The sequence below is a fragment of the Mycolicibacterium chengduense genome (assembly GCF_033741155.1).
GTDB lineage: Bacteria > Actinomycetota > Actinomycetes > Mycobacteriales > Mycobacteriaceae > Mycobacterium.
Genome location: NZ_JAWQNH010000003.1, coordinates 907,153 through 951,250, shown reverse-complemented (window position 1 = coordinate 951,250; position 44,098 = coordinate 907,153). Strand labels below are relative to the sequence as shown.

At 67.6% G+C, this 44,098-nt stretch carries 44 protein-coding genes and 1 pseudogene; 14 read left to right on the top strand and 31 right to left on the bottom strand.

Annotated elements, in window-relative coordinates:
• Both SBI67_RS15070 and SBI67_RS15065 read right to left on the bottom strand, forming a co-directional pair.
• A partial coding sequence (locus SBI67_RS15070; protein ID WP_318981301.1) for an ArnT family glycosyltransferase occupies positions 1-452 on the bottom strand: 452 nt, incomplete at its 3' end.
• Positions 453-519: 67 nt separating this feature from the next.
• Positions 520-1,734: a maltokinase N-terminal cap-like domain-containing protein gene (locus SBI67_RS15065; protein ID WP_318981300.1), complete on the bottom strand. Its 1,215-nt coding sequence runs from the start codon at positions 1,732-1,734 to the stop codon at positions 520-522.
• 63 nt (positions 1,735-1,797) lie between these two features.
• Here SBI67_RS15065 and SBI67_RS15060 point away from each other — a divergent pair, with 63 nt between their 5' ends.
• Together SBI67_RS15060 and SBI67_RS15055 are read left to right on the top strand one after the other, a co-directional pair.
• Positions 1,798-2,604: a HugZ family pyridoxamine 5'-phosphate oxidase gene (locus tag SBI67_RS15060; protein ID WP_318981299.1), complete on the top strand. Its 807-nt coding sequence runs from the start codon at positions 1,798-1,800 to the stop codon at positions 2,602-2,604.
• A gap of 32 nt (positions 2,605-2,636) precedes the next feature.
• Entirely contained in the window at positions 2,637-3,203 is a 567-nt protein-coding gene (locus SBI67_RS15055; RefSeq protein ID WP_318981298.1) for an orotate phosphoribosyltransferase, read from the top strand.
• Here SBI67_RS15055 and eccD read toward each other — a convergent pair.
• From eccD to SBI67_RS14985, 14 genes are all read right to left on the bottom strand, one after another.
• Entirely contained in the window at positions 3,200-4,744 is a 1,545-nt protein-coding gene (gene eccD / locus SBI67_RS15050; RefSeq protein WP_413232478.1) for a type VII secretion integral membrane protein EccD, read from the bottom strand. The genes SBI67_RS15055 and eccD overlap by 4 nt on opposite strands.
• Positions 4,741-6,135 (bottom strand): MinD/ParA family ATP-binding protein, encoded by a 1,395-nt coding sequence (locus SBI67_RS15045; RefSeq protein WP_318981296.1) that lies wholly within the window; start codon positions 6,133-6,135, stop codon positions 4,741-4,743. The genes eccD and SBI67_RS15045 overlap by 4 nt, the downstream gene beginning before the upstream one ends.
• A 90-nt stretch (positions 6,136-6,225) precedes the next feature.
• Positions 6,226-6,516, bottom strand: a complete 291-nt coding sequence (locus SBI67_RS15040) for a WXG100 family type VII secretion target (protein ID WP_318981295.1) — start codon at positions 6,514-6,516, stop codon at positions 6,226-6,228.
• Between the two features lie 42 nt (positions 6,517-6,558).
• Complete coding sequence (locus SBI67_RS15035; protein ID WP_318981294.1) at positions 6,559-6,867, bottom strand: WXG100 family type VII secretion target; 309 nt, start codon at positions 6,865-6,867, stop codon at positions 6,559-6,561.
• Between the two features lie 103 nt (positions 6,868-6,970).
• A complete protein-coding gene (locus tag SBI67_RS15030) occupies positions 6,971-8,275 on the bottom strand; it encodes a PPE family protein (protein ID WP_318981293.1) in 1,305 nt (434 codons plus the stop codon).
• A gap of 48 nt (positions 8,276-8,323) precedes the next feature.
• Positions 8,324-8,620, bottom strand: a complete 297-nt coding sequence (locus tag SBI67_RS15025) for a PE family protein (RefSeq protein ID WP_318981292.1) — start codon at positions 8,618-8,620, stop codon at positions 8,324-8,326.
• Positions 8,621-8,769: 149 nt separating this feature from the next.
• Positions 8,770-10,560, bottom strand: a complete 1,791-nt coding sequence (eccCb, locus tag SBI67_RS15020) for a type VII secretion protein EccCb (RefSeq protein WP_318981291.1) — start codon at positions 10,558-10,560, stop codon at positions 8,770-8,772.
• A complete protein-coding gene (gene eccCa / locus SBI67_RS15015) occupies positions 10,557-12,809 on the bottom strand; it encodes a type VII secretion protein EccCa (RefSeq protein WP_318981290.1) in 2,253 nt (750 codons plus the stop codon). Before eccCa ends, eccCb begins: the two co-directional genes overlap by 4 nt.
• A gap of 15 nt (positions 12,810-12,824) precedes the next feature.
• Positions 12,825-14,354, bottom strand: a complete 1,530-nt coding sequence (gene eccB / locus SBI67_RS15010) for a type VII secretion protein EccB (protein ID WP_318981289.1) — start codon at positions 14,352-14,354, stop codon at positions 12,825-12,827.
• An 11-nt stretch (positions 14,355-14,365) separates the two neighbouring features.
• Positions 14,366-16,087, bottom strand: a complete 1,722-nt coding sequence (gene eccA / locus SBI67_RS15005; RefSeq protein WP_318981288.1) for a type VII secretion AAA-ATPase EccA — start codon at positions 16,085-16,087, stop codon at positions 14,366-14,368.
• The gene (locus tag SBI67_RS15000) at positions 16,080-16,583 is read right to left on the bottom strand and encodes a hypothetical protein (protein WP_318981287.1); all 504 of its coding nucleotides are present in this window, start codon (positions 16,581-16,583) and stop codon (positions 16,080-16,082) included. The genes eccA and SBI67_RS15000 overlap by 8 nt, the downstream gene beginning before the upstream one ends.
• A gap of 12 nt (positions 16,584-16,595) precedes the next feature.
• The gene (locus SBI67_RS14995; RefSeq protein ID WP_318981286.1) at positions 16,596-17,447 is read right to left on the bottom strand and encodes an ESX secretion-associated protein EspG; all 852 of its coding nucleotides are present in this window, start codon (positions 17,445-17,447) and stop codon (positions 16,596-16,598) included.
• Positions 17,447-17,767 carry a DUF6317 family protein gene (locus tag SBI67_RS14990; RefSeq protein WP_318981285.1) on the bottom strand — a complete coding sequence of 107 codons (321 nt, stop codon included), beginning with the start codon at positions 17,765-17,767 and terminating at the stop codon, positions 17,447-17,449. The genes SBI67_RS14995 and SBI67_RS14990 overlap by 1 nt, the downstream gene beginning before the upstream one ends.
• A gap of 5 nt (positions 17,768-17,772) precedes the next feature.
• Positions 17,773-18,966: an EspA/EspE family type VII secretion system effector gene (locus tag SBI67_RS14985; RefSeq protein WP_318981284.1), complete on the bottom strand. Its 1,194-nt coding sequence runs from the start codon at positions 18,964-18,966 to the stop codon at positions 17,773-17,775.
• A gap of 343 nt (positions 18,967-19,309) precedes the next feature.
• On the opposite strand from SBI67_RS14985, the pseudogene SBI67_RS14980 reads away from it, so the two are divergent.
• A pseudogene (locus SBI67_RS14980) lies at positions 19,310-20,572 on the top strand (MinD/ParA family ATP-binding protein).
• A 7-nt stretch (positions 20,573-20,579) separates the two neighbouring features.
• Here SBI67_RS14980 and SBI67_RS14975 read toward each other — a convergent pair.
• Complete coding sequence (locus SBI67_RS14975) at positions 20,580-21,257, bottom strand: helix-turn-helix domain-containing protein (protein ID WP_318981349.1); 678 nt, start codon at positions 21,255-21,257, stop codon at positions 20,580-20,582.
• Between the two features lie 327 nt (positions 21,258-21,584).
• Here SBI67_RS14975 and SBI67_RS14970 point away from each other — a divergent pair, with 327 nt between their 5' ends.
• Positions 21,585-21,875 (top strand): WhiB family transcriptional regulator, encoded by a 291-nt coding sequence (locus SBI67_RS14970; RefSeq protein WP_318981283.1) that lies wholly within the window; start codon positions 21,585-21,587, stop codon positions 21,873-21,875.
• Positions 21,876-21,947: 72 nt separating this feature from the next.
• Here the strand turns inward: SBI67_RS14970 and SBI67_RS14965 are convergent, their stop codons facing one another.
• Positions 21,948-22,394, bottom strand: a complete 447-nt coding sequence (locus SBI67_RS14965) for a hypothetical protein (RefSeq protein ID WP_318981282.1) — start codon at positions 22,392-22,394, stop codon at positions 21,948-21,950.
• A 277-nt stretch (positions 22,395-22,671) separates the two neighbouring features.
• On the opposite strand from SBI67_RS14965, the gene SBI67_RS14960 reads away from it, so the two are divergent.
• Both SBI67_RS14960 and SBI67_RS14955 read left to right on the top strand, forming a co-directional pair.
• Positions 22,672-23,628, top strand: a complete 957-nt coding sequence (locus tag SBI67_RS14960; protein WP_318981281.1) for a pirin family protein — start codon at positions 22,672-22,674, stop codon at positions 23,626-23,628.
• Complete coding sequence (locus tag SBI67_RS14955; protein ID WP_318981280.1) at positions 23,618-23,875, top strand: GNAT family N-acetyltransferase; 258 nt, start codon at positions 23,618-23,620, stop codon at positions 23,873-23,875. Before SBI67_RS14960 ends, SBI67_RS14955 begins: the two co-directional genes overlap by 11 nt.
• 3 nt (positions 23,876-23,878) lie before the next feature.
• On the opposite strand, the gene SBI67_RS14950 is transcribed toward SBI67_RS14955, so the two are convergent.
• Genes SBI67_RS14950 through SBI67_RS14940 form a run of 3 tightly spaced genes read right to left on the bottom strand, consistent with a single transcriptional unit; the run spans position 23,879 to position 25,704 of the window.
• Positions 23,879-24,379, bottom strand: coding sequence for a pyridoxamine 5'-phosphate oxidase family protein (locus SBI67_RS14950; RefSeq protein ID WP_318981279.1), 501 nt, complete (start codon positions 24,377-24,379; stop codon positions 23,879-23,881).
• A gap of 48 nt (positions 24,380-24,427) precedes the next feature.
• Entirely contained in the window at positions 24,428-25,090 is a 663-nt protein-coding gene (locus tag SBI67_RS14945) for an enoyl-CoA hydratase-related protein (RefSeq protein WP_318981278.1), read from the bottom strand.
• Positions 25,087-25,704, bottom strand: coding sequence for a TetR/AcrR family transcriptional regulator (locus tag SBI67_RS14940; RefSeq protein WP_318981277.1), 618 nt, complete (start codon positions 25,702-25,704; stop codon positions 25,087-25,089). The genes SBI67_RS14945 and SBI67_RS14940 overlap by 4 nt, the downstream gene beginning before the upstream one ends.
• Positions 25,705-25,807: 103 nt before the next feature.
• Between SBI67_RS14940 and SBI67_RS14935 the strand changes: the two genes are divergently transcribed.
• Positions 25,808-26,746 (top strand): DUF808 domain-containing protein, encoded by a 939-nt coding sequence (locus SBI67_RS14935; RefSeq protein WP_318981276.1) that lies wholly within the window; start codon positions 25,808-25,810, stop codon positions 26,744-26,746.
• Positions 26,747-27,097: 351 nt separating this feature from the next.
• The gene (locus SBI67_RS14930) at positions 27,098-28,126 is read left to right on the top strand and encodes a DUF294 nucleotidyltransferase-like domain-containing protein (RefSeq protein WP_318981275.1); all 1,029 of its coding nucleotides are present in this window, start codon (positions 27,098-27,100) and stop codon (positions 28,124-28,126) included.
• A 22-nt stretch (positions 28,127-28,148) separates the two neighbouring features.
• Here SBI67_RS14930 and SBI67_RS14925 read toward each other — a convergent pair whose 3' ends face one another.
• Positions 28,149-28,625 carry an HIT family protein gene (locus SBI67_RS14925; RefSeq protein ID WP_318981274.1) on the bottom strand — a complete coding sequence of 159 codons (477 nt, stop codon included), beginning with the start codon at positions 28,623-28,625 and terminating at the stop codon, positions 28,149-28,151.
• 336 nt (positions 28,626-28,961) lie between these two features.
• Here SBI67_RS14925 and SBI67_RS14920 point away from each other — a divergent pair, with 336 nt between their 5' ends.
• Complete coding sequence (locus SBI67_RS14920) at positions 28,962-29,276, top strand: hypothetical protein (RefSeq protein ID WP_318981273.1); 315 nt, start codon at positions 28,962-28,964, stop codon at positions 29,274-29,276.
• Between the two features lie 485 nt (positions 29,277-29,761).
• On the opposite strand, the gene SBI67_RS14915 is transcribed toward SBI67_RS14920, so the two are convergent.
• Positions 29,762-30,124 carry a hypothetical protein gene (locus SBI67_RS14915; protein ID WP_318981272.1) on the bottom strand — a complete coding sequence of 121 codons (363 nt, stop codon included), beginning with the start codon at positions 30,122-30,124 and terminating at the stop codon, positions 29,762-29,764.
• Positions 30,125-30,163: 39 nt separating this feature from the next.
• Entirely contained in the window at positions 30,164-30,730 is a 567-nt protein-coding gene (locus SBI67_RS14910; RefSeq protein ID WP_318981271.1) for a TetR/AcrR family transcriptional regulator, read from the bottom strand.
• Between the two features lie 84 nt (positions 30,731-30,814).
• Here SBI67_RS14910 and SBI67_RS14905 point away from each other — a divergent pair, with 84 nt between their 5' ends.
• Positions 30,815-31,693, top strand: a complete 879-nt coding sequence (locus tag SBI67_RS14905; protein ID WP_318981270.1) for an SDR family oxidoreductase — start codon at positions 30,815-30,817, stop codon at positions 31,691-31,693.
• A gap of 59 nt (positions 31,694-31,752) precedes the next feature.
• Here SBI67_RS14905 and katG read toward each other — a convergent pair whose 3' ends face one another.
• From katG to SBI67_RS14880, 5 genes are all read right to left on the bottom strand, one after another.
• A complete protein-coding gene (gene katG, locus SBI67_RS14900; protein ID WP_318981269.1) occupies positions 31,753-33,936 on the bottom strand; it encodes a catalase/peroxidase HPI in 2,184 nt (727 codons plus the stop codon).
• Positions 33,937-33,975: 39 nt separating this feature from the next.
• Positions 33,976-34,380 (bottom strand): Fur family transcriptional regulator, encoded by a 405-nt coding sequence (locus SBI67_RS14895; RefSeq protein ID WP_266050227.1) that lies wholly within the window; start codon positions 34,378-34,380, stop codon positions 33,976-33,978.
• Between the two features lie 151 nt (positions 34,381-34,531).
• Positions 34,532-34,813 (bottom strand): GlsB/YeaQ/YmgE family stress response membrane protein, encoded by a 282-nt coding sequence (locus SBI67_RS14890; protein WP_266050216.1) that lies wholly within the window; start codon positions 34,811-34,813, stop codon positions 34,532-34,534.
• Between the two features lie 71 nt (positions 34,814-34,884).
• The gene (locus tag SBI67_RS14885) at positions 34,885-35,601 is read right to left on the bottom strand and encodes a GAF and ANTAR domain-containing protein (protein ID WP_318981267.1); all 717 of its coding nucleotides are present in this window, start codon (positions 35,599-35,601) and stop codon (positions 34,885-34,887) included.
• 14 nt (positions 35,602-35,615) lie between these two features.
• Positions 35,616-36,548 (bottom strand): helix-turn-helix transcriptional regulator, encoded by a 933-nt coding sequence (locus tag SBI67_RS14880; RefSeq protein WP_318981266.1) that lies wholly within the window; start codon positions 36,546-36,548, stop codon positions 35,616-35,618.
• Between the two features lie 289 nt (positions 36,549-36,837).
• On the opposite strand from SBI67_RS14880, the gene SBI67_RS14875 reads away from it, so the two are divergent.
• Positions 36,838-37,593 (top strand): STAS domain-containing protein, encoded by a 756-nt coding sequence (locus SBI67_RS14875; RefSeq protein ID WP_318981265.1) that lies wholly within the window; start codon positions 36,838-36,840, stop codon positions 37,591-37,593.
• A gap of 124 nt (positions 37,594-37,717) precedes the next feature.
• Positions 37,718-38,395 carry a PAS and ANTAR domain-containing protein gene (locus tag SBI67_RS14870; RefSeq protein ID WP_318981264.1) on the top strand — a complete coding sequence of 226 codons (678 nt, stop codon included), beginning with the start codon at positions 37,718-37,720 and terminating at the stop codon, positions 38,393-38,395.
• A gap of 7 nt (positions 38,396-38,402) precedes the next feature.
• Here SBI67_RS14870 and SBI67_RS14865 read toward each other — a convergent pair whose 3' ends face one another.
• Positions 38,403-38,852: an STAS domain-containing protein gene (locus SBI67_RS14865; protein WP_318981263.1), complete on the bottom strand. Its 450-nt coding sequence runs from the start codon at positions 38,850-38,852 to the stop codon at positions 38,403-38,405.
• A 384-nt stretch (positions 38,853-39,236) separates the two neighbouring features.
• On the opposite strand from SBI67_RS14865, the gene SBI67_RS14860 reads away from it, so the two are divergent.
• On the top strand, positions 39,237-41,069 hold the full coding sequence (locus SBI67_RS14860; RefSeq protein WP_318981262.1) for a fatty acyl-AMP ligase: 1,833 nt from the start codon (positions 39,237-39,239) through the stop codon (positions 41,067-41,069).
• A 21-nt stretch (positions 41,070-41,090) separates the two neighbouring features.
• Here the strand turns inward: SBI67_RS14860 and SBI67_RS14855 are convergent, their stop codons facing one another.
• Positions 41,091-42,338 (bottom strand): KasA/KasB family beta-ketoacyl-ACP synthase, encoded by a 1,248-nt coding sequence (locus SBI67_RS14855; protein ID WP_318981261.1) that lies wholly within the window; start codon positions 42,336-42,338, stop codon positions 41,091-41,093.
• Between the two features lie 362 nt (positions 42,339-42,700).
• Here SBI67_RS14855 and SBI67_RS14850 point away from each other — a divergent pair, with 362 nt between their 5' ends.
• Positions 42,701-43,825 (top strand): FAD-dependent oxidoreductase, encoded by a 1,125-nt coding sequence (locus SBI67_RS14850; RefSeq protein WP_318981260.1) that lies wholly within the window; start codon positions 42,701-42,703, stop codon positions 43,823-43,825.
• The last annotated feature ends 273 nt before the right edge of the window (positions 43,826-44,098 follow it).

Sequence of the window (44,098 nt, the reverse complement as noted above, 5' to 3'; positions counted from 1 at the left end):
GCGCAATAGGCCGCCGCGGTCATCAACAGCACCATCGCCGCATCCGGATTGTTGAACCGGAACATCAACACCGCCACCGGCGTCAACGCCAACCCCGCACCGGCCAACAACCCCGCCCACGGCCCCGCGACCCGGCGCACCGCCCCATACACCAGCGCCACCGACCCCACCGCCATCAACGCCTCGGGCACCAACATGCTGGCACTGCTGAACCCGAACAACTGACCCGAGAGCCCCATCACCCACTGCGACACCGGCGGCTTGTCCACCGTGATGAAATTGCGCGCATCCAACGACCCGAACAGCAACGCCTCCCAGTCCTGCGACCCGGCCTGCGCCGCCGCCGCATAGAACTGATTGCCCATCCCGTTGACCGTGATATGCCACAGATAGAACACCGCCGTCCCGATCAACAGCACGGCAAGGGCGGCGCGGTCCCTCAGGGTGGTCACATCGAACAGTCAGCCATCCCGACCGTGAGCGGACCTGTGGGCCCGTCGTGAAGCAGCTGTGCGCGGCTTACCCGGCAGCGAGCCGGGTGACCGCCCCGAGCGGGATCGGCAGCCAGTCCGGTCGGTACCGGGCTTCGTAGCCCACCTCGTAGACCGCTTTGTCCAGCTCGTACGCCGCCAGTACGGCGGCCTGCTCGCGCGGGTCCGTACCGGTGACGGTGGCGTAACCCGTGCAGAATGCGGCGCATTGGGTGTCGACCCAGTCGCGCGCGCCCCGTGCCGCGTAGTCATAGGACCGCAGCATTCCCGCGATATCGCGCAGCGCGTCGTCTCGCCGCCGGCGCTCGGCCAGCGGCTGCCCCGGCTCCCCCTCGAAATCGATGATCAGCCAGGTGGTCGGGGTGCGCAGCACCTGGCCGAGGTGCAGGTCGCCGTGGATGCGTTGCACGGTCGACGTCGCATCGGTCAGTGCGCGGTAGCGCGCCTCGATCCGCGGGACGACGTCGCGCAGCTGCGGTACCGCGGCGGCCGTGGCGTGCAGCCGCCGGGTCCAGGTATCGACGGGGAACGACGCGGCCGCGGTGCCGAGTGTCGCGGCCAGCGCGGCGTGCACGGTGCCGACCGCCTCGCCGAGTCGGTGGGATTCGGCGGTGAAGTCAGTCCCATTGCCGGCGGCCGCCAGTGCCAGGTCCCAGCCGTCGGTCGATCCTGCGGCGAAGGTGGTGAGCATGCCGAGCGCGTACGGCTCGACGCCGGCGGCCAGTTCGTAGCTGCCCAGCAACGGCGTCACGTGCGGGTTGCCGGTCAGCGCGCGGGTCAGTTCGATATCGGGGTTGATGCCGGGGATGACGCGGCGGAACACCTTGAGGATGGCGTGATCTGCGAACACCACACTGGTGTTGGATTGTTCGGCGCCGAGCCGGCGGCCCGCCCGGTCGGCAGGCAGTTCGGCGCCCGGTTCCCGGACGAACGAGACCGGACCGATCGACGCCGACGAGGCGATCAGATCCAGCAGGACACCGGCGGCGGCCGGGTCGGCCATCCCGTCGTAGCCGACGCGCTCACCGTCAGCGCCGATGCGGGCCGCGTCGTCACCGGAACCCCAGCGCACCAGAACCTGGTACTGCTCGGCCGACTCGTCGGTGTACTTGGCGTCGAGCAGTGCCAGCTCGAGGTCGGGTGCCAGGGCGACGACGTGTTCGGCCGTCACCGCGCTCAGCTGCCGGCCACGTCCCGCGTACCACCGCTGCTGGGGCAGCCACGTGTCGAACGGAAGATTCACTCCTCGTTCGTACCCGACGGCCGTTGTTCGTACACACCCGCAGGTTCTGGGTATGGTGCCGACGTGGCTGACAAGTTGCGTGACCACGGCGACCCCGGGGATGCTCCGACGATCCCGCCGGCGCTGACGCCCGTCGTCAACGACAGACGGCCCTCGGCGGCCGAGGAGGCCCGCACCATCGCGGCGTCCACCAATGCCGGCACGCTGGCCACCCTGACCGTCGACGGCGACCCGTGGGCATCGTTCGTCACCTACGGGTTGGTCGGCGGCGCCCCGGTGCTGTGCGTGTCCAACCTCGCCGAGCACGGCCGCAACCTGGCCGGGGATCAGCGCGCCAGCATTGCGATCGTCGCGCCCGATCGGCCGGAGGACCCGCTGGCGTCGGGCCGGATCACCCTGGCCGGAGTGGTCACCCGACCCGACGGCGCCGACCTGGTCGCTGCCCGGCGGGCGCACCTGGATGCGGTGCCCGCGGCGAAGTACTACATCGACTACAGCGATTTCACGCTGTGGGTGCTGCAGGTACAGCGGGTGCGCTGGGTCGGCGGCTACGGCCGGATGGACTCGACCAGCGCGGCGGAGTATGCCGCCGCCCAGCCGGATCCGGTGTCCCCGCACGCGGCCGGTGCGGTCGCCCACCTCAACGCCGACCATGCCGACGCGCTGACGGCCATCGCCCAGACCCTCGGCGGCTACCCTGACGCCACCGCCGCCACCTGCACCGGCGCCGACCGTTACGGCCTCGACCTGCGGGTGCTCACCCCCCGCGGGATGGCGTACACCCGGGCTGGTTATCCCGAGCCGATCGACGCCATCGGCGAATTGCGCTCGGCCGCAGTGGAACTCACCCGCAGGGCACGCCAGGGCTGATCGGGCTGGTCAGGGTGCAATACGATTCGGGTATGCAGCGTCCGGACACCTGGCAGGCAGCCTTCGACCTCATTCGCACCCGCGCCCACGAGCGCCGCGAGGAGCCGTTCCGGCTGGTCAGTGGCCAGCTGAGCCACGACTACATCGACGGCAAGTACGCCATCGACAACGGGGAGCGGCTCACGACCGTGAGTCGCGCGGTCGCCGATGTGGCGGAGCTCAACGGGATCGAGTTCGACGCCGTCGGCGGCCTGACCATGGGCGCCGATCCGCTGGCACACGGTATCGCGATGGTGACCGGCAAGGCGTGGTTCTCGGTGCGTAAGGAGCAGAAGCAGCGCGGCCGCGAGCAGTGGATCGAGGGCACCCGACTGTCACCGGGTGACCGGGTGCTGCTGGTCGATGACGTGATCAGCACCGGCGGCTCGACCAAGAAGGCCTACGACCGGGTCCTGCAGGCCGGTGTCACGGTGACCGGCGTGATCCCGATGGTCGACCGCGGCGACGTGGCGGCCGAACTGTTCGGCGGCCTCGGGGTGCCATTCGTCGCGCTGGTCACCTACAAGGATCTGGGCATCGACCCGGTGCAGGCGGTCTAGAAGCGCAGATTGCGCAGCATGTCGTAGACGCCCGCGATCCACAGCAACAGCGGGATCACCGCCGCGATCGCGGCCCCGTCCAGCAGTTCCAGGATGCGCTTGGTGACCGGCGAGACGCGGTGCACACTGTCGGTCGCGCCGATGATGATCAGCGCGACCCCGGCGACCGCCGCGTAGATGGCGAGCACCAGCCACGCCGAATCCGGATCCCACAAGCACAGCCGGATCATCACACCCGTCGGCACCACCACCGCGACGGCCAACAACGCCCAGGCGCACCAGCGTTCGGCGTACAGCCGGGACCGGAATCCGCTCACCGCGGCCACCAGACCGGCCACGATCAGGCTGTGGATGAAGAAGTGGCCCTGCTGCACCACCGCGATGGCACCGGCCGCCAGCACCACGGCACCGGCGGTGAGAAACCCGTTGAGCAGTTGCTTGGACAGGTGGCTGCGCTCACTGAGCCGCGCCGCCGATTCGGGGACCGACGCGATGATCGCCTGCCACGTCGGGCTTTCTTCGTCGGCGGCGTCCGGGCTGGAGATCGGGTCCAGCAACTCGTCGTTGGCCACCGTCTCGCCCGGCGCCGGGATCGGCGGCAGCGCGATCCGGGCCACGGCGACGGTCATCTTGGCCGCATTGGTGACCACGATGAGCCCGAAGGCGATGGCGCCGGCCGGCACCCATTCCTGCGCGCCGTACCCGTAGGCGATGGCCGCCGCGGTCAGCGCCGTCGAACCCACCGCCAGGAACGATGCCAGTTCCGCCCGCCGGCGCGGACCGCCGCGGGTGGCCAACGCGTAGAGCAGGAGGACGCCGGCGGCACCGGCGAGCTGCGGCGCCCCGAGCCCGGCGGCATCCCTGGGCAGCGGCACCGCCAGCGCGACGGCACCGGCCAACGCGGGCAGTGCCGCCACCAACAGACTTTCGGCCATGTCGATGTTGCCGAAGCGGTTCTTCGACAACAGGCTCCCACCGAGCAGACCCACACCGAGCACGCCGAGGGCCACCGCCCACCACCAGTCGTGCCCGGATCGCGTCCACGCCACCATCGCGGTGCCGACGACGACGGTCGTGACGACCGGAAGGGCAAGGCCGACAAAGTGATTGAGAGCCGAACGGTCGAATACCGGTGACTCGTCGAGCACCGCGATGGCGTCGATCACATCCTCGACCAACGGCCGGTAGCGCTCGGTCCGGCTGACCGATACCAACGTCAGCAGCGATCCGTCCACCACACCGGCGTCATCCAGTGACTCGGTGCCCTTCAGCGGCGGGGCGCCGGGGCGCGCGAACGCCCACTCGCCCTGCGCCTTGAAGTCGAATCCGGCCAGCACATCGGCCGGGGTGTCGTCGAGCAGGTCGGCGAGCACCGCGACGGTCTCGTCGATGTACGTCTCGATCGGGGCGGCCGCCGGGAGCACCAGATCCGTCATCCGCCGGCCGGTCAGGATCGTGACGCGGGTGGTCGACGGACGCCCAGGCGTCACGCTCGAGGGCGCGGACGCGGGCGCAGCGGGGCCTGCTGACGTGGCGGTCAACGACGTTCGAGGCGGTCGAAGTCGTCGGACAGCGCGGCGGCCAGTTCGAGGACCCGGCGCTGGAAGTCCTTGCCGAGCAGTTCCAGCTGGATCTCGGTGCCGGCGGCGATGTGCTTGTCCCACGGCAGCACCACCACCCGGCCCGGCGCGACGTGCCGTTCGAACTGCTGCACCAGGTCTTCGACGTCGATGTTGGTCTTGCCCGGCGTCACGTGGTTGATGACGACGCACGAGCGGCCGAGCAGATCCTGGTAACCGTTCTGGCGCAACCAGTCCAGGGTGACGGCGGCTTGGCGGGCGCCGTCGATCGAGGCACTCGCGACGATCACCAGGCCCGAGACGGTGGACAGCACGGCACGCGACGCCGGCTGGAACAGACCGGCACCGCAGTCGGCGAGCACCAGGTTGTAGTAGCGCGAGACGATGCCGACCGCGCCCTTCCAGTCCTCGTCGTTGAACTCACGCCGGGCGGCGCTGTACTCCTCCGAGGACAGCACCTCGAGGTTGGCGCCGTTCATGCTGGTGTAGGCGCGGATGTCGTTGTAACGCGACAATTCCTTGTCGGACAACAGATCCGAGATCGTCGCCGCCGATTGCCGACCGGCCCGGTCGGCGAGGTTGCCGCCGTCGGGGTCCGCATCGATCGCGAGGATACGGTCACCGCGCACCCGGCTGAGCGACGAACCGAGCGCCACCGTCACGGCGGTCTTGCCGACGCCGCCCTTGAGCCCGAACACGCCGATCTGGTAGGAGTCCCTGGCATTGCGCCGGATTCGCGCATGCAGGTCCATCTCGTAGACCTCGTCGGGCGACAGCCCCAGGTTGATCCGCGTGCACAGGTACAACCAGTGCCGCCAGCCGCGCTGGGACGGCATCTTGACCGCGGTGCGCACCCCGACGTGCGAGAGGGCGTCGATGGCGCGGTGATTGCCCATGGTGGCAGCCGAGGTGGGCGCCGGCTGGGCCGGGATGGGTTGACTCTGCGACCAGACCGCTTCGGGGGCCTCGGCGAAATGTTGGCTGGGCGCGGGCGCGGCGGCAGCGCGCGGCGGCGGAGCCGGCGCGGGCCGCTGCTGCTCGTGCCGGGCCCCGGCGGCCTGGGCGGGTGGCGGCGTGCGCAGCATGCCGTTCTGGGCGCGCTGCGGGCCGGAGTGCTGCGCCGGCCGCATCTGCTGGGTGATCTCCGCCTCGCGCGGTGCCGGCACACCGGATGTCTGGGTCTGTGAGGGTGCGATCGGCATCGAGGGCGGGGTCACCTCGGTCGCCCTGGGCGCGGACGCGTGAATCGGCATCGGCGGCGTGGCGGCCGCAGCCGCACCCTCGGTCTCGCTGGTGGCCTCACCGTCGGCTGGGCCGGCGGAATGGAAGAGCCGGTCATAGTCGGCCGACATGATTGCCTCTCGTAGGTGAATCGCGGTCGTACGCGCGGAGGTGGGCGGACTGCCTCAGGCTAATCCGCCCACCTCCCTTGCACGGTCGTTCTAGCCGGCGAACATCCCGGTGACGCCGCTTTCGGTCTGCGCCATGTTCTGGGCAGCCTCGTCGATGGTCTGCGCCAGATTCTGCAGGGCGTTGTTCAGCTCGGCCGCGGTGCTGTTCCAGCGCACCTGCAGGGCCTGGTACGCCTCGCGAGCGGCGCCGTCCCAGGTGGCCGCGAGCCGACCCAGCGAGGCCTCGCCCTCTTCGAGCAGGCTCTGGGTGGTGCCCACCGAGCCGTGGATATCGGCGGCGCCGGCCATGATGGCGGCGAAGTTCCATGTCTGCAAGCTCATGATCGGGTTTCTCCGTTTCTGTGGTGGTAGGTGGCTTGGCTGCTACAGCATCCGGCTGGCAAGGGCGCTGGCCTGGTCTTCATCGGTGCTGCCGTACTGCGTGCCGCCGATGCCCAGGTTCTCGGAGATATCGTCGAGTTCGCGGTTCTGCGCGGTGGCCGCCTCGTGGAAGCGCAGCAGCGCGGCCTGAGCCGCGGTGGCCGAAGAGCCGACCCAGGCCGGCTGCAGGCCAGCGGCCGTGGCCTCGACGTGCGCCATGACGGTCCGCAGCTCGTCCGCGATGCGCTGGAAGTTGGCCGACTCGCCCGCGATGACGGAGAGATCAGCTTGCATCCCCTGTCCTGATGTCATGGTGAAGTTACCTTTCCTTTTCCTGTGTCCTCACCACGTTTGGCGAGTCTTCCAGCCCCCTCGGCCGGAAAGTTCGTGGGTCGATCGGTGACGGTCATCGGGGTCACCAGTCGTCGTCGTCTTCGTCGAAACCATGCGCCAGCGGTGACGGCGTGGCCAGCGCCTCACGCTTGCCGCCGCTCTTCTCGCGCTGGCCGTGTCCGTGCATGGGTCCACCGCCACCGGTTCCGGCGCCGACGGGCGCCAGCCCGGCACCGGCACCGCCGGCAGCAGCTCCGGTCGGCGTCGGGGTTGCCGCGGTCGGCGAACCGACCAGGCTGGACATCAGCGGAGTCCGGGCCAGCGTGCCGCCCGCACCGGGTAGCGAGGCCGCCCGCACCAGACCCGCACCCGTGGCGGCTCCCGATCCGCCGATCGCCGGGTGGTTGGAGAACGGACTGGCCCCGATCAGACCGAATTGCCTTCCGCCACTGCCCATCTGACCGAAAACCGAACTCACCTGCTGCAGCGGTTGGGTCAGCGTCTGCACGGACTGGGTGACACCCTGCGTCATCTGTTGCGGGGCCTGGATCAACGTCTGCCCGACCTGAGACGCGATCTGCATGCCCTGCTGCACACCCTGCTGCAGCAGCTGCTGGGTCTGCTGACCCTGCGCCTTGTCTGCCTTCTGCGCCGCCCCCTGGGCGCGCTGCTCACCCTGGTTGGCGAATGCCGCACCCCGCCCCACCGACAAGCCGGCCGATTCCAGCGTGGCCTGCATGGTGGTGTGCGCGAGAGCCGCCTCCCGCAGCGCCGCACCGGGCAGCGCGGCGGCCATCTGGCCCGTCACCGCACCGAGCGTCGCCTCACCGACACCGGGCATGACGATGGGCTGCACCGGCGGGATCGGTTCGAAGATGGTGTTGGCGGTGGTCTCGGCCTGATAGCCGTACATGACGGCGGCCGCCTGCTCCCACATCCGGACGTAGTCGGCCTCGTTGACGGCGATCGGCACCGTGTTCACCCCGAGGAAGTTGGTGGCGTTGAGCACGGCGTTCGTCACGTGGTTCATCTCGATCTCGGGCAGCGGTGGGGTGACCGCCATCGCGAGCATGTACGAATTCGCCTGTGCCACAGCCTGCATGGCCCGCTTCTGAGCCTGCAGGGCGGTGGTACGCAGCCACACCACCATCGGGGTGGTGGCGGTGACCGCCTGCTCGCTGGCCTGTCCCTGCCACGAACCCGACAACGAGGCCAGGCTGGCCGCCAGTTCTTCGGCCTGCGTCTCCAGGGAGACCGCCAGGGTCTCCCAGGCGGCCGCGGCCTGGAACATGGGCGTCGGACCAGCACCGGCCATCAGGCGGCCGGTGTTGATCTCCGGCGGCAATGCTTGGTAGAACATCGCCAACATTGCGGGGACTGCAGACATTGTTTGCCAGCTTCGGTCGCGTCAATTATTGGGCGGACAGATGTCGGGTCACATCAGGGTGGCGGCGCCCTCGGCGTCCACCGCGGTGTAGATGCCCGAAGATTCCAGGTAGGCGGCACCGGCGCGGGCCAACTCCTCCTGTGCGTAGGCGTTCAGCGCGGCGACCTGCGCTGCCTCACTGGCAAACGCGAGCGCGGCCTGCACCGACACCTCTTCCGCACCGGCCGGCAGAAGTGCCATCGCGGCGCTGGTGGCAGTGGTTCCGGTGGCCAGGCCACGGGAGCCATTCGACACCACTTCGCTGCCGATACCCAGGACTGCGGGCGTGTGTTCCAACGGTTGCATGAGCAGTTCCTCCTCAAAGGTTCCAAACGAACTGGATGACATCTGTGGGATGGGGACCGCAAGTGCAGCTGTATCGCTTCAAAACCAGACCCCCCGATCCGTTTGCTGCCTCGTCGCCGTCAATTTTGCCAGGCGACCCGAAATCCATACTAACCGCGGTTTTGGTGTGCTGCTGACACTTCTTCCTCCGGTGGATCGACATAGGCCGCCTGAATGACCTCTTTCGCGTCCGGCGAGACGAGAAGTGCCTGGCCAGGGGGCCTGCGCTTGAGCTTGAAGGCGCTCGACGGGAACTCGGTCTTGTCGCCGGAGAGGAACAGCGTGGGCGTCCCCGCGCCGTACGCCGCACCGACGAACCGGTCCATGGTGGCGCGCTGCGCCTGACTCATCTGGCACGTCACGACCAGGTGCAGACCGATGTCGGCAGCCGCCGGCAGCAGGGGCCACAGCGGGGCCATCGGCGGCACCCCGCCGGCCGCGGCGACCACCATGTGCCAGTCGTCGACGAGCAGCACGATATCGGGTCCCGACCACCAGGAACGCGATCGCAACTGGGTGGTGGTCAGGTCGGCGGGCGGCAACCGCTGCTGCAGCAGGACCGCCAGCGCCTTCACCGACTCGTCCAGCGCCGCGGCATTGCGGTTGATCGCCCCTGCCGAGAGCAGATGGCTCTCCGGGACCGCGTCCAGCAAACCCGACCGGAAATCGCCGACCATGAACCGGACTTGATCTCGATTGTTGCGCAAGCAAATAGCTTGGGAGATAGCGTGCGCGATCCGGGTCTTGCCCGATTTGGGTGCCCCGAACACCAGGACGTGCGGCGTGCGCTGCATGTCCGTGTAGGCCACCGACAAGTCGGATTCACGCACGCCCAGCGGGATGGTCCACCGCGTGCGGTAGTCGGCGTCCGGCCCCGGCGGGTTCGGATCCATCTCGTTGAGGTAGATCCGGCTGGGCAGCACCCGTACCTGCGGGGCCTCCTCGGTGTGCAGGGAGGCGATGTGCTCCACCGCCGCCGTGATGGCCGGCACGAGGTTCTCGGCGCTGTGCACGCCGTCCAGCCGCGGCACCCCGATCATCAGGTGGTGTTTCTCCATCGAGATGGCCCGGCCCGGCCGGTTGGCCGGGATGTCCCGGGTCATCCGGTCGATCTGCGTCTCGTTGACATCGCCCAGCCGGAACTCCACCTTGGTGCCCAGGTAGTCGCGCACCCGTGAGCGCAGCTCGGTCCAGCGCGGAGTGGCGATCACCGTGTGCACCCCGAAGGCCAGCCCTTGGGCAGCAAGATCCTGCACGACCGGCTCCAGGTCGGGGAACTCACCGACGAACGCCGGCCAGCCGTCGATGACCAGGAACACGTCACCGAAGGGGTCTTGCGACGCGGGGTGGCTCGGGTCCTCGCGCATCTGCCGGTACGCCGCGATGGAACCGACCCGGTACTGCTTGAACGTCGCTTCGCGTTGCCGCAGCACCGCTTTGATCTCGGCGACGGCCCGGTTCACCCGGTCCGGTTCGGCGCGGGTGGCCACCCCACCGACGTGCGGCAGCCCCTCCAGGTACATCAGCCCGCCGCCGCCCATGTCGATGCAATAGAACTGCACCTGGCGCGGGGTGTGGGTGGCCGCGGCCGAGAGCACCAGCGTCTGCAGGAAGGTGGACTTACCCGTCTGCGGCGCTCCGCCGATGGCGATGTTGCCGCCCGCGCCGGAGACGTCGATGCCCCACACCTCCTGGCGATGCCGGCGCGGCTCGTCCATGATGCCCAGCCCGAACCGCAAGGGCTGGCGGCGATCCCGCTCGACGAGTTCGTTGACCGGCGTCGGGTCCGCCAACGGGGGCAGCCACATCTTGTAGGCGCGGACCTCGCCGGTGGTCAACTGCTCCAGAACCACCTCGCGCAGCACGCGCTGCTCGCCGACTTCGGCCATACCGTTGGTCATGACGGCACCCCCTGGGACTGGGTCGCATGGCTGGCGTCCAGCAGCGGTGCCGCCGTGAAGGGTTGGATCCGCACCACCTGCTTCTTGGCCTGCACACGCGGCGCCGCGTCACCGGACTGCTGCAGGGCGGCGGGGACGTAGTTGGTGCCGGTGTAGACGCTGTGGAACTTCACCGGATCCTCCATCCCGACCCGCAGGAATCCGACACCGCTCTCCTTGTTGGTGATGTACTGCGCCTCCGGGGTGCCGATCACCGCCTTGGACTCGGCAGAACTCGTGGTGCGCAGCGCAATACGGTAGGTGAGGTTGGGCTCGAGTTTGTCGATCCGCACACCGCCGGTGTTGAGCGACTGGGTGGCCAACAGCAGGTGCACGCGCAACGATCGGCCGACGCGGCAGATCCGGTCGAAGAGCTGGATGAAGTCGGGGTGGTTCTGCAGCAACTCGGCGAACTCGTCGACCACCACGAAAAGAGTTGGCAGCGGGGCGAGGTCGGCGCCACGTTCGCGGTGCTTCTCGTATTCGGCCACACCCGAGAGCGCGCCGGCGGCACCGACCTGCATACCGGCCTGACGCAGGATGGACTGCCGACGGTCCAACTCGCCGGTGAGCACCTCGCCCATGCGGCTGACCAGTTCGGCCTCCTCCTCCATGTTGGTCACCACCGCCGCGGTGTGCGGCAGCTTTTCCATACCGAGGAAGGTGGAACCACCCTTGAAGTCGGTGAGCAGCAGGTTGACCTGATCGGGGTGGTGGGTGGCGGCCAGCGACAGGATCAGCGTGCGCAGGAACTCCGACTTTCCGGATCCCGTTGTGCCGATCAACATTCCGTGCGGACCGGCGCCGAACTCCGCACCTTCCTTGATGTCGAGATGCATGATGTCGCCGGTCTTGAGTTCGTGGCCGAACGGGATCCGCAGCCTGTCCCGATCGGTATCGGCGAACATCCGCCAGCGGGCCGGGGTCACCTCTTCCACCGACTGCGCCCCGACCAGCTGGTGCCATTCGGTGGCGACCTTCTTCTGCACGCGGGTGGTCTTGTCGATGATCGTGCCGGTGATCGACCAGCCGGCCAGCTTTCTGGCGATCCTGGTGGCCTGGGCGGATGTCATCGAATCCGCGACACGGACCACCTGGCGCCAACCCTGCTGCGCCAGCTTGTCTTCGGCCGACCCGTCAGCGTCCACCTTGATCTTGTAGGCCGAGCCGCGGTGGTTGCCCAGGGTGATGACGGTGACGCCGGCCCGGCCGTCCACCGGGAAACCGGCCCGCCCCCCGGTCAGGTCCACCACGACGACATACGCCCCGGCCGGTGCCGCGTCCGCGGTGTGCGGGCCGCGCGCGGTCAGGTCGGACAACCCGTCCGGCCTGGTGAACACCAGTCGGGTCGGTCCGGCCGCATCGGTGTCGGTTTGATGCTGGACGTGGGGCAGCCATTTCAGCCAGGCCCACGCCGGGTCCTCCGGGTTGTCGGTCAGCACCCGGATCTGCAGCAGATCCGGCGGGTGCAGCACGGCCAGGTGACAGATCATCGCCGTCAGCAGCCCCGCCGAGCGCTCCGGATCTCCACCGACCGCGATCGTCGGAAAGGTGCGCAGCTGAACGAGTTTCGGGCAGTCGTGGATCAGGCCGTGGGTCCGCAGGAACTTGATCAGCCACATGTGGCTGACCGGTTCCAGGTGGGCTTGCGGCGCGCCTTGCGGCCCGGCGAGCTCGCCGCCCACGGCCGGTTTGAGCAGCCGGTCCACGGCGGGCTCGGCGCCGATGCCGATCCGGGTGGCGGCGAAGAAATCCCCGTTGGCCGGCCGCGACCATTGCCGGTTGGTGCCCACCAGCGACAGCAGGTCGCCGGGATGCGGTGCGTGATAACCGAAGAACGTCACCTGCGCGGCGGCCGAGGCGGTGACGCGGGCGCGCAGCCCCGCCAGGTAGCGCAGGTATTCCTTACGGTCGGCGTTGATCTCCGGGACCTTCTTGCCGCCCGGCCCGCCGCCGGCCATGAAGCCGACCGTGCCCATGATCATCATCAGCGGCATCATCAACATGTACGGCGACAGCTGCCGGATTCCGGTGAAGATCATGATCGCGAGCATGCCGAGCATGCCGCCGCCCATCACGTACGGCAGCGCCTTCTGCAGACCGGACGGCGGGATCTCGATACCGAGGTCATCAGGTGGGGTGACGTTGATCTCGCCCGGCGTCAGCCGTGGTCCCCGACGGATGGTCGGGGTGAACTTCTTGGTGGTCATCGCACGGCCTCCTTCCTAACGTAGCGGCGCACCCGGCGCGGGCATCGGTAGCGGGGTGGCCGCACCCGGCGGCGTGGTGGCGCCGTCCGGCGCGGCTTCGGGCTGCCCGACCGTGCCCCCGGCGACCTTGCGCGGGTCGGGATCGGCGGGCAGCGTGTCATGTTCGAGCAACGCCGCCTGTTTGGACAGCACCGGACCATCCACCAACAGGCTGACCACCTGCCACGGCGCGGTCTGCGGAGATGCCAGCCCCAGCACATTGGCGGTGTCCTGATTGGGCAAGCCGTACCGAATGCCCTGCGGGTCGATGTAATAGAGCGACTCGCCGTAGCGCGGATCCGGTGACTGCAGCCGGATGAACTGCCCGCCGTCGATGTACACCGTTGCCGCCCCGGTGATCTGGCGGATACCGGCGTTCATCTTGGTGGCCGGGATCGGCAGATGCCGGCCACTGAACACGGTCTGGCGCGGGGACTGGTCACCGGGTTCGCGCTGCCAGGACCAGCACAGCGTGGGGGCGTCGTGCCGCAGGCGGATCTCCATCGGTTGGTCGGGCAGCGGTGAGACGAAGACCTGTTCGGGGATCTTGGCCACGTCGCTGGCTTCCACCGACGGCGGTGAGATCAGCCCGAACGAGTTGGACGCCCGCAGGGCCGCCGCGGTCGTGCCGTTGACCTTGGCGACACCGTCGGGCAGCACGACGTACTGCTGCTCGGTGGCGTCGGTGATGGTCTTGAACACCGATCCGATGACCAGATTGGGCGGCAGGCCAACGGTATTCGGCGCACCGGCACCCGGGATGTCGGGTAGCTGCCAGGGCCCGACGTTGGGCAGCGCGTTGAACAGGCCTTCCGAGATCGGCGTCGGGCGGGCGGTGACCGGGATGCCGACCGCGCTGGTGACGGCCCGGTTGGCCAGGTCGATGGAATGCCGGCCGTCCTGGGTCACCAGCCAGTTGCGATCCTGGTAGGACACCAGCACACCCTGGCTGGGCCGGATCGGACCCACCGAGGCGTCGATCGCCGGCGGCATGACCAGGACGGAGGTCTCCACCGACGGTGCCACGCTGTCGGGTTTGGTGACGGTGTCGCACAGCGTCCACGTCGAGGCCGGCGCGCCCAGCGGGGTGGCGTACGGGGCACCGGGGATCCCCACCGGCTGGCCTTTCGACATCCGGTTCAGCTCATCGGATTTCACCGCCGATGGATTGTTGGAGTTGCCCAGGATTAGGCGGGCCGAGGTGAGGTTGTAGACGGGCCGCAACTCCCCGGTGCCGGGCAGGACCACATAGAGTTGGTTGGTGGTGCGGTCGACCAGCAGGCTGTCATCGCCGCGCTTGCCCAGCGGTTTGAAGTACGCCAGCAGCGCCGCGCCAAGGCAGACCAGGACGGCGATGATGATGCCGGCACTGACCGCGCGGCTGTAGAACTGCAGCGGGTCGTCGTACATTCGGGTGTCCCGGCGCACGATGGCATGCTCCACCCGGCGCAACAGGAACCGCCATCCACTGACCTGGACCTTGGTGGTGAGCCTGAAACCTGCCATATCGCCCCGGCCTACTCGCCGATGTTCAGCCGGCCGTGGACGGCCTCGATCGCAGCGGCCATGTCCTCACCGTTGACCTCGCTGAGCGCGTCGACATCGAGGTTCTCGAAGTCCAGGGAACGAGCCAGCCGCATATCCCGGCTCTGCTCGCCCGCCTCGACCAGTTGGCGGGCGTATCTGCCGTTACCGGCGATGTCGAGTGCGGGCTTGCCGTTCAGGTTGCGCTGGCTCAACAGCGTCGCGGCTTCGAGGACACGCTTGGCAGCCTCGTCACTGATCCGCGAATCATTGCTCGCGGCAATGACTTTGGCAATCTCCACGATCTCCTCGGGGGAATAGGAGTCGAACTCCACGCGAGTCGAGAAGCGGGACCGCAGGCCGTCGTTGGTCTCCAGCAGCCGGTCGATGTCGGCGCTGTAGCCGGCGATGATCACCACCAGCCGGTCGCGGTCGTTCTCCATCCTGGCCAGCAGCGTGTCCAGCGCCTCGGTGCCGAACGGGTCGGCCCGGCCATCGCGTTCCTGCACCAGCGTGTAGGCCTCGTCGATGAACAGCACCCCGCCGACGGCACGGTCGATGGTGCGGGATGTCTTGACCGCCGACTGGCCCTCGTACTCGGCGACGAAATCCTTGCGGGAGGTCTCCACCAGCTTGGGTTCGGTGATGACGCCCAGCCCTGCCAGAATATTCGCGACGACCCTCGCGATGGTGGTCTTGCCGGTGCCGGGCGGACCGGTGAAGATCATGTGCTTGGACTGCTGGGCCACCTTCATGCCGCGCGCGGCGCGCACCCGGGCCATCTGGGTGGCGGCCCGGTACTTCTCGATCTGCTCCTTGACCCGGCTCAGCCCGATCTGCCGGTCGAGTTCGGCCTGCGCCTCGGCGAGCAACCGTTCACGGCCCGAGTTGTCGGCGGTGACACTGGCCGGATCCCACGGGTCGCGCCGGGCGGCAATCTTCTCGGCGGTGGTGGTTTCCATCCGGTATCCCGGATCACGCAGTGCCGCGGTGACTTTCGGCGAGGGATGGGTGGCCTGCAACCATTCCAGCAGCGCGATGGCGGCATCCTCGTTGCCCTGGCTGCGTCGGGTCATCGCCAAGAACCAGGCAATCGCCGGGGCGCACGCCTCACCGGCCGGTGAGGAGTTGGCCTCGGTCAGCCTGCGCTCGGCTTCGGTGAACAGGCCCAGGTTGGCTACAGCAACGCCGTGCGCCACCGTGGCCGCGGCGCCCAGGAACTTGTCCGGCCAGTTGGCGGCGCCGCGCACCTCGTCGATCACATCGGTCCAGCGTTCGGCCGCACCGTAGATGACGGCCTTGATCCACGACACCAGGTATTCGGCACCGGCGGCCGGCGCATCGTCGAGCGCCTCGATCGCGTCGGAGTAGTTGCCCTCGGCGGCCTCCCGCACCGCGAAGGCCATCGTGATCGCCAGCGGCGAATTCACCGGATAGGTGATGTCGCCGTAGAGGCCGCCGATCGGGATCCGCGCACCCACCGTGTTCATCGACACCTCGGCCCGGCCCGCCAGTTGCCCGAAGTTGCCTCGGGAGAACCAGGCCCGGAACAGCGTCGCCCGGTCGGTGTCACCACACCGGATCCGGCCCACCCAGGCGTCACACGCCGTCTCGTCCACCGCCGTGATCTCGGTGAACAGTTCCAGGGAACGGGCGGGCGAGCCGGGCAACATGCCGACCGCGGTCCCGAACAAGTTCGCCAGATGTTCAGTCATGCTCACCTGCATACCTCGTCGCGAAAATCCGGGCCCGGGCGGCATCGGCCTCTTCCGGTGACGGCAGGTCCAGATCGCGCTTCAAGAAGTCCCGGGTGACGACGTCGTCCTGCCCTTCCCGGCGCATCCCCTCCAACATGTAGCTGAATTGCGCGGATCTGGCCTGCTGGGTGGCCAGTCCGGCGATCACCACGATCTCCTCGGCGAGCTCGGATTCGGTGGACGCGACCGCACCCGGGGCCAACTCGATCCGGTGTACCCGGCCGTCCATCAGCGTCGTCACCGTCACGGTCCCCGGTGGATTGGTGACGGAGAACAGCTCGGCAGCCGGCACCTCCCCGGCGGTCGCGACGGTGTCGGCGTCCGGGACCGCAGGGGCTTCGAACGCGCTGAAGGCGTCGTATACCGAGTCCTCGGGTTCGGTATCGGCGGCCGAGAAGTCCAGTGCCGCCATATCGTCGAAGTCATCGTCGTCGAAAGACTGAGTGCCCACCATCGACATGCCTCGTCAGTCGCCGTCGAAGTAGTCGATGTCCACTTTGGGCTCGAACCAGGAACCCGACGGCAGGAACTCCACCAACCCGTCCAGCGCGCGCTGCAGGTTCTCCTGGGTGCCCGGCAGGAAGCTGCCGAACAACTCGCCGTTGACCCGGCGCGGGATCGACACGATGCGCCCGACCTTGGAATCCAGCACGCCGGCCGCCACCCCGGCTTCGGTGAAGGTGCCGCCGGAATGCCGTTCGCTGGCCGTGATCTCGACCCAACTGTCGGGTTCGGCGGTGGCCTGGGCGTACGCCCGGGCCGACGCCGCCGCGATGCCGAACTGCGCCAACTGATTGGGCGAGCGGGCATCGGCCAGCTGTGAGCTGAGTGCCGTCATCGGTTCGACGTCGGCGGGTTCGGCGCTGCCCAGCACCGCCATCACCATCCCGGCCAACCCCACCTGCGGCGCCACCCGCTGCAACACCAGCATCTCCCCGTCCCTGGCGGCAATGACATGACGCTCCCCTTTGCGACACACCACGAATCGGACCATCTTCTCACCGACATCGCGTCGCCACCACCGGCCCTCCAGGATGCGATCGGGGCGGGCCAGGGTGTCGGTCATCGCCGCCACCTCCGGGTGCGGCGCGCCGAACACGTCGAGAATGCCCTGCGCGGTGAGATCCCGCGCGACCTGCTCCCAGACGATGTCGCGCAGCTCCGGCTGCGGAATGTTCGGCCGGATGCCGAGCGCGATCGGGAAGTCCATCAGATTGAGCCGGTCGGCGATCACCAGCATGCCGTCGATGGTGACCTCGACGGCGACCACATCGTCGTAATGGGTCGGTTCACCGTGCAGCGAGTACGGGCCGGTCATCACCGCGCCCCCGGCATCCACTGTTCGAAGACGGCAGCCGAGGCCTGGTCGGTGTGGTCGTACCGGGCAGCGGCGTCGCGCAGCCGATGGCCCATATCGTCCGAGACAGCCGCCATCCGCAGCCCGGCTTCGGAGCGGACGGCCTGCACGGCTGCCAGCGCGCCCGCGGTCGCCGACGCGGCGAGGCCGTGAGTGACCGCCACCGCGGGTGTCGTCGACGCGGGCAGTTCGGTGGCCGTGCTGAGTTGGTGCGCGGCCCGCTGCTGGGCATCGGCCAGCGCGTGCAGCCGCGCACTCACGACGTGCAGATCATCGGACACGGTCCCTACCTCCCCATGGCAGACGGTCGCGCGGCTGCATCCGGTACGCGCGTATCGTCCGCGTTCACCGTAGCCGTGCCGGAGCCACCCGTACCACTGTCTTCGGCAGCCGGATCGATCACCTGCTGCGGCACGGCGGAGTCCGGGCCCGCCGGCCCGGCCGGCTCACCCTCGTCGTCGCCGGCAGTTTCGGGTTCCTGGCTGGCCGCGGCGCCCTGCGCGACGGCTCCGACGACCGCGGCCACCGCCCCGCCCGCGGGAGCCACCAGGGCGGTCAACGGCGCCGTCACAGCCGCTGCCAGCGCGGGCACCACGCCCGCGACCCCGACCAGACCCGCCAATCCGGCCGCCGGATTCGGCTGATCCCGCTGCGCCTCCGTCCCAGCGGCGGCCCGGTTGTCTCCGGTGTCCTCGAGCGCTTCGGGGCCCAGGTCGGACCCTTCGGCAGCGAACGGGCCGTCCGTTCCGACGCGGGCGAGCCCACCGGCCGACCGCAGCGGTGCCGGCGCACCGAGCCTGCCGCCCATGCCATCGAAGTCCGCCTCCCCGTGCACCGGGCTCGCAGGTTCGGGTCCGCCCTCGAACTCCCCTTCGGGAAGCCGCGCCGTGGCGGCAATGGCCTGATACCGGCCGACCAGGTCACGCAGCCTCATCGCGTTCGCGGCGGCCTCCGCACGCATGTTCTTCAGTTCGCATTGGGCCGATGTCAGGGCCGTCTGGACCGCGGCGAATTCGACGACCACCTTGGCCGCCTCCCCGTACCGCGGCACCAATTCCAGCCATTGCGTGTATCGCGACAGCTCACCCAACCAGTTGTAGAGCTCGACGATCTGCTTGCGATGAAACGTCACCTGATACGCCTCACCGGCCAGCACCCGGTGTACCTCGTGATCGGTATCGGCGATGGATCCAGTCCGCCCCCGCTGATCGGCGTTCTGCTGCGCGTACGCGTCCGAACCCGTGCCGGTCCAGTCGCCGGCCGGTACCGCGGCGCCCAGCTCGGTGCCGACGGCCCGGAACTGCTTGCCGGCCATGCCGAACGCCTCCCCGTCCTCCGGGGTGCCCTCGCCGAGGGTCTGGAGCATCTGGGCGAGCAACCGTTGGCCGCCCAGGAGGATGGCGGAGCTGGCCGCCTCGAGCAGGTCCTCGGTTCGCTCCGCGGCCCGCGCCGGCGCGGGCGGCGATGGGCGCTTGCTCATCGTGTACCCGCCTGCCGTTCGGCGCGCCCGAATCTCACTTTGCCAACCTCATTCCGGTCCACCGTGATTCGGCGGCTAACCCCGCCGCCGAAATCGACCATAACAGCGCAGCCGCACCCTCCAGTGCACCAATTTCTGGGCCCGATTCACCGCATTACCCCAGCACAGCGCGCTATGGCGATCGTTTCGCCACGGGCGTGCCGAGGGGCACCACCACGCCGCGAACGCCGGGCGGTGCGCTACCGGTCACCCCCAGGCAGTTTGCTGGCTGGGTACGTCCACCCGGTCAGCCGGGCCCCGTGGTTGATACTGGTGCTCACGACTGCTCAAGAGGAGGACCGCGGTGAGCGACCGCGACGACGCCTTGCGTCAGGAGCTCGGTTGGACCGGGCCGCAGGAAGCCGATGACGAGCCGCCCACCACGGCGGCGCAGCTACCGGCAGCACCCGTACCTGCACGCCCACCGGCCCAGCACCAGCGCGGCGACGCCCTCGGTGACACCGGACCGATCGCCGCGGTGCGCCACGTTTGGCCCCCACAGCCGGCCCCACCCCCACCGCCACGACCAGCCGACCCGCGGGTACATCAACCGGCACCACCCGGCCATGCGCACCCGGGCCCGTCCTGGCCGCCGCCCGGCCAGCAACCGCCGGGCCCGCAGTCCTACGCCGACCGCATCCCCGTCCGAGAACTGATCCCGGATCGACCGGCACCACCGACGAGCGGCTGGCGTCGCATGGTCTACCGGCTCACCTTCGGACTGGTCAATCCGGGGCCGTCTCCCGAAGAGATCCGAGCGGCCGAGCTCGAAGCCGGCATCCGCGGGGTACTGCGCGGGCATTACAAGATCGGCGTGATGGGCAAGGGCGGTGTCGGCAAGACGACCGTATCGGCAAGTGTGGGTTCAGTTTTCGCCGAACTGCGGCCCGATGATCGGGTGGTGGCCATCGACGCCGACACCGCATTCGGCAAACTGGGCGCCCGGGTGGACCCGCGGGCCGTCGGCTCCTACTGGGAGCTGGCCGCCGACCAGCACCTGGACACCTTCGCCGATATCCGCAACCGGGTGGGCAACAACGCCGCCGGATTGTTCGTGCTGGCGGGCGAGTCCAGCCCGGCCCGCCGGCGCATTCTCGACCCAGCCATCTATCGGGAGGCCACCTAGCGGCTGGACCGGTATTTCTCCATCTCGATCGTGGACTGCAGTTCCACCATGGATTCGCCGGTGACCCAGGAGGTACTGCGGGACCTGGATGCCCTGATCGTGGTGTCCTCGCCGTGGGTCGACGGCGCGGCGGCCGCCGGACAGACCATGGACTGGTTGGCCAGTCGCGGGCTGACCGGGCTGTTGCAGCGCACCGTCGTGGTGCTCAACGACTCCGACGGGCACGCGGACAAGCGCACCCGCACGATCCTCGCCCAACAGTTCGCCGGGCAGGGGCAGGCCGTGGTGGAGGTGCCGTTCGACGGCCGGATCCGGCCCGGCGGGGTGATCTCCGGGACCCGGGAGATGGCGCCGCAGACCCGCCGCAAGTTCGTCGAGATCGCCGCCGCGCTGGCCGCGCATTTTCCCCGCACCGACGACCGTCATCGCGAGCGTTTCTGACCGTCGGTCAGTCCGCATCGATCGCTGCGACAAGCTGTTGCACCGCGGCCGCATCATCGCCGGGCACCGCCTGCTCGGCTTCGATCCGGGCGACGACGTCCTCGGATACACCGGCCGCTTGCGCGGTCTCGGCGATGGTGAGGTTCGATCGCCGACGGGTGGCGTAAAGCCGCTGCCCCAGCGTGGCATTCGACGCGGATGCCGCCCGCATCGTGAGTTCGTCCATCAGGCCGCGCACCGTGCCCAGCGCCCGGATCAGCGGCGGCGTCACCTGAATGCGGGCGGCGCGGGAGGCCACCGCCTCGAGCTGACGCAGGTCCGCCAGCACCCCGGTGGCCCGCGCGACGAAATCCGGATGGTCGGTGGCCGGCAGCGCCTCGATGGTGGAGCCGAACGTGTTCGCCGCCGCGACGACGGCCTGCGCGATCAGCGGGACCTCGTCGGCAGTGGCCCGGCGCTCCGGGCCGGACTCGACGGCATCCCCGCGGCGCAAGCGCTCGATGGTTCCCGGCGGCCACTTGAGCACCGCCTCGAGCTTCGTCCTTGTCGATTCCCGGGGCCAGCTGCGCCCCTTCTCGAAGGCGATCAGGGCGCCGGCGTTGATGACGCCCTCGGCCGCCAGGCTGCGCTGGCTGACATTGAGTTCGCGCCGGCGCGCGGCCGCGGCAGCGCCGGCACGCACCATGCCCGGGTCATCGCCAGGGCCGGGCTCGACCACGCGTAAGACCTCCCTGGACCCTGATTCGGTGCCGTATCGGTGCCGCAATAGTAGCGAAACCACGGCATCGCTATACCTAACCGCTACGAATCTGCGCTTTCCGCAGCACCACAAACCGTAGCGGTGCACCGTTTGCAGTGGCCGTATCGGCGCCCGCGTACGGATATCAGCAGGTAAAACTTCGCTGGCTGTGGCGCTACACGGTTCCCGCATCACCAAACTGTTGCATCGCTACGGTTAGTGCTCTACATTCATCTCCATTGCGGCAGACCCGCCGCCGACAGAGGAGACACCATGAACGCAATCGGAGCGGACGGGCTGCCCGTCGGCGACTGCACCCGGGACCCTGACCGCTGGACCTCGGCGGCCGACGAAGATGCCAAGACCATCTGCCGCATGTGCCCACGCCGCTGGGCCTGCGCCAGAGAAGCCTGCGAACTGCCGCGCGCCGAAGGGCTGTGGGCCGGCATCGTCATCCCGGAAAGTGGACGGGGCCGCACCTTCGCCCTGCGGCAGCTGCGCTCGCTCGCCGAACGCAACGGCTATCCCGTCCGGGCCCGCCGGCTCTATCTCGAGTCGGCCTGAGACCGGTCGCTCCCGTTGCCGTATCGAGGGGCCGGTAGCGGGAGCGGCCTTCTCGGCCTGAGTTCTCGGCGTTCAGATCTTGGCGATGAAGTCGGAGGTGTATGCCTCGGCCGGCTGCTGCGAATGCTCACTGGGGCGTTCGATGGAAACCCATGCGCCGGTGGCGCCGGGCTCGATGGCCGAGCGGATGGTCGCGTGTGCGTTGCCGGCACCGTCGGTCTGCAGCAGCACCGGCGCGACGGCGCAGTCGTTGGAGGCCCGCGGCATCTGGAACACCCGAGCGAAGTACTGGGCGTCGGGGCGGGCGGTGAGCAATTCGACGTCGACGACCAGGGTGTCGCCCTCGGTGTGCAGGTGCGCCAGCGGTCGGGCATAACCGGTGGCCCAGGTCCGTTCGGCGGGCGTGTAGTCACAGGCGCGCACCGTGCTGGTGAACGGCATGACGGTGGCGTCGGCCGCGGCAACGCCGGCGGTCAGCATGGTCAGTGCGGCGCCCACGCCGGCCGCAGCCGCGATCATCGATCGACCCATATGCCCTGACCCTCGTTGGTTACTTGGCGGTAATTTTAACGGCTCCGTCACCGCCAAAGGGAGGTCCCGTCCCGGTGATGCTGCTCACCGGGCCGCACCCGGAATAGTCGGCGAGGCGATGCCGTTGAACAATCCGACGGTGCCGGTCATGCCCCGGGTACCACATCAGAACTGTCGCTTCGAGCGACCACTTGCCGAGAGGCGACATGCCGGTGCCGTCCCCAAACCTCTCAGCCCCGCCGCCCGCCGGGGCTAGTGTTGACCCGTGAGCAACACCGATGCCGCCCCGCGTGAACTGGACTGCGGCCCATCGCGTTTCACCGGAGTGCTGCACGCTCGTGAAGTCCCGCTGGGCGGTCCGCGGGCCATGCTGGTGCGGCGCACTCTGCCCGCCAAGGAACGCTCCATGGTGGGTGCCTGGTGTTTCGCCGACCATTACGGACCCCAGGATGTGCGCGGCGGCCCGGGGATGGACGTCCCGCCGCACCCGCACACCGGATTACAAACCGTCAGTTGGCTTTTCAGTGGCGAGATCGAGCATCGCGACAGCGCCGGGGTGCACGCCATGGTGCGGCCCGGCGAACTCAATCTGATGACGGCAGGCGCGGGCATCTGCCATTCCGAGGTGTCGACCCCGGCCACCACCATGCTGCACGGCGTGCAGCTCTGGGTGGCACTGCCGGAGTCCGCGCGCGACGGAGCCCGCGATTTCGCGCATTACGCACCCCCGGCGGTGGCACTCGATGGCGCGACGGTGCGGGTGTTCCTCGGCGCTCTCGGCGGGCAACGCTCCCCCGTGCACACCTTCACCGCGCTGCTCGGCGCCCAGCTCGACGTGGCGCCCCATGCGAGGCTCGTGCTCGACGTCGACCCCACCTTCGAACACGGCGCCCTGCTGGACCGGGGCGATGTCGAGGTGTGCGGTACCCCCTTGGCCGTCGCCGATCTCGCCTATCAACCGCCGGGCAGCGACCGCCTGGAGATCGTCAATCGCGGTGACGTGCCCGCACGACTCATCCTGCTCGGCGGCCCGCCGTTTCCCGAGCGGCTGGTGATGTGGTGGAACTTCGTCGGCCGCAGCCACGAGGACATCGTCGCCTACCGGGAGGCCTGGCAATCCGCCGACGACCGTTTCGGCGCGGTCCAGGGTTACCGCGGTGCGGTCCGTCGACTCCCCGCGCCCGTGCTTCCGGGGATTAGGCTCAAACCTCGTGAGCGCTGAAACACAAGTGACGCCCGGCGACAACCGGTTCACCATCACGCTGGACGGTCGCCAGGTCGGGCTCATCGACTTTCACGACCGCGACGGGGTGCGGGTGTTCACCCACACCGAGATCGATCCCGCATACGGCGGCCGCGGGCTGGGCACGCAGTTGGTCGCCGAGACCGTGGCGGCCACCCGTGCTGCGGGACTGCAGATCGAGTCGTATTGCTCGATGGTCACCAACTACCTGGCAAAGAACCCCTGACCGTCAGGCCAGATACTGCGCAGTGCTGCCGCTGATCGGCATGTCGGGCATACCCAGCTTGCGGTGATCCCAGCTGCGCCGCCGCGACTCGCGCACCCGGACACAGATGCGGTTGTTCATCATCTGGTCCACAAAGGGTTTCATCTCGTCGGTGTACGGACCGGTGTAGCGCTCCCACACGCTGATGCCGACGCGAAGGCTGGTTTCCGGGTCGTCGACGATCTCGGCGGTGCCGTCGATGGACACCCCGCGCAGCGTGTTGTAGGTCAGACCGTCCTCGATCATCACGGTGATGGTCGGATCGCGGCGCAGGTTCACCGCCTTCTGCGATTTGGCCTTGGTCTCGAACCAGATCTCGCCGTCCAGCACGGCGTACCACATGGCCACCAGGTGAGGGCGGCCGTTGGGCAGCAGGGTTGCCATGGTGGCGGTGCGGCTGCGCTCGATGAACTCGGTGATCTCGTCATCGGCCATCACGATCTTGGCGCGCTGATTCTCTCCCATGATCAATCCTTAGCAGGGCTGGGATCGGAGGCCCGGACCGGGTACGGCTCAGCGGACCGCCGCGGCCCGCAGAGTGTGTGCGGCGGCGCCGAACATCGTCGCTTTGATGGCGCCCAGCGTGCCCGGGTCCTTGCCGGCCAGCGGGCGCAGGATGTCCAGCGCGGCATCGTCGACCGCACCCTGCGCGGCGGTGGCGTCGACGATGGCATGGTGCTGGGCGTCGGCGCCGCCGAACCGTCGTCCGGTGGTCATCGACGCGACGGCGGCCTGCGGGGTGAGTTTGGCCTGGATGAGCGCGGCCATGCCGTCGGTGAACGGGATACGGATGTCCACCTCGGGGAGACAGAAGAATCCCCGGTCGGCGCGCATCACCCGGAAGTCGTGGGCCAAGGCCAGCATCGCCCCGGCACCGAAGGCGTGCCCGACGATGGCGGCCGCGGTCGGGATGGGCAGCGTGAGCACCCGGGCCAGCAGGTCTTGTACCCGCCCGACGTACCACTGGGTCCGATCACCGTTGGCCAGTAACCAGTCCAGGTCCAGCCCGTTGGAGTAGAACTTGCCGGTCGCCGTGGTGAGCAAGCCGGCCGCACCATCGGCGAGCACGGTGTCCAGATGGGCGTTGACGGCGTCGAGAAACTCTGGGCTGAAACGGTTTTCGCCGTCACCGAGGTTGAGCACCGCGATGTTTTCGGTGTATTCGAGAGTGGTCATGGCCGATGTCCTTTGCCTGTGTTGGGTGGGGGTCCGATGTCGAGCACGGCGCGCACCGCCGCACTCAGGTGCCGGCGGGCGGTGACGCTGGCCAGCCGGTCTCGGGCCAGCAGGATCGCGGTCGGGAGATCGACGACGCATTCGGTGATGGTGTCCGCGGCGGCGCGGTCCCTGCGCTGCCACAGCCCGTCGGCCAGTCGCACCATGGTGGCGACCAACCGGTCCTGCAGTTCGCGCAGCCGGCGGGCCAATTCCTCGGGCATGTCGGCGTCCAGGATGTCCTCCCGCCGCACGGCGAGCACCAATCGGCAGGATGCCGGGTACTGGTCGGACAGCACGCCGGGCGCCCCGGCCGCCGCGATCACGGCCTCCTTCGGATCCGCGGCCTGCTCGATCAACGCATTCTGGACCCGCAGGAACCGCTCACCGGCGCGCAGCCAGGCCCGGCCCAGCAGCTCCGAGCGGGACGAAAAGTTGTGGTACAGCGCGCCGTTGGAGATACCCGCGGCACCGGCCACCGCGCGCACGGTGACCGCGGCCACGCCGCGTTCCACGGCGAGGGTCTCGACGGTATCCAGCACGGTGTCCGGGTCGTACACACGTGGGCGCGGCATGCCGTCACCATAACAGAGCGCTTGCTCTGTTATGGTTCGGTACGGGGCTGTGAGTGTCCTGGGCAACCGGTAGCCTGCGGGGTATGCGGGGAACGGGAACGTCATGAGTGCTGGCCTGTTCGGACTGCTCGACGACATCGCCGCTCTGGCGCGGTTGGCGGCCGCATCGATCGATGACATCGGCGCCGCCACCGGCAAGGCGACGGCCAAGGCGGCCGGGGTCGTCATCGACGACACCGCGGTGACCCCGCAGTACGTGCACGGCATCACCGCCGACCGCGAGCTGCCGATGATCAAGCGCATCGCCATCGGATCGCTGCGCAACAAGCTGGTCTTCATCCTCCCGGCGGCGCTGCTACTCAGCCAGTTCGCGCCGTGGCTGCTGACCCCGATCCTCATGGTCGGTGCCACCTATCTGTGTTTCGAGGGTGCGGAGAAGGTGTTGGGCCGTTTTCTGCACCACGGCAGCGCCGAGGACCACGGCAGCACCGCAGGCGCGGTCGACGAGAAACAGATGACCGCCGGGGCGATCCGCACGGACTTCATCCTGTCCGCCGAGATCATGGTGATCGCCCTCAACGAGGTGGCACATCAGCCGTTCATCCCGCGACTGATCATCCTGGTGATCGTCGCGCTGGTCATCACGGCGGCCGTGTACGGCGTCGTCGGGGTCATCGTGAAGATGGACGATGTCGGCCTGAGCCTGGCGCAGCGACAGTCCCGCTTCGTCCAGAAGGTGGGCCGCGGTCTGGTCGCGGGGATGCCCAAGGTGCTGGCGGTGCTCTCGACCGTCGGCACGGTGGCGATGTTGTGGGTGGGTGGACACATCCTGCTGACCGGCACCGACAACCTCGGCTGGCACGCGCCGTACGGTCTGGTGCACCACGCCGAGGACTTTGTGCATCACGCGGTACAGGGCATCGGCGGGCTGCTGGCCTGGTTGACCAACACTGCCGCGTCGGCGGTTGTCGGGTTGGCTGTCGGGGCCCTGGTGGTCGGCATCGTCCAGATCCTGCCGTTCGGCAAGAAGAAGCACGCCTGAACGCGACTGGACTTGGCTGGACTTGTCGCGGGCGGCGCCTAACCTTCGCCCATGACGCCGTGCTAGGTCAGTCCTGACAACGAGTCGCACCGAGAAGAGAGTAACCCCGGGAGCACCGCGGTCGACTTCACGGCGATACGGTGACCCTGATCGGCGCGCTCTGGGATGGCCTCTATTTCCCAAGGCAGTCTGACTTTACGGTGAAGCAGCTCGTACGTTGTCGACCGTGCACGACACACCACCAAGCTTGGCAGCAAATTGCTTTCACCTGCGGCATTACCCAGATGGATAGGCGCTCTACCAATACACTGATACCGGAAGGATCTGGTCAACAGTCTGAAGGGCGCGCGAATGAACCTCACCGAGGCCATAGCGCAGCTCGGATTGTCCGACAGTGTCACTGGATTGAGTGCTGCGGTTAATCGCTCCGAGGATCTCATCGCCCGCATGCGATCTGCGCTTGAGGATCAAGGTACCGACGGGATGGACGTTATAGCGTGTGGTTCCCTGGCTCGCCGTGAGTACACGCTCGCAAGCGATGTCGACTATCTCGTAATCGTTAACGCAATGCCCGCGCACCCGGCCGCTGCACGCGAACTCGTCGCAAGGGTCAAAGAACTTATCGCGCAGGAGGCGGCGGAGCCGGGCGCTACTTCGAAGGATCCGGGAACAAGTGGCTTATTCGCCCGCGCTACAGGGCTTTTCGATGTTATCGAACGTATCGGTTTGCAGGACGACACCAACCACACCCACACAGTTCGGATGGAGATTGTCCAAGAATCTGTCAGTCTTCTGAATCCCGAGTTACATGCGACGATCTTGGAACGCACCATCCGGCGGTACCTTGACCTCTTCCCAGTCCCACAAGAACGTCCACCGCGGTTCTTACTGAATGACATGCTGCGGTACTGGCGCCAGATTGCGATCGACTACCAAGCCAAGGCCCCACTAGGCGGCTTGGAGTCGAAAGCCGTTCTGCGGCATATCAAGCTAGTGACGACCCGAAAGAACCTGTTCGCCAGTTCGATTCTGCCGCTTATTGCACCGCGTGACCCCTCTGTTCCTTGGGTCGACTACCTGACCGACGTTTACACCTCACCCCCGTTGGCGAGATTAGCCATGGTCACCCGAGACGCTCCCGAGTCTGTTCGCGATGCGGCGCGGAAGGTGTTTTCGACCATCGACCTCTTCATCCGGTCAACCGACAGCGAAGCTAAACGGAAGCACTTTGAGTCTCTCCCTTGGGATTCACGGAAGGACGATGCTCGTTACCTCGAACTTCGTGAGGCTGCTGAGCACATGCAAACGGCGTACGAGGACATTTTCCTTGGCGAGTGGACCGAAGTGGCAGACAACACACGCCGCTATCTTCTCTTCTGATGCGCTCCGAAGTGATCGATGTTCAGACGATTTGCTGATCCACCGATTCGAAGCCTTGCCTCAACATGTCGATATACATGATGCGGTCGGCAGCCGAGAGCTTCGCGTGGGGCGGGGCTCCCTCCCACGGCGAAACCCCATGGTTGACGTCATCGAAGCGTCGCGGGATGACGTGCGCATGGACATGGGGGTCTTTATTTCCAAGGACTGCAATGTTCACGCGGTCGACATTGCTCATCTTGCGCAGGACCAGCGACGCGACTTTTAGGTCGGCCATGAACGCGCTCAAGAGTCCCGGTTCCACCTGGTCGAAGTGTTCGTAATGCTCGTCAAGGCTGACGATTAGCCGGCCCGGGAATCGAGCGTCATCGTAGAGACCGACGCGAGAGACACTCAGCTTGGCGACTGGCATCCACAACGCGAACTTACAAACCGGACATCCGTCCTGGTTAACTGCGGGGATACTCGCTGCGGGCGTCGGTGCATCGTGGGTCTGCATCACTTCTCCCATTAAAGCCGTCCAGACTGACAAGATTTGCCTCCTCCCTTGGCGACGGGAGGCTCGTCTCGAACATATGTTCGAATTTGCTGCCTGTCAATCGCTCTTACGGAAGGTAACAGCTCGATTGCGGCACGTCTTCCCTTCGGTGCATCGCCATCCATGGACTTGCGATTGCCTGCCGCAATGCGGCATTCCAGCCACGATCGAGCGTCGCCGACGGCAACGCGGGGAGTCGCGTGAATCATGGCCACCGTCCTACTGGTCTTGCCGACCAGAAACTGCGAAACTTTGTTTCGTTGTTTCGTGGTCTAGGTTAAAGGAGGTACCTGAGTCGTGGCCGATCCGACACGCCGAGGGCGCCGCGGACCGACGCCCGATCCCGATCCTCGGTCGCCGTCGGGGTACCGCATCAGTGACCGCAGGCGATTCGAACTGGCGATGGCACAACCGTTTGTCGGCAAATTCACCTTGCAAGACGTCATCGACGTCGCCGTGACAGAGTTTCTCGAGCGCCAGTACAACGTGGAGGGATTCCGAGCAGCTTTGCACAATGCGGAGAACAATCAACGAGCCCGTCGACGGGTCCCGACGATTGGCTCGGATCAGGCCGACGTGCCAACCCACGACGATGGTCCCGAGGCCGGTTAACGAGATAACTCCAGCGTTGGTGGGGCTTTAGGCGAACGTTCGATATCGCACTTCCGCATACGGGCGGGGACGCTTCAGTGTCTACAATTGCGGCTCGGCTATGGGTCCGGCTTCTGCCGGTTCCCCCGAAGCGGGTATCTCACTTCATCAACAACACCAAGTCGACCGCAACTTCGCGGCTCGCCTACTCCCGATCGACGTTAACATCGCGGCTCGTAAGAGATGCGAGATCATTTTCCTGAAGTATTCGACGGTCTCAGAGACATGAAAGCCACGACGATTGTGGACAGCCCCGAACACAGCCCGTTCTATGTGGCTCACCGGGCACTATGCGCCTATGCCGCAAAACCGCGTGCACCCCGGTACTTCTCCTTCCCTTCCTCACCAACCATGAGAACGTGCACTCATCACGGAGCCCTGGGAATCCGCTCAACACGTATCGTCAGCAAGAGGCGCTAAAGCGATTACGGCGATGCCCGCTGCGGTCAGTACGGCACCGCCCTGAGCATCAAGTAGGCCAAACACAGCAGCGCGTTGAGCGCTACCAGTGTGATCGCGATGAAGATCAACAGTTGCACCATGGCGGCACGGGCCCGCCGCACGGTCGCCTGCTGCCGCTGGTGTTCGATGTGGAGTGCGGTGAGGGCGAAGCGGATATCGGTCACCTCGTCATCGGAGGCGGCGCTACCGGCGACCAGATCTCGCAGCCGGGCCGCGGTGATGGTGACACCGACACCGGAGAACTGCCGACTCCAGTGCCGCGCCTGCCGTCTGCTCAGCGTCTGTGGCCGTCCGTACGCCCGGTCCGGAACGACGCCCCATTCGCCGGCCCACACCGGGAATGACACCCGTCGATTTTATGCCGGTTTCGCCTGCGGGGGAACAACTTAACCGCCGGCGATGACGACTTTCAGGTCCGCCATCGCGTCGGCGAGGACATCGTCGAACTCGGGATCACCCTCGGCTCGGATCCACCCTTCGAACGTCACCTTGAACATCGCGATGCCCACCTCGGCAGTGAGCCGCGCCGTGCGGTCGCCCAATCCCCGCTCGCGCAGCGCGTCGGTGAGCGCGGTGGCCAGCGTCGCGAGCTTGATCAGTTCCCGTTCCTGCAGGCCGGGATTGGCATCGATCACCGCCTGCCGCCGGCGGGCGGCGTCCCGCCGTGTCCCGATGATCGCGCCGGCCGCGCGTACCGCGGCGGCTACCGCATCGATGGAGGAGACCTCCGGCGCGGCTTCGGCCACCGCGGCAACCATCGACGCCGTGAGCGTCCCTTGCCCGGAGAACAACACCTCGCGTTTGTCGGCGAAATGCCGGAAGAAGGTGCGCTCGGTCAAACCGGCACGGTCGGCGATCTCGGCGACCGTCGTCGCGTCGAACCCCTGGGTGGCATAGAGCTCCATCGCCGCCTGCTCGAGGCGGCCCCTGGCGTCGGGCTGCCACCGGCTCACGGGCGAAATCCTATCGCGCCGGAATGACAGCGACTGTCATCGAGTTACGCCTGATGACAGCTACTGACATCACTGGAGGTTCTCATGCATGTCTTCGTCACCGGAGCATCCGGATTCATCGGATCGGCCGTGGTCGCCGAGCTCCTGGCCGCCGGCCACGAGGTGACCGGCCTGGCCCGCTCAGCCGAATCGGCCGCGGCCATCCGCGCCGCGGGGGCGGTGCCTCATCGTGGTGATCTCGCCGATCCGGCCGGCCTGCGCACGGCCGCCGAAACCGCCGATGCGGTGGCGCACCTGGCGTTCCATCACGATTTCACCGACTACGCCCGCGCCGGCGAACTCGATCGGCAGGCCATCACCGCCTTCGGCGAGGCACTCGCCGGATCGAACCGGCCGCTGCTGGTGACCTCCGGCCTCGCAGCGCTGGGCACCGGCGATCTCATCACCGAGTCCGACGCCGCGACCCCCGGGATGCCCCGACAGTCCGAGGCAGCGGCGCTGGGGTACGTCGAACGCGGGGTCCGCGTCGTCGCGATCCGGCTGTCCCCGACCGTGCACGACAAGGGCGACCATGGCTTCGTACCGCGACTCATCGAGATCGCTCGCGAGACCGGCGTCGCCGCCTACCCGGGCGAGGGTGCCAACCGGTGGCCGGCGGTGCACCGCCTGGACGCGGCGCGGCTGTTCCGGCTCGCGCTGGAACAGCCGGTGGGCGCACCGGCCGGCAGCATCCTGCACGGGGTGGCCGAGGAGGGCATCACCAGCCGGGTCATCGCCGAGGCGATCGGCACCGGGCTCGGCCTGCCGGTGCGCCAGGCCGAGCCCGAACATTTCGGCTGGCTCGGCGCCTTCTTCGCCATCGACATGGCCGCCTCCAGCGATCACACGCGAAAAGCCTTGGGCTGGAATCCGATCGAGGTCGGCCTGCTGGATGATCTGGCGCAGGGCCACTATTTCGGCTGACCGGAGAACGGACCAGGCCGGCCCCCATCGGGGACCGGCCTGGCTCAGCAGGGCTGCAGTTAGAACAGGTCGGCGTTGGCCACCTTGGTCCACGCGGCGACGAAGTCCTTGACGAACTTCTCCTTCGCGTCGTCCTCGGCGTACACCTCGGCCAGCGCCCGCAGCTGCGAATTCGACGCAAACAGCAGGTCGACGCGGCTGGCGGTCCACTTCGGCGCGCCACTGGCGCGGTCGGTGCCGACGTAGGTGCCGTCCTCGGCAGGCACCCACTTGGTGGCCATATCGGTCAGGTTGACGAAGTAGTCGTTGGTCAGTTGACCCTTCTTGTCCGTCAGCACACCAAGATCCGACCCACCGTAGGTGGCACCCAGCGCCCGCAGACCGCCGACCAAGACCGTCATCTCCGGAGCGGTCAGCCCCAGCAGGTTGGCCCGGTCGATCAGCCGGTACTCGGCGGGCAGGCTCTCGCCCTTGCCGACGTAGTTACGGAAGCCATCGGCCGTAGGCTCCAGGTAGGAGAACGACTCGACATCGGTCTGGTCCTGGGTGGCGTCACCGCGGCCCGAGGTGAACGGCACGGCGACGTCGAACCCGGCCTCCTTGATCGCCTTCTCCAGCCCGACCACGCCGCCGAGAACCACCAGGTCGGCGAAGGACACCTGCACACCCGCGCTCGCCTGGATCTCCTCCAGCTTGCGGATCACCTGGGCCAGCTCCTCGGTCTCGTTGACCTCCCAGCCCAGCTGAGGCTGCAGCCGGATGCGCCCGCCGTTGGCGCCACCGCGCATATCACTGGACCGGAACGACGACGCGGCCTTCCACGCGGTGTCCACCAGTTGCTGAACGGTCAGGCCCGAATCGGCGATGGCCGCCTTGAGGGTGGCGACATCGGCCTCGCTCAACGGGGTACCGGCCGGCACGATGTCCTGCCACAGCCAGGTCTCCTTGGGGACGAACGGCCCCAGATAACGCACCACCGGACCCATGTCACGGTGCATCAGCTTGAACCAGGCCTTGGCGTACTCCTTGGCCAGCTCTTCGGGGTGGTCCAGCCAGCGCCGGGTGATCTCACCGTAGATCGGGTCCATCCGCATGGACAGGTCGGTGGTGAGCATCGACGGGTGGGTCTTACCGCTGCCCTGGGCCATCGGCACCGAGTTCGCCCAGCCGCCGTCCTTGGGCTGCCATTGGTAGGCGCCCGCGGGGCTCTTGGTCAGCTCCCACTCGTTGCCGTACAGGATCTCCAGGAAGCTGTTGTCCCACTTGGTCGGTGTGTGGGTCCAGATCACCTCCAGGCCGCTGGACACGGTCTCGTTGCCGACACCGGAGTTGCTCCAGCCCAGGCCGGCCTGCTCCAGCGGCGCGGCTTCGGGCTCCGGGCCGTTCTCCACCTCAGTGGCACCGTGGGTCTTGCCGAACGTGTGGCCGCCGACGATCAGAGCGGCGGTCTCGATATCGTTCATCGCCATCCGGCCGAAGGTTTCCCGGATGTCGATGGCCGCAGCCACCGGGTCCGGCTTCCCTTCCGGCCCTTCGGGGTTCACGTAGATGAGACCCATGTGACTGGCGCCCAGCGGGTTCTCCAGCTTGGTCCGGTCGCCATTGGCGGACGCGTAACGTTCCTGCGAGCCCAGCCACTCATGCTCGGCGCCCCAGTAGATGTCCTCCTCGGGCTCCCAATAGTCCTCGCGCCCGAACGCGAACCCGGCGGTCTTGAACCCCATATGCTCCATCGCCCGGTTGCCGGCGTAGGCGATGAGGTCGGACCAGGAGATCTTCTTGCCGTACTTCTTCTTCAGCGGCCACAGCAGGCGCCGGGCCTTGTCCAGGTTCACGTTGTCGGGCCAGCTGTTCAGCGGCGCGAAGCGCTGCATGCCGCGCCCGGCACCACCGCGCCCGTCCACGACCCGGTAGGTGCCGGCGGCGTGCCAGGACATCCGGATGAACAGGGGGCCGTAGTGTCCGAAGTCGGCGGGCCACCAGTCCTGCGAGTCGGTGAGCAGCGCGTCGAAATCACGCTGGAAGGCCTCGAAGTCGAGCGTCTTGACGACCTCGCGGTAGTCGTAACCCTCATCCATCGGATCGATGGCGGGCGGATTCTTCTGCAAGATCTTCAAGTTCACCGCATTGGGCCACCAGTCGCGGTTGCTGCCGCCTTCCACGGGGGGCTTGATGCGCATCGGACAACCGCTTTCGGCGGGCTCCGTCTGGGCTTCACCGATGGGTGGGGACGTTTCGGACATGTCGTTCCTTTCCGGGGCTGTCGGACTGGGTACAGATGATCAAACTGGCTGCGCCAGAGCACAGTCGGGGCATACGCCCCAGTAGATGACCTCGGCCTGCTCGATGGCGAAGCCGAGGTCGTCTGAGGCCGTCAAACAGGGTGCCTCGCCGACCGCACAGTCGACGTCGGCGATGACACCACACACTCGGCACACCACGTGGTGGTGGTTGTCCCCGACCCGGGACTCGTAACGAGCCACCGACCCGGAAGGCTGGATTCGGCGCACCAATCCGGCCGCGGTCAAGGCATTGAGCGCGTCGTACACCGTCTGGTGCGAGACGTCGGGCAGGTCCGCCCGCACCGCACGGATGACCGTATCGGTGTCGGCGTGCGGATGACCGTGCACGGCGGTCAACACCGCCACCCGGGGACGGGTCACGCGCAGAGCGGCGTCCCGCAGCATCTGCGTGAACTCCTCTGCCGTACCCACGCGAACGAGTCTCACCCCTTATCTGGAATTAGTCAAGAAAAACATTTGGGGTGTGTCCGGTGGCCTCGAGGCAAAGCGAAAGCCCCGGCCATAGCCGGGGCTTTCGGTGGTGAGCGTGGAGTTGTCAGTGCGTCATACGGTGTGAGGATCCGCCCCGGATCGCCACATACACGGCGATCAGACCGGCCGCGACGGCCACTCCGACGACAAACGGGATGACCTCCCAGCCGCCGTTGGCGTTGTGGTAGCCGAATTGATAGGTCAACCAGCTGCCGATGAGTGAGCCCAAGGCGCCGAGCACGATCGTCATGATGACGCCGATGTCCTGGCGGCCCGGCATGACAAGCCGAGCCAAGGCGCCGATGATCAGCCCCACGACGAGAGCGCTGATGATGGTCCCGATCATGGTCCTACTCCTGTTCGTACGGTGCACCCCGGTGGCGCGCGTAGAACGGGATTGCCCGCTGCGCGCGAACTTCAAACCGATCCGCCGCCGGACCCGTCGCGGTCGTCTGGCTTGCGTTCGGTCAACCGCGCGGCGATTTCCTTGACCGGCGTGTTGGACTCCTGTGAGACCCGGCGCAACAACTCGAAGGCTCGCACGGCATCGACGTCGAAGCGTTCCATGAGAATGCCTTTCGCCTGCCCGATCAGGTCCCGACTGGCCAGGGCCGACTCGAACTGCCGCTGACGGTTGACCGCCACCAGGGCGACGGCAGCATGGGTGGCGAGCATGGCGCCCAAGGCCTCCGGCTCGGCCGTGAACGACCCGGTCCCGAAGCCGAACAGATTCAGCGCGCCGCTGTCGACTCCCTCCGTATACAGCCGGAACGACATCACGCTCAGCACGCCCTCGGATACCGCGATCTCGCTGAACCGCGGCCACCGCGGGTCGTGGCGCAGATCGTTGGACCGCACGATGACGTCACGCTCGGCGGCGTCGACACACGGCCCCTCGCCGGTTTCGCGTTGTGCGTGGTCCAGTGACTTGGCGACGTCCGAAGTCGCTGCCACCGAGTTGAACTCGTCATTCTTGATGAGAAGGATGCCGGCACAGTCGACACCGTCGATCATGGCGACCGCGGCCTCGGTCAGCTCCGACAGCGTCTGGTCGACGGGTTTGCGTCCGTCCACGGCGGTGCCGGCCAGATCCGCCATGGCAGCCGCCAGTGCATCGTCGTAGCTGTGCGTCATGTGCACACCCTTCCCTAACCACGCAACGTCACGTGCGGACTGACACCGTAGGCCTCCCGATATAGCACCGCGAACCGACCGGTGTGGCTGAATCCCCACCGACGGGCCACCTCAGACACCGTCGTCGCACCGCGATGGGCGGCCGCCAGGTCACGATGGGCACGCTGCAGCCTGACCCGCCGGAGATGCTCGGTCGGCGTCTGGCCGAGATGCTTGCGGAACAGGTACTGCACCGCGCGCGGCGACAGGTGCACCGCACCGGCGATCTCCTGCACCCCGATCTCATCCCGCGCATTCTCGGCGATGAAGAACAACGCACGACGCAAAGACATCGGTAGGCCGGGATCATGCAGAGCAGGCACGTTCGCCGCATCGATCTGGGTGAAGCAAGACAACACCGCCGCGGCCAGCACCCGGCCCGACGCCCCCAGTACCGGGCGCGGGCTGTCCGTGATCAACGTCTGCAGGACATAGTTGACGCTGTGGGTCCACGCCGCCGCGAGCCCAGGGGTGGCCGGGGTGGGCTCCAGCGCGCGCAGCGAATCACCGCAGCTGGGCAGGAAATCGTCGGCCGTCCGCTGCAACAACCATGGTTCCACCGTGATCACCTGGACGGCGCCGTGCTCGACCTGCAGCGACCAGCCGCGCTCCACGTGGGCCAGCACCGGCACACCCGGCTGCACCGCCACACCTCCCGGCAGCCGGGCCACGCCGTCGAGCAAGGTTCCGACGGTGACCCCGGCCAGCGGCGCGGCGCTGATAAGAGCGCGCCGCGAGACGGTGATCTCGTCGATCGCAAAGCCGACAGCGGCGCGGCGCAGCCGCCGCGGTCCGTTTCCGGGAAGCAGGCCCTCGACACGCAGAGCGTCGTCGAGGTGGGCAGGATCGGAGCCGGTCGGGGCCGTCGCCACCCGCTCGATCGCCGGTGGCGCTGCGATGGCGCTCACGCCGTTCAACCCGTTCACGTTTTCGGTCCGCTCTGACAAGTCTGGGCCTGTTGACGCCGCCCCTGCGCGTCGATGGCGCACAGGACCGGGTCGGCTTTTGCTCAGCCGGACCGAGCCAGCATACCGCCCACCGCCACTGCGGGTTTTACCGCGGCAACGTCGGGTACCGAACGTGTAGACCGGTCGCGCGCCCAGCACGCGAGCCGGTCGAACGGAACCGATGAGCACCGACGCAGAAAGCGGGGCGGGTTTTGACCGACCACAACGGACGGCGAGGCACGGCGGACCAGTGACCATCGCCCTTCGCATCGACGGCCCGGCGCCCGGACGGAGCGGGGAGCAGCCCCTGACGTGCGCCGGGACACTGGACGGATCCACCTACCGCAGGTTGCGCGATATCGTCATCAATGCCGCCCTCGAAGAACCGCCCATCGTCATCGTCGACGTCAACGCGCTGCACGCACCCGACGCGTCAGCTTGGTCGGTGTTCACCAGCGCCCACTGGCACGTGTGTACCTGGCCGGACGTGCCCATCGTTCTGGTCTGCTCCGACCCCACCACCTGTGACACCCTCCGCCGCACCGGAATCACCCGCCACGTACCGGTGTATCGCACCGTGGCCGATGCACGCACCGCTTGCGGAACGGGCCAAAACCGGCGCCGGAAAAGAGCTCGGGCCGAGCTGCCCGCTGGATTGGGTGGCGCGGCCAGGGCCCGCAGACTGGTCGAGTACTGGCTGACCGACTGGTCGCACACCGCGATGATCCCCGTGGCCGCGATCATCGCTTCGGAGTTGGCGGAAAATGCTCTGCTGCACACTGATTCGGCGCCTTGGCTGATCATCGAATGCGACGGCGACCAGATCACCGTCGCCGTCGAGGACGCCAGCCCGGTCCCGGCTCAGCGCCGGGAACACCCGCGGTCCGGCGCTAGCCCGGTATCCGGGTTGGCGGTGGTCTCGGCGCTGAGCCGGAGCTGGGGCTGCCTGCCAACGGTGTCGGGCAAGACGGTGTGGGCTGTGCTGGGTCCCGAGAACGCATTGTGACCACGGGGCGCTGGTCCGCATCGACGTGCTCGAATAGTGCTTCCGGCGTAGTGGGCTATCCACGCAACGAAATACCGACGCGCACGGTTCGTCGCAACGCCGCCGTCCGTTCTACCGTGACGCCGTGGTCGACGACGAGCCGGCAAACCGGACGCCCCACGCGGGCAGCTTTCGTTACCTCGCCGCTTCCGATACCTGGGAGTGGTCCGACGAGGTGGCGGTGATGCACGGTTATGAACCGGGCTCCGTGACGCCGACGACGGAACTGATGCTGTCGCACAAGCATCCCGACGACCGCGGCACGGTGGCCGAGCTGATCGAGAACGTTCGCCTGCACGGCGCGGTGTTCAGCAGCAGGCACCGCATCATCGACACGGCGGGTCGCATCAGGCAGGTCGTGGTTGTCGGTGATCGCATCGTCGGCCCCGACGGTGCGCATGCCGGCACAGCCGGCTTCTATGTGGACATCACCGACGGCTTCCAGGCCGACATCCAGCAGGAAGTCACCGCCGAACTTGCGGCGATCACCCAGCGCCGGGCGGCCATCAACCAGGCCATCGGCATGCTGATGCTGCGGTACGGGCTGAACCCCGAGCAGGCCTTCCGCGTGTTGACCACGCTGTCGCAGAACGCCAATGTCAAACTCCGCGACCTCGCCGAGCGGCTGGTGCACCACGCCGGGGCCTCCGCTACTCCCCTGCTGGCGGACGCGGGCGCAGCGGTTTTCGACGAATGGCTCAACGCCGCCGGTCGGCCGCCGCGGCCCGGTTCGATCAACGGCGAGCCGGCCGCGCAGAGCTGACGCCGAATCAGGCGGTTCTGTTGTCACCGTCCGGGCCGGCGAACTGCACGATGGGCACGTGCAATTGGGCCGCGGCAAACGCCTGCTCGAGGGACGCGGTGGTGGGCACCTGGCCGGCGAGGTCGAAGCGGCGCAGCAAACGCCGAACCGCCGAAGACGGAATCACCGTCCACCGAGTGTCGGCGAGGGCGCAGCGGCCGTCGAGCAGACGCAGCGCCTCGAATCCGGAGACCGACAGGTACCGGACGCCCCGCATATCCACGATCATCGAACAGCACAGCATCGCCCGGTCCAGCGCCGTCTCGACGAAGGTGTCGACGTTGGCCGCGTCGATGACACCGCCGACGGTGACCACGGTGACGGCGGGGTCGTACCACTGGGTGTCGATGCTGAGGACGGTGTCGGCGCGAACGGGTGCGCGGCGGCGCCCGTGGTCCATGGTTCGCGTCTGCGCCATATGCCACTTCCTGACTTTCGGCGACGCGCGGGCGGTGACTCAGCCGCCGGTCCGCACGTCGAGTGCTCACAAGCAAGCTGTTGGCTCAACCGCCTTCATCATAGTGACCTGGGCCACATAATGCGACGGACCGGTCGCCGGCGTTCGGTTTGCGGATACCCGCCGGTCCGGCCGCTGAGCTGGCGGGCATGCCAGCTCGGTCCCGTTGGCTCGTTTGCTTGAGCGGCTTTCTACGACCTCACCGCACTGCCGTGTCCGACAAACAAAACCGCGCAACGGTAATCTGGCTGCGCATGCGGCACAGGTCACAGAAGAGCACCGGAGTGACAACTCCCATCACTCCACGATTCTCCGGATAGTTAGCGCTGCTACTATATTTGTGCTATGGGTCGGGAAGCCTTGAGTGGCAACATCGTTGAAAATGCCGCGGCGAGCATTGAGGATTACGTGCGCGCCGACGGCACCATCGTCATACCCGATGGCCTCACGCTGACCTCTTTCCTGGACCGCAACCGGGCCATCTACGGGGACGCCCCGTCCTACCGCTTCCTGGACTACTCCCAGGACGCCGACGGCCGGGTCGTCGAGCTCAGCTGGAACGCGCTCTGGGCCAAAGTCGGCGCCGTGGGCGCACGGCTGCAGCAGGTCACCACCCGCGGGGACCGCGTCGCCATCCTGGCCCCGCAAGGCGTCGACTACGTGGCGGCGTTCTTCGCGGCCATCCACGCCGGCAACATTGCCGTGCCGCTATTCGCGCCGAGCCTGGCCGGGCATGCCGAGCGGCTTGCCGCCGTGCTGGCCGACGCGAAACCCACCGTCGTACTCACCACCACCGCCGGCTCCGAGGCGGTCCGCAACTTCCTGCGCACGCTGCCCGCCGCCGAGCGGCCTCGGATGATCGCCGTGGACGCGGTACCCGATTCCGTCGCCCACACCTTCACCCCAGTCGAGCAGAACACCGACGACATCGCCTACCTGCAGTACACCTCGGGATCCACCCGGACCCCGGCAGGTGTGGAGATCACCCACCGCAATGTCTGCACCAACGTGCTGCAGATGATCCTGGCCGGTGATCTGGACATGAGCATCCGCAGCGTGAGCTGGCTGCCGCTGTATCACGACATGGGCCTGATCATGATCATGTTCCCGGCGTTGTGCGGCGCGCACATCACCCTGATGGACCCGATGGCCTTCGTCCGCCGACCATACCGGTGGATCAAGGCCCTGGGCACCGAGTCGGCCCATGGGCGCACCCTGGCCGCTGCGCCGAACTTCGCCTTCGAGCTGGCCGCCGAACGCGGACTGCCACCGCAGGGCGACGAACTCGACCTGTCCAACGTGGTGACGCTGCTCAACGGCTCCGAGCCGGTGACCATGTCCTCGATCGAGAAGTTCAACGCGGCCTTCGCCCCGTACGGCCTGCCGGCGACGGCGATCAAACCGTCCTATGGCATGGCCGAGGCAACGCTGTCGGTGGCCAGCATCGCGCCGTCGGCGGCGGCCGCGGCGGTCCACCTGGATCGGGCTGAGCTGAACGAGGGCCGCGCCGTGGTGGTCGATGCCGACGCCGAGGGTGCTGTCGCGCATGTGTCATGCGGACAGCCGATACCCAACCAGTGGGCCGTGATCGCCAACGCCGACGGCGAGGAGCAGCCCGACGGTGTGGTCGGCGAGATCTGGTTGCACGGCAACAACGTTGGGCGCGGCTACTTCGGCAGAGCCGACGAAAGCCTGCGGGTGTTCGGCAACAAGCTGCAGACCCGGCTGCGCAGCGGCAGCCACGCCGACGGTGTGGTGGACAACGGATTGTGGCTTGCCACTGGCGATCTCGGCGTCTACCTGAACGGCGAACTGTATCTCACCGGCCGTATCAAAGACATGATCATCGTGGACGGCCGCAACCACTACCCCACCGATATCGAAACCACGGTCAGCGCCGCGTCACCTGCGGTCCGTTCCGGCTATGTGGCCGCGTTCTCGGTGCCCGGAGTGTCCGGTGAGGAGTTGGTGATCGTCGCCGAGCGCGCCGCGGGGTCGGGCCGCGCCGAACCGGGCCCGATCGTCGACGCGATCCGGGCCGCGGTGGCTCGGCGGCACCAGGTGCGCGCCGCCGATATCCGGATGGTGGCCGCCGGCGTCATCCCGCGCACCACCTCGGGCAAGCTGGCCCGCAACGCGTGTCGCACCGAATATTTGGCCGGTAAGTTCGACCGCTGAACCTTCTGGGTTGTCGGTCGGTCAGTACCGGCCGAACACCACTGCGGCGTTGACGGCGCCGATACCGAACGACGTGCTGACCGCGCATTGGTAGTCCCCGCTGCGCGGTTGCCCAGCCACCACGTCCAGATCGAATTCTGGGTCGAGCCGGTGCAGGTTGCGCGTCGGCGGAATCACGTTGTCGCGCAAGGTCTGTACCGTTACTATCGCCTCGATGGCGCCGGTGGCGCCCATGGATTGCCCGAGCGCTGCCTTCGGGGCATACACCGCCGGGTGATGGGCACCGAACACCGATCGGATGGCGGCGGCTTCCGAGCGGTCGCCGTCCCGGGTGCCCGTCGCGTGTGCGTTGACATGGTCGACATCGGCGGGCGTCAGGCCGGCCGCCCGCAGCGCGCGCAGGATCGCCTCGCCCTCGGACTCCCCCGTCGGGTCGAAGGTGCCCTCCTCGGACGGGTCGAAGCTGAGACCATAGCCCAGCACCCGCGCAAAGATCTGTGCTCCACGTGATTTCGCGTGCTCCTCGGTCTCGAGCACCAGTAGTGCGCCACCCTCGCTGAGCACTGTCCCGTCCCGGTCGCGGTCGAAGGGTCGACATGCTCCTTCCGGGTCGTCGTTGCGGGTGGACAGCCACCCGGCATTACTGAAGGCCGCCAACGGCGTTGCCTCGATCGCGCTTTCCACTCCCCCGCAGATCGCCATATCGGCCTCCCCGAGCGCCAGCAGGCGCCAGGCTTCCCCGATGGCCGCCGTCCCCGAGGCATCGCCGACCATCGGGGTGATGACACCCGCTTTAGCCTTGCGTTCCAGGCCTACTGCCGCGGCGGCCGCGTTGGGCATGTGCATCTGGACGGTCAGCGGTGAGGCGGCGCGCATGCCGCGAACCTGCCAGTTGTCGTACAGCTCGACCAGGTCGTGGGTGGTGCCGTAGCCCTGGCCGATCGCCACCGAGAGCCGTCGGGTGTCGATGTCCGGCGCGGCGGCGTGCGTCCAGGCGCGGCGGCCCAGCAGCGTCGCCATCTGGGTCACCCGGGTCATCCGGCGGGCCTCGACGCGGTTGACCTGGCTGGCGATGTCTTCGCGCAGCGGCCCACCGATGTGCACCGGCAGTCCGAACTGCTCGATGAACGGATACTCCAGCTTCTCGATACCGCTGGCGCCGGCCAACAATGCCGTCCACGTCTGCTCGGCGTCCGCGGCGATCGCTGTCGTGGCGGCGAAACCGGTCACCACGACATCGTGAAATCGGACGTTTGTATTCAACGCCACGTTGCCCTCCCCAGGCAGCTTCACCCGGCCACACACCACTGTTCGCGGGTGCCGGGCTACAACGGCGCGGCCACGGGCTGGACCGCATGTCACCGGCAGGCTTGGCACCCGCCATCGCACGTCGAATACGACGTTAGCGCATATCCACAGCTGGCACCCAGGCTCCGGGCGCAGGTTCCGCCGCTCGACCGACGGTCGTTCTCATCCGGCCACCGGCCCACCCCGGGCGTATAGTGGTGCCCGTCGCGAAAAGCGATCGGTCCTCCGGTCGTCGATACGGTGCTCAGGCCTTCGCCTCAAGCCGCCCAGCGTCTTTTCATCAATGACTCGACACTCGTCGGGCCTTGACCGAGGAGCGCTGAATGTCATCCATAGCCATTGTCGGAGCCGGCCTGGGCGGCCTGACACTCGCCCGCACACTGCATCGTCGAGGCGTCACCACCACCGTGTACGACGCCGACGAATCGGCTGCGGCGCGCAGGCAGGGTGACCTGCTCGATATCCATACCCACACCGGGCAGGCGGCGTTGCGCGACGCCGGTGTGTTCGACGAGTTCCACACCCTCATCCGTGCCGGGCATGACGCCAAACGCATCACCGACCGTGACGGCACCATCGTGTTCGATTGGCCGGGAAGCCCTTTGGGCACCCGGCCCGAAGTGGACCGCGGCGAGCTGCGCGCCATGTTGATTGCCTCGCTGCCCAGCGGCACCATCCGCTGGGGTCATAAGGTGACCGGTGTGGTCGCCGCTGCCGGGCAGCACCCTCAGCTGACCTTCGCCGACGGCTCGTCGATCACGGCCGACCTCGTAGTCGGCGCCGACGGTGCCTGGTCGAAAATCCGTCGCAGCGTGTCGAGTGCCGATCCGATCTATACGGGTACCTGCTTCATCGAGATCCGTTCCGCGCCTGGCCAACTGCTGTCGCGCGCGGACGCGGCGCTCATCGGGCGGGGCACGCTGATGGCGGTGGCGCCCGGGCAAGGCATCCTGGCCCACCACAACGCCGACGGCACACTCAGCGGCTACGTCGCCGTCAATGCATCGCTCGAGCTGATGACATCCGTCGATACCGGTGATCTTTCGGCTACCCGGGCGATGTTGGAGCGGCGGTTCGCAAATTGGGCTCCCGCACTGCGTGCATTGGTGCTCGAGAATCTGAGTGATCCTGTGCTGCGCCCCATTTACGCGTTACCGGTCACGCATCGCTGGGAGCGGACGCCCGGGGTGACGTTGATCGGCGACGCCGCGCACCTGATGTCTCCGTTCGCCGGCGAGGGCGCCAATCTTGCGATGTTCGACGGCGCAGCACTCGCGGCGGAGATCGCGGCGCACCCCAGGATCGAGGACGCGCTGTCTGCATATGAGGAGGCGCTGTTCCCGCGCAGTGCTGAAGTGGCCCGGCGCAGTGCAAGCAACCTACAGCGGTTCTTCGGGCCTGACGCGCCGCGCAGTGTGGTGGAGTTGTTCGCCGGGGTGCTCGGATGAGCGGTCACCCAGGGCGATGGCGGCGATTCAGGAAACTAAGCCCCATATTCCGCTGCTTAAGGCCCTGCTTTACCGGTTGGCATCCGCCGGTGAGTGCACTATCGATCCGCACGAATTGTCTGCTGCGAGCTAGCTCATGGTTCGGTTTTGGTGTTGGTTCCCCCACTTCTCCGAGGATGGCTCACCGCCGGCAGCATCGGCCAAATCGTCGCCATCACCTGAGGTTCGCCCGCAGAAAGGAGAACCAAAGGCGCCCAAAGAGTTCATCCCGCC

What these genes read in the sequence shown, in the direction of transcription:
- eccCb (WP_318981291.1), bottom strand. Translation starts at nt 10,560, where the DNA reads ATGACCAACGGTATGGCCGAAGTCGGCGAGCAGCGCGTGCTGCGCGAG.
- SBI67_RS14895 (WP_266050227.1), bottom strand. Translation starts at nt 34,380, where the DNA reads ATGCTGCGGGACGCCGCTCTGCGCGTGACCCGTCCCCGGGTGGCGGTG.
- eccCa (WP_318981290.1), bottom strand. Translation starts at nt 12,809, where the DNA reads ATGACCACCAAGAAGTTCACCCCGACCATCCGTCGGGGACCACGGCTG.
- SBI67_RS14945 (WP_318981278.1), bottom strand. Translation starts at nt 25,090, where the DNA reads ATGACCACTCTCGAATACACCGAAAACATCGCGGTGCTCAACCTCGGT.
- SBI67_RS14890 (WP_266050216.1), bottom strand. Translation starts at nt 34,813, where the DNA reads ATGATCGGGACCATCATCAGCGCTCTCGTCGTGGGGCTGATCATCGGC.
- SBI67_RS15035 (WP_318981294.1), bottom strand. Translation starts at nt 6,867, where the DNA reads ATGACATCAGGACAGGGGATGCAAGCTGATCTCTCCGTCATCGCGGGC.
- SBI67_RS15025 (WP_318981292.1), bottom strand. Translation starts at nt 8,620, where the DNA reads ATGCAACCGTTGGAACACACGCCCGCAGTCCTGGGTATCGGCAGCGAA.
- SBI67_RS14860 (WP_318981262.1), top strand. Translation starts at nt 39,237, where the DNA reads ATGGGTCGGGAAGCCTTGAGTGGCAACATCGTTGAAAATGCCGCGGCG.
- SBI67_RS15045 (WP_318981296.1), bottom strand. Translation starts at nt 6,135, where the DNA reads ATGTCGGCCGACTATGACCGGCTCTTCCATTCCGCCGGCCCAGCCGAC.
- SBI67_RS14975 (WP_318981349.1), bottom strand. Translation starts at nt 21,257, where the DNA reads ATGGTGCGTGCCGGCGCTGCCGCGGCCGCGCGCCGGCGCGAACTCAAT.
- SBI67_RS14885 (WP_318981267.1), bottom strand. Translation starts at nt 35,601, where the DNA reads ATGACGCACAGCTACGACGATGCACTGGCGGCTGCCATGGCGGATCTG.
- SBI67_RS14970 (WP_318981283.1), top strand. Translation starts at nt 21,585, where the DNA reads ATGAACGCAATCGGAGCGGACGGGCTGCCCGTCGGCGACTGCACCCGG.
- SBI67_RS14930 (WP_318981275.1), top strand. Translation starts at nt 27,098, where the DNA reads ATGAACCTCACCGAGGCCATAGCGCAGCTCGGATTGTCCGACAGTGTC.
- SBI67_RS14850 (WP_318981260.1), top strand. Translation starts at nt 42,701, where the DNA reads ATGTCATCCATAGCCATTGTCGGAGCCGGCCTGGGCGGCCTGACACTC.
- SBI67_RS14865 (WP_318981263.1), bottom strand. Translation starts at nt 38,852, where the DNA reads ATGGCGCAGACGCGAACCATGGACCACGGGCGCCGCCGCGCACCCGTT.
- SBI67_RS15040 (WP_318981295.1), bottom strand. Translation starts at nt 6,516, where the DNA reads ATGAGCTTGCAGACATGGAACTTCGCCGCCATCATGGCCGGCGCCGCC.
- eccA (WP_318981288.1), bottom strand. Translation starts at nt 16,087, where the DNA reads ATGACTGAACATCTGGCGAACTTGTTCGGGACCGCGGTCGGCATGTTG.
- SBI67_RS14940 (WP_318981277.1), bottom strand. Translation starts at nt 25,704, where the DNA reads ATGCCGCGCCCACGTGTGTACGACCCGGACACCGTGCTGGATACCGTC.
- katG (WP_318981269.1), bottom strand. Translation starts at nt 33,936, where the DNA reads ATGTCCGAAACGTCCCCACCCATCGGTGAAGCCCAGACGGAGCCCGCC.
- eccB (WP_318981289.1), bottom strand. Translation starts at nt 14,354, where the DNA reads ATGGCAGGTTTCAGGCTCACCACCAAGGTCCAGGTCAGTGGATGGCGG.
- SBI67_RS15055 (WP_318981298.1), top strand. Translation starts at nt 2,637, where the DNA reads ATGCAGCGTCCGGACACCTGGCAGGCAGCCTTCGACCTCATTCGCACC.
- SBI67_RS14905 (WP_318981270.1), top strand. Translation starts at nt 30,815, where the DNA reads ATGCATGTCTTCGTCACCGGAGCATCCGGATTCATCGGATCGGCCGTG.
- SBI67_RS14935 (WP_318981276.1), top strand. Translation starts at nt 25,808, where the DNA reads ATGAGTGCTGGCCTGTTCGGACTGCTCGACGACATCGCCGCTCTGGCG.
- SBI67_RS14985 (WP_318981284.1), bottom strand. Translation starts at nt 18,966, where the DNA reads ATGAGCAAGCGCCCATCGCCGCCCGCGCCGGCGCGGGCCGCGGAGCGA.
- SBI67_RS15000 (WP_318981287.1), bottom strand. Translation starts at nt 16,583, where the DNA reads ATGGTGGGCACTCAGTCTTTCGACGACGATGACTTCGACGATATGGCG.
- SBI67_RS14995 (WP_318981286.1), bottom strand. Translation starts at nt 17,447, where the DNA reads ATGACCGGCCCGTACTCGCTGCACGGTGAACCGACCCATTACGACGAT.
- SBI67_RS15030 (WP_318981293.1), bottom strand. Translation starts at nt 8,275, where the DNA reads ATGTCTGCAGTCCCCGCAATGTTGGCGATGTTCTACCAAGCATTGCCG.
- SBI67_RS14950 (WP_318981279.1), bottom strand. Translation starts at nt 24,379, where the DNA reads ATGGGAGAGAATCAGCGCGCCAAGATCGTGATGGCCGATGACGAGATC.
- SBI67_RS14925 (WP_318981274.1), bottom strand. Translation starts at nt 28,625, where the DNA reads ATGCAGACCCACGATGCACCGACGCCCGCAGCGAGTATCCCCGCAGTT.
- SBI67_RS14965 (WP_318981282.1), bottom strand. Translation starts at nt 22,394, where the DNA reads ATGATCGCGGCTGCGGCCGGCGTGGGCGCCGCACTGACCATGCTGACC.